Consider the following 50,094-nt stretch of genomic DNA (forward strand, 5'->3'; position numbering starts at 1 on the left):
GGATTGTGATCCGAGGCATCGGTGGCGGGTGAGTTCACCTCGACCAGATCCAGATTGCGGTAGTAGAGGTGGTCCAGCGGGCGGCCGAAGGCGGTGCGCCGCAGATCCGGTACCGGGATGGCTTCCTGCAGGCCGAGCTCTCCCACCAGCTTGTTCAGCCAGAACGCACGCTTGTCGCTCCAGGTGTTGAAATCCCCCGCCAGAATGACCGGGCCCTGGTGACGATGGATCAACGCGGTTAGATCGTTGAGCTGCTCGCGGAAGGTGGCCATGCCCAGCTCGAAGTTGACCGCATGCAGGTTGACCACCAGCACACCGTCAGGATCGCCCTGCAAAGGGTACAGGCTCACCAGACCGGACTTGGGAATACGCAGCAGAGGCTCGGGTGAGCGCACGCCGCAGACAAAGGCCTGTGGCGTCTTGGCCACCGTCATGACGCCGAAGGAGACCCCACCCTGGGTGAAGGCTTGCAACTGCTGCCACTGGAAGTCGCCGCTCCTCAGCCAATCCAGCATCTCGGGCCGGGTCGCAGACTCCTGCAGCAACACCAGATCCTGGGACTTGGCATACTCGTCCAGCCCTTCACGCCAGTTCTTGCGCTGACCCTTGTAGAGATTCCAGACGGTGAGGCCAAACTCGCGGGGCAAGGCGGTGGAGGCCAGCGCCACCAGCGGTGGCTGCTGGCAGCTGATGCCGGGTACTATGCCCGCCGCCGTGACCAGATGATCCTGATCCGGTACCTCGAAACAGCCAACCAGCCCCAGCGTCAGCAGGGAAGTACCCAGAATACGATAACTATTTTTCATTGGCTAACAACCACCTGCCTCTGCAATGCGCCATGACCATCACAAATGTCATGGACGCCGACTAGTCTCATTATTCGTGTCCGGCCCGACTCATCCATGAGGGATCCCGCAATGGCGAGACAGCACCAGTACCGCGTGACATTTTATGATCAACAAGGAAATTGTCATCAAGTGGAGCTTTCCACCGTCTATCAGATCAGACGGGATCCCCAGTGCGATCTCTGCCTGTTTGACACCCAGCACTGCGTGGGATCGGAAGAGATGCTGGAACGCATGATACGGCAAAAAACCGGGCTTGAGCAGGAAATATCCATCATCAACGCCCGGCTTATCTGAGCCGGATCAGACAGGAACGGGACGGGATCTGCCCTGATCGTCGATGGCGACGTAGGTAAAGACCCCCTCGGTCACACAGTAGCGCTGGGCTTCATTTTCCCGCAGCACCGGCTTGACCCACACCTCCAGCTTGAGCCGCATGGAGCTGCGACCCACCTTCAGGCAGCGACCGTAGCAACACACCACGTCCCCGACCTTGACCGGGCTGTGGAAAGTCATCCCCTCGACGGAAACGGTACAAATACGTCCTTTTGCCAACTCCTTGGCCATGATGCCCCCACCTATATCCATCTGGGACATGATCCATCCCCCGAAGATGTCGCCATTGGGGTTGGTATCGGCTGGCATCGCCAGAGTTCTCAGCAACAGTTCCCCATCGGGGTGACGCTTTGTATCTACCATCATTACCGCTCTCTCTATCATGGATGCGGCATGATAGGGGGCGATCCCGGCCTTGGCAAACCTCAATTGCCCGCCAGCCCCGGCGAATACAGGGCTGGACGCGGCCCGTCACCGACACAACAGACGACATTGAGCCCTATTCCGGCTCAGCGATCCTGGGCGGCCTGCTCGGCAAACCAGTGCGCCGGATCGGGCCAGCGGTAGACGAAACCGAGCCGCTGGCAGATGCGTTGCCCCTCGATCGGCGCAAAAACGCCGGCGGGCTCGATAAACTGCGGGGGCGCCAGGCCGAGCAGCCGGCTCGCGAAGGGATAGAGCTGCTCCCGGCGCGGGTGCACGGGGGCGCTCAGGTTGTAGGCATCCCCGTCCTGTCCCTGGTCCAGCATCAGCTGGCAGGCCGCCACCACGTCATCCAGGTGCACCAGATTCACCGCCTGGCCGCAGCCAGTCACCGTCTTGCCGGCGAGGAAATGGCCGGGATGACGCTCCGGGCCATAGAGCCCGGCCGGGCGCAGCACCATGGCGCAGGCAAAGCCGGCGCCCAGCACCGCCTGCTCGGCGGCCAGCATCCGCTCCCCCCTGGCATGGGCCGGGCAGGGCTGATCTTCTTCCCCCTGCCCCGGCGCCCACACCGAGGTCGCGCTGATCAGCAGCACCTTCCGTGTGCCCGCCGCCTTGGCCAGCTGACACAACCGTGCCACAGCTGCCGGGTAATCCTCGGTCTTGCTCGGTGGCACGCAGACCACCAGCGCGTCGCAGGCGAACGGCAAGGGCGCCGCCAGCTGGGGGCTGATCAATAGCGGCAACGCCACCCCCCCCTCCGCGCTCAGCCGCTCCGCCTTCTCGGCCGAACTGACGGTCACCAGGACCCGCTTGCCCTCAGCCTGCAACGCCTTCGCCAGCGGCAGTCCCAGCCAGCCAGCCCCCAGGATCCCGATCTGGCTCATGTTCGCGTCTCGCATTGGTTATATCCTGACAAAAAAAAACGGCCATCCAATGATGACCGTCGAAAGTAACGAAGGAAATAGCTGGATCAACCAGTTACCTCCCACAGCGGGAAAATCGGGAGCGCACGCTCCTAATTCGTGGGGCCTATCGTAGTGGCAGCGCAGGCAAAAAGCTTTGAAGCGGATCACAGTTGAAAAGGATTTCTGAAAACGCTTTCAATCCTGACCGCGAGAATTGATCCATTCAGGACCAATTTATTGCTCAGGCCACGGACTCGCGACGCACCAGTTCAGCCTCGAACTTGAGTGCCAGGCCGTCGACCGGCTTGCGATCCAGCAGCCGCAAGGCCAGCTCGGCCGCCCGCTCCCCCATCTCCTCGATGGGATAGCGCACAGTAGTGAGCTTGGGGTAGATGTAACGGGCGTAAGGGATGTCGTCGAAGCCCACCACCGACACCTGTTGCGGTATCTTGTAGCCCCGCTCCAGCAGGCAGGAGATGGCGCCCGCCACCATGGCGTCGTTGAAGCCCAGCACGGCGCTGAACTCGACACCCCGCTCCAGCAGCTCGCCCATGGCCACATAGCCCCCCTTCTCGTCGGCGAAGGCGCGACCGATGAGGGCAGGATCCAGCGCGATGCCGGCCCGTTGCAGGGCGAAGCGATAACCGGCCATCCGTTGCTGACCATCGACGAACTCCTCGTCATCCGAGGTGATGAAGGCGATCTTGCGGTGACCCGCATCCAGCAGATGCTGGCAGGCGGTAGTGATGCCGGCCTGATTGTCCAACCAGACGCAGCGCTCCTCGCTGCCCGGCACCTGGCGGTTGATGAAGACGATGGGGGTGGTGCCGGCCGCCAGCTCGCTCAGCTCCTCGTCGGGCAGCGCCTTGCTGTGCAGGATCAGGGCGTCGCACTGACGCTGCAACAACGCCTGGATGGCGTGGCGCTCGCGGGCCGCGTCGTGGTTGCCGGAGACCACGATGGTGAACTTGTTCGCCTTGTCGACCATGCTCTCGATGCCGCGCATCATCTGGGCGAAGAAAGGACCCCCACAGAGGTCACCCACCAGCACGCCGATGCAGTTGGAACGTTTGCTGACCAGCGCCTGGGCAAAGCTGTTGGGACGAAAACTCAGCTCCTTCATGGCCGCCAGCACGGCTTCACGCTTCTCCGGGGCCACCTGCGCCGTGTTGTTGATGACTCTCGACACCGTCGAGATGGACACATTGGCCAGCTGAGATACGTCTTTGATCGTTGCCACTCTCAATTCCTTTGTTGGGGAAGCCTGTCTGTGTTGATCGGGGTATTATATAGAACCAGCCAGACCAATACGCGGCGCCCGATCACCTGGCAGGTTTCCTTTTGTAACAAAATCTTAAGGGATGATAACCATTTTGAGGCAAGAAAGGGAGACAGCCGCCGCGGCGGCTGTCTCCCGTCTCAATAGGCGTGGTTCAGCTCACGTTCCGACATGAAACGCAGCGGCTGCTGCAGCTTTTGCTGGTAGATGAGATCGAAGGAGAGCACGTTCTGGACATAGTTGCGCGTCTCCCGGTAAGGGATGCTCTCCACCCAGACATCCATCGGCTTGTTGGTACTCTGATCGCGCCAGCGCTTGACCCGGCCGGGGCCCGCGTTATAGGCCGCCGCGGCCAGGATCCGGTTGCCGTCATAGACATCCAGCAGGCGCTTGAGGTAGGCGCTGCCGAGCCGGATGTTCATGGCCGGATCGAACAGCTGCTGCTCGTTGCGATAGGGTACCCCCAGCTTGGCGGCGGTCTCCTTGGCGGTGGCCGGCATCAGCTGCATCAGGCCCCGTGCCCCAACCGGCGACTGCGCCAGCGGATAGAGGGCGCTCTCCTGGCGGGAGATGGCGTAGAGCAGGCTGGTGTTCATGCTCCGCTCCTGCGCCATCTGGGAGAAGGTGCGCTTGAGCGGCAGGGGGAAGCGCAGGTCGAGCGCGTCCCAGGCCTCGGCCCGGATGCTGGACAGGATCGCCAGTTCATGCCAGCCCTGATTGAGGGCGATGTGACCAAACTCGATGCGCTGGGCGACCGGGTTGCGATCCATGTTGTGGATCCACTCCGAGCGCGCCGCCGTGACCTCGTTCATGGCCAGCAACTCTCGCACCCGCAGCAGGAAGGGCCAGCGGCTGCTCGCCGTGCGCCAGTCCGGCACCTTCTGGGCCGAGCTCTGGTTCTTCATGCGATAGGGCACGCCGGTGCGCTGCGCCGCCATGAAGCCGTAGAAGCCGCGCAGATTGGCGGTTTCCAGATAGAGATCCCGCGCCGGTTTCTGCTGACCCTGCACCTCCAGGGCGCGGGCCAGCCAGTAGCGCCAGCGATCCTCTTTCTGCAGGGCGATGGGCATCCGCTTGACCCAACCGGATAGCCCACGCCAGTCCTGCTCCCAGACGGCGAGTCGCGACCTCAGCTCCAGCAGCTCCGCATCCTTCATCCGCACCAGGGTCGCATCCAGCCAGTTGCGCTGGACCAGGGAGCGGTCCAGCAGCAGGCGGCGCACGGCGGCGCGTTCGATGGGCAAGACCTCGGCCTGGCTCAGGCCAAAGCGGCGCTTCATCTCCCCCAGCTGGCGCAAGACCGCCTCGGGATCCTGATTGGCGTAGCGGGCCAGCCCCAGCGACAGCAGGTGCCTGGACGACGGCGCCGTCGTGAAATAGGCCGGGTTCATCGCCTTGGCGGGCTGCTCATACAGGGCGATCATCTGATCCCCATAGGGTTTCAGGTTACCGCTCAGCTGGGCACCGAGGTGGCGGATGAGATCCGGATTCTGTGCCTCGAACGCCAGCTTCATGCGCTGCCAGATCTTATCCTGGGTGCGCAGGCCCGCCTGTTGCCAGAGCTGGAACAGGGGATCGCAGGCATCGGGCCTGGACTGGCCGCTCAGCCAGAGTTTGCCGGCCTCATTCAGCGCCTGTGTCTTCTGCCCGGTGTAGTAGCGCGCCTGATAGTGCTGGCAGAGCAGATCGGTGGAGCTCGGCTTGGCCGGGTAGAAACGCAGGAACTGGGACCACTGCTGGCTCTGGGCCAGATAGGTGAGGTAGCCGCGCTCCAGCCGGTTGGACTGCGGGGTATCCCCGTGCTGGCGGATGAAGCGGGTCACGTCACCATAGTTGGCCGCCCCGGGCCGGAAGGCCAGCTGGTAGTAATCCAGATAGGGCAGCAGCGGGTAGTGGGCCAGCCGCGCGCGAATTTGCTGGAAGCGGACCTGATCATCGGCCCGCACCGCATCATAGCCCTCACGATAGAGGGATTGCTCCATGGTTTGCGCCCAGACGGGTGCCACAAGTCCTGGCACCCACAGCGCCGATAAGACGATTCCCCAGACGGCTTTCACGAATAGCGTTCTCCCTTGAGAGGCACAACCACCGCCCGTTGGCGGTGGTGACATGACACTCATTCTACCCGTTAAATATGGGGGCTACGCCACACTATTTTTATCGGCAGGGACGACGCGTTCGGGGCGGGTCAGCCGACGGACGTAGCGCTCAAGATAGGGCACAGGCAACGGCTTGGAGGCGAGATAGCCCTGGTAGAAATGGCAGCCCTGCGCTTGCAGGAACTCCAGCTGCTGGCGGGACTCGACCCCTTCCGCCGTCACATTGAAGCCCATGTGGCGGGCCATGGCGATCACCGCCTCGACGATGGCCATGTTGTCGCCATCCTTGGGGATGTCCTGAATGAAGGAGCGATCGATCTTCAGCTCATCGGCCGGCAACCGCTTGAGGTAGCTCAGGGAGGAGTAGCCGGCGCCGAAGTCATCGATGGCAAAGCTGATGCCAAGAGCCTTGAGCTCGGTCATCTTGCTGATGGTGTCTTCCGCGTGGCCGAGCACCACGGACTCGGTGATCTCCAGGTTCAGGCAGGCGGGATCCATGCCGGTGGCGGCCAGCACATCGTGGACGCAGTCGACGAAATCCGTGGCGTGGAACTGCTTGGCGCTGACGTTGACCGACAGCTGGGGCACGTGGATCCCGTTCTCCTCCCAGGAGACATACTGGCTGCAGGCTTCATGCAGCACCCAGTTGCCGATGTCGACGATGAGATCCGTCTCCTCGGCGATGGGGATGAACTCGGCGGGTGAGACCAGGGCCCGGCCCGGCGGCTGCCAGCGGATCAGCGCCTCCACCCCTATGATGTCGCCCCCCTCCACCATGTGCTGGGGCTGATAGTGCAGCGTCAGCTCCTGGTTGTTGAGGGCGCTGCGCAGCTCGTTGTGGATGTGCAGGCGGCGATCCGCCTGCAACTGCATGGAGGCATCGAAGAAGCGCCGGGTCTTGCGGCCCGCCGACTTGGCCTGGTACATGGCGGTGTCCGCCTGCTTGAGCAGATCCCCCGCCTCCTGCTCCCGGCCGGGGAACAGGGTGATGCCGACGCTGGCCCCGATGTGCAGCACCTGACCACCGTGGGTATAGGGGGCGGCGATCTCGCCGATGAGTCGCTCGGCGATGAGATCGGCCTGCATCTCCGCCTGGGGCGGGCTGGTCGACAGCGACGGCAGCAGCAGCACGAACTCGTCACCGCCGAGCCGGGCCAGGCAATCCCCCTGCCGCACCAGCCGCTTGAGCCGGCTGGCCACCTCCTTGAGCAGCCAGTCGCCGGTGGCGTGGCCGAGGGAGTCGTTGATGGTCTTGAAGTGATCGAGATCGATAAACAGCAGGGCACCGACCAGGTGCTCGCGGCTCGCCTCGAGGAAGGCCTGGGCCAGAGTCTCGTGCAGCTGACGGCGATTGGGCAGGCCGGTCAGCTCATCGTAATAGGCGAGATCCTGGATGCGTCGCTCCGCCGCCTTACGCTCCGAGATATCTTCGAAGAAGATGACGTAATGGCTGATCCCCCCCTTGTCATCCTGCACCGGGGTGACTATCTCCCACTGGGGATAGGAGTCACCGCCGACGTTCAGCCGCAGGGTCTCCCCCTGCCAGCGATCGAGGGCGTTGAGCTCGTAGCCAAGCCCCCCCAGTCCGGACCAGAGGTCATTGCCAAGGTGCAGGCCTATCACCGCCTGGCTGTCGAAGCCGGTGATCTGGCTGAACGCATGGTTGACCCGCAGGATCTTGAAGTCGGGATCCGTGATGATGATCCCTTCGTGAGTCTCGAATGCCACCGCAGATAGCCGCAGCTGGGCGTCGCTCTGCAACCGCTCCAGCTCGGCCACCATGCGTACCGAGAAGATGGTCAGAACGGAATCCAGGTTGGCGGTCTGGGTCTGGCTCGGGAAGAGCAAGGCCAGATGGCCCAGGATCTGGCCAGCGCGATCACTGAGCGGCTGGGCGTAGTAGTGCTGGCCCGGTGGCAGGCCGGCGCAGTCGGTCAGGGGTTCGCTGATGGGGGCCGCACCGGCGGCCCCCTGCCGATAGAGCTGCCGGCAGGGCAGGTCGGCGATCCCGTACTCCTTGAGATCGATACCGTGGCTCGCCAGTACCCTGAGCCGATCGCGACCGACCCGCTCCGTCAGCCATACCGCATTGGCCCCCAGGATGTGGGCGAGCTCGTTGACCAGGGTATTGCAGAAGTCGAGCCCCGTCCTGGCGGAGAGGGCCTGCGCCAGCTGGGCCAGCAAGGGGTCTTGCAACAGCGGAGGATGCTGGGCGAGCCCGGCAGCTTGCCCGCTGCCGTTCGCCTCTCGATCCGTCACCTCGAGGGGCGCCAGCCAGCCGCAGCACAGCTGCTGCGCGGGCACGTACTGGCCGCACCAGAGCACATGGTGCAGGGCGCCGGCGTCATCGCTGAGGTGGCCGATGAACTGGCCTGGCTGACGAGAATGGTGGAGTCTGGAGAGAAAGTCGGCGAAGCCGGGTTCATCTTCTGGCGCCAGCCGCGTGGCCCAGGGATGTGCCCCCTCCCCCTGCCAGGGTTGGCAAGAGACATGATCGGACAGACTCCATTGCTTATGCTGCCGATCATAAAACCACATCATCTGAGTGGCTTGTTGTTTCATTTACGACTCCAACACTACAACTACGCAATCCATCCCGGACACGGCCTGGAGGGAATATCCACTCGCGCCCATATACCCGCTTGCGCATGGCGGTTGCGATGCGAGGAGAGAAGTGTGGGTAAAGAGGCGAGACTAAGCGGCGAAAACCAGACATCGGGTCGACACAAGGCGCTGCCAAGAGGGGACAGAGACGATCCTAGTTGCTTCATACTGCCTGCCCGTTTCGCCGAGCTCAAGCGGTTTTTGGCATGAAACGGGAAAAGCTCACAATTTATAAATCGCTAAATAACCAAGGGAAAATTTCGTGACACAGATCACGTTTTCATTCGCTGGCATGGGTAATCTGAGGGTGAAGACACAAGCAAGACGACCCGAAGGGGGCCAATATGAAAATCGAAATGACCAGTAAAATCATCGACATCACCCCAGCCATCCGCGAGCGCATTGAATCCCGTTTTGAAAAGCTCGAGCGTCTTCAGGTGCCTCTTATCACACCTCATGTGATCATCTCCAAAGAGCGTTTGATGTATATCGTCGAGGCCACGGCCGGTATCCCCAACGGCAAGCTGTTTGCACAGGCAGAGCACGAGGATCTGTACGCCGCCATCACCGATCTGGGCCAGAAGCTGGAGCGCCAGCTCACTCGTCACATCGAGAAACCCATAGCACGCCGTGGGGCGGCCGTGGTCAAGGAAGTGCCCCAGCCGGATGAAGCCGACGCATAATCCGGACTGTCATCACCCTCATTGAGCAAAAAGGCGGGCCATCCCGCCTTTTTGTATTTGCAGCGCCTGACGTCACCCCAGCCAGCGCAAGCGGGCATCGACCCCTAGTTTCAACTCCTCCAGCAGCGGCAGCATCAGCAAGGGATCCTCCCCCCTCGGCTGGGAGGCCAGCCTGCCCTGCCAGCGTTCACGCCCCAGCGCCGAGAGGTTGTCGTAGATGGCCGGATCCAGCGCCGCGGCCTTGCTCACCAGCGGGGGCGAGCGCAGCGCCAGCCAGAGCCGCACATCCACCATGCTCCCCCCCTGTTGCAGACGCTCGTTGAGCTCGCTGGCATCGGGCTCCGCCACTGTCCCCTGCAAGGCCGCCTCGGGTGGCAGACCGAAATGGCTGCGCCAGGCCTGCTCTTGCGGCGCCGCCGCCGGCGTGGCCCCAAACCAGGGTTGCTCCTCGACGGCATCGGTCAGCAGGGCCAGGTGCAGCCGGAAGTCGGCCCTGTCCCCCTGGCGGAGATCCTGGTTGAGGCGCTGGCCCAGCTGGGCTTCATCGACGAGCAGTCGGTCACGTATCGCGCTGGGCAGCATGAGATAAATCTCAGAAATGGGGGTTTCATTGTTTATCGGCCATCAACCCGATCCTTTGAGCATTAAAAATAAAGCCAAGGGGTTCACAAGCGCGACAGATCTGTTAGTATACGCCTCGCACTCGAGGAGGGGTTCCCGAGCGGCCAAAGGGATCAGACTGTAAATCTGACGGCTCTGCCTTCGAAGGTTCGAATCCTTCTCCCTCCACCATTCAAGTGCAACAATCAGGTACTGCCCCGTGGAGGGGTTCCCGAGCGGCCAAAGGGATCAGACTGTAAATCTGACGGCTCTGCCTTCGAAGGTTCGAATCCTTCTCCCTCCACCACTCTTCTGAAGACCCGGCCAAGCGCCGGGTTTTTGCATTTCCGGGCCCTCTCAATCTCACCCCGTCGGATAGCACCATGAAAAACGGGAGGCCAAGGCCTCCCGTTGTTGCGACATCCGCCTCACAGGGTGAAGCGATAGAAGATGTCCACCGCCTGGGCCACCCCGCTCACCGCCTGCAGATAGAGTCTCGGCAGCACCTCGTAGCGCAGCTTGAACTCGGCGATGGGGCTGAACACCCCGACCCCGTACTGGAACTGCAGGCCCGGCAGCAGATAGGCAGACAGGGTCACCTGGGTATCGTCCCCACTGCCGGCGGTGTCGAGTGCCACGTCGCTCATGCCGAGGGACTCCCCTATGCTGGAGACCACCCCGTTGGCCTGGCTGACCGCACCGGCCACCAGCAGGCCGTTGAAGCCGCCATCCTCGCCACTGGTCTGCAACCCCTTGCCGCGCAGCAGATAGGAGAGCTGCTCGGACTGCGTCATCATGGGTTCGGAATAGACGGTGATCTTCGGCTTGGCCGCCGGCCCCGTGACCCGCACCCCGACGGTGACGTTGTCCTCTATGGTATCGGGATCCCGATACGCCTCTATGTTGAGATAGGGCTGATCGATGGGGCCGGAGAACAGGATCCGGCCATCCTTGATGATCAGGTTCTGGCCGTAGGCCTTGAAGCGCCCCTCGTTCAGGACCAGCTGACCGTTGCCCGACAGCGGCTTGGACGGATCCTGGCGGATGTTGAGCGCCCCGGCCACCTTGGTCTTGAGCCCCATGGCCTCCAGCCGCACGTCATCCCCCAGCCGGATGGCCAGCTTGATCTCCATCGGCAGTGGCGCCGTCTTCGGCAGCGGCGGCACATCGTCATAGATCACCGTCACGTCATCGGAGAGGGCCACCGCGCTCTCGGGCAGGCTCTTGACCAGGATCCGCGACCAGGGGATGTCCACCTGACCGCTGATCCTGGTCTCCTCGCCCAGCGAGATGGCGATGTCCGGCGTCACCCTGACCCGGCCCATGCCCGGGTACTGGGCCTCCAGATCCTTGCCCTGGATGGTGAGGCTGCCGGTGACCGGCAGCCGGGCCCAGCTCAGCCAGCCCCCCAGCGCGAGCGGCCCCTTGCCCACCAGCATGGAGCCATCGAGCTCGGCCCTGTTGCCTTCAATCTTGAGACGGGTCACCAGCTTGCTCAGGGTGACCATGTCGGAGTGGGTCTGCACCTCGCCATCGCGCAGGTTGAGCTCGCCGTACAGCAGGGGGGACGCCAGAGTGCCATCGAAGCGCGCATCCGCCGAGATGATCCCCTGCAGGGTACGCACCTCGGGGATCAGCGGGGCGAAGGTGGTCAGCTTGAGGCTGTCGAACTTGAGCTGGCCGGACAGGTTGCCACGCCCGGCGGGCTCCCTGATCAGCATCTCGGTGTCGATGTTGCCGATCTGGCGGGAGGCGAAGTCGATCCGGACCGCGGCCTGCTGGCGCTCGAAATCGACCCCCAGCTCGAGTTGCTGGTAGTCGGTCTTGAGCTCATCGGCCACGAAGGTCCCGGCCGTGGTGCGGACCCTGGCGTGCAGGGTCGGCTGGGAGCCGCGCCAGCTGGCGCGACCGTCTGCCGACAGGACCGCCTGCCAGCGGAAGTTATCCGGTAACCAGGGGCGCAGTCGCTTGAGATCGAACGCGCTCAGGGCGAAGTCCAGGCTGCCCTGCTCGGCGGAGAGCCGGCTGCCCTTGACGCAGAGGCTGGCCCCCTGCGATCCCAGGCAGAGATCCCCCATGGTCAGCTGCTGCTTGGGCAGATCCAGGTCCAGCGCCCAGGGTGCCGTCAGCTCCCAGCGCTTGAGCGGCGTCTTCAACTTGAGGCTCGAGAGCGCGCCGCGCCAGTGATCCTCGCGCAGGCCGCCATTCAGGCTCAGATTGGCGGCCACCGGCTCCCCCTTCATGGTCAAGGTGAGATCGTGGCGGTTGAGATCGCCGCTGAGGTTCAGGGCCAGCTGAGAGAGCGAGTTCGCCCCCTGCACCAGGCTCGCCACCGTCAGCGCCAGCTCACCGGCGGGCTTGTCTCCCACCAGGGCATTGCCCTTGATGGCGCTCCCCTTGAGCACTGTGCCGGCATAGGAGAGACGACCCGAGGCCAGATCGACGTTCACCCTCGGCGCCTGTTGGCTGCCGGTGAGGCGGACCTGGCCCTTGATGTCGCCCTTGAGACCGGGATAGAGGCCACCCAGGGCGGGCGCATCCAGATCCGCATCCAGCCTCCAGGCTTGCGCGGTGAGCGATCCCCTAGCCCGCAGATGGTTGGGGCCGCTTTGCAGCGCCAGCGCCGGGATCTGCCACTCCATCTTGTCGTTGCCGCTGAGCTCCCCCTTGAGGGCCAGCGGATACTGGTTCAGTTTGCCGTCTACCCTGAGCTCGGGGAGCGCCAGCTGCCAGTGGCCCGCCTCGGTCAGCTCGAAACGGCTGACTATCTTGCCCGCCAGCTTGCCCTTGATCTCGGGCAGCAGCTCGGCCGGGTTGATCTCCTTGAATTCGGTGGTGCCCTGCCACTGGACCCCCTTGCTCCAGGCCAGCTTGCCATCGAGCTTGAGCTCGCCGGTCAGGGCATTGAGCAGCAACTCGATGCGACTCAGCTTCGCCAGATCGCCCTTACCCGACAAGGCCAGCTTGAAGGGCGGCACATCCGTGCCCTTGCCGCTGGTCTTGAGCGCAAACTGATAGCCGGAGAGCTGCCCCTTGGCGGTCAGGTTGCCCTTGCCCAGCTGGTAGCTGGGCTCCTCCTTGGCGGGCTTGTGCAGCGGCCAGCCGAGGCTCTTCCAGTCCAGCGCCAGATCAAACGGCAAGTCAGGATCCAGCGCCGCCAGGGTTCCCTTGAGAGTGGCAGCCACCGGCCCCTTGGCTTGCAGCGCCAGCGCCAGCTTGCCGACCGAGCCGTCCAGGGTCAGTTTCGCCTGCTCGTTGTCGAGCTCCCACTGCTTCAGCCCTTTGCGGGCCTTGGCATCCAGGGTCAGGGCGAGCGGATAGTCATCGACCAGGCGCACATGGCCGCTGAGCGCCAGATCGGCCATGTCGTGGCGCAGGGAGAGCTCGCGGATGTCGATGCGCTCCTCTTTTGCCGTGGCGGATAGCACCAGCTTGTCGATGCCCTCGATCAACTCACCCTGCTGATAACGCAGCCTGGTCAGGGACAGTCCTTCGAGCTGGACGGGGAATGGCAGGCTAAAGGCGGGTAGCGCGATGGACGCCGCTTTCTTGGCCTTAGTGGCCTTGCTGTCATTTCCCTGTTTTGCCTTGGCGATGACCGGCTCCTTGGTGCCGACAGGGGATGGGGCCGCCTTGGTCGCCGACTGGGCGGCCTTGGCCGTCTTGCCTGCCTTGTCGGTTGGGGTCTTGGCCGGTGGCGTCTCGACCAGGGTCACATTCAGGCCATCGAGCATGGGCCCGCGCACGATCAGCCCCTTGCGATCCAGGCTCGCCCCTATATCGAGAGACTTGAGGGTCAGCCCCAGCCCGGGCACGGCGAAATCCAGATCCGTCACCTTGAGGCTGTCGATCTGGATGCGCAGCGGCAGCGGCTGCCAGACGAAGGGCGCCGTCGGTTCTTCGGCGGCAGGCTCGGCTTGCGCCGCCCGGACCACGGGATGGCTCACCTCCAGCGACTTGATCCAGAGCTTGCCCTGCAGCAACTTGCCGAGATCCCAATCCAGCACGGCGTGATCGATCGTGACATCGACCAGCGCATCCTGCCAGCCGAGCCCTTTCAGGGTCCAGCCGTAGCCGAGTTGCCCTGCCACCAGTTCCCCCTTGAGGGAGGGCAGCGCGGCCCTGGCCTGTTGCCACAACCACTGGTTGCCCGGGTGGCTGAAGCCCAGCAGGCTGACGCCGATGAGCAGCAGAAAGACGATGCCCATCAGCCACAAGAAAATACGTTTTACCCAGATCACGATGCAGACCCCAGCGAAAGAGACAGCCGCAGCGGCCAGAGAAGAAGGCGGTTAAAGCAGATCATAATTCAGGCCCCAGCGCGAAGTGCAGCCGCAGCGGCTTGTCTTCCTCGGAGATGCCCACCGCCAGATCCAGCCGGACCTGACCGATGGGCGTGACCCAGCGCACCCCGACCCCGGTGCCTATCTTCCAGGCCTCGCTGTAATCGATGGTGGCGGTACCGCCATCCACGAACAGGGCGCCGAGCCACTTCTCGCTGAAGCGATAGTTGTACTCCAGGCTGCCCACGCTGGTATAGCGCCCGCCGGTGAGCTTGCCATCCTCATCCTTGGGGGAGATGGTCTCATAGCCGTAGCCACGCACGGTCTGATCGCCACCGGTGAAGAAACGCAGGGAGGGGGGCACCAGGGCGAAGTCGTCCCCTATGATGGCCCCCTGCTCGACCCGCATCAGGAAACGGTGATCATCCCCCAGGGTCCGCAGCCACTTGCTGCGTCCCCACACCCGCATGAAGCTGATGTCGGAGCCCCAGTAAGGGCTGGAGAACTCAGTGGTCAGCTGCTGGCGATCGCCCCACTCCGGCACCAGGCCGCCGCGCACCCGCAGCCGCGACCAGGAGACACCCGGGATCAGCAGCAGGCTGTTCCCTTCGTCGTTACCCTGCACATAGCGTTCGTTCTCCAGCCGGATGAAGACGTCCCTGTCCCAGCTATCCGGCCGCCGCTTCCAGCGGTGCACGCCGAAGGTGGCCAGATCGGAGCGGGTGTCGTTGTTGTCCGTGTATTGGTAACCCGCTTGCAGCGAGTAGTAGTCCCGCAGCGGGTTGCCGACCGGGATCTGGTAATCGAAGCTGAGTTCGGCCTCAGGGGCCGAGATCTTGGCGGTGCTGGACAGGCTGTGGCCGTAGCGGTTGACCCAGGGCTTCTCCCAGGTGGCGCTCATCCTCGGCCCCACGTCGGTGGCATAGCCGACACCGGCCTCGATCTCGTGATCGACCCTGTTGGTGAGCGTCACCTGCAGCGGCACCATGTTGCCCTCGGCCTGACCGATCAGCGGCTTGATATCCACCTGTTTGAACAGCTTGGTGGAGGAGACATCCTGCGACATCTCGGCCAGGCGGATCGCCAGATAGGGATCGCCGCTCTTGACGTTGATCAGCGGCCGGATGAGGCGCAGCGCCTCCGGGGTGGCATCGTAGCGGATCTCGCCGAAGTGATAGCGGGGGCCGGAGCGGAACAGGATGAAGATCTCGGCCGTGCCCTGATCCGGGAACACCTTGACCTGGCTCTGGCTGATCTTGGCGTCGAAGTAGCCGCGCGCCAGCCCCAGACTGCCGAGATCCGCCTTGATGGACTCGTACTTGCCGTGGTTGAGGGGCTCGCCCTCCTTGAGGGGCAGCTTGTCCAGCAGCTCGCTGTAGATCTCGTCGCTGCCCGCATCCCCTTCCAGCAGTATGTCGAGGCGCGAGATGAGCACCGGCTTGCCCCTGTCGATCTCGACCAGCACCTTGGCGGGGGCCTTCTTCTCGCGCTTGAGGGTGATCTTCGGTTGGTAGTAGCCATACACCTGCAGCGCTTGCTGCACGCTCTCGGTGATCTTGGCGCGGGCGGGGCGATACTGGCGCTCCTGGTAGACGGGCAGGGCATTGAGATAGGCCTCGACGTTATCCTTCTGTTCGCCCTTGACCCCCTTGATCTGATAGGTCAGCTTGGCCGCCATGGCCGGCGTCACCAGCAGCAACAGGCAGAGGGCTAGCCCCAGTGCGCCAAGCCCGCGACGAATGCTTCGTCCAGGCGATGTGATCCCTGCAGGCAGGAGAGGATAGCATCCTGTCAAACGTCAATTTCCCCGCATAACATTATTAAAAGACTGAATTATTTAGAATGATAATGAGGCTCACTCCCGAGCAAGCGCAGTTCATCCTAGCATAAACAGGGACTCGACAGCAGGGAGTACCCCCACGCGCGCCTCCCCCATGTTGGCATGGGTCATCCCGCAAAACAGCCCTCGGCAGGTGCCCCCAGGGGGAAAACCCCGCCTCCCTGAGCGAAAAACGCACACTTCCCCGGCCAGTGGGTACAAAAAACCGCCACCCTGGCCCGCGGTCACTCTCCCATAGTCTGCCGCTAGTCTGCCGCACCCCATGGCCGGCCGCGGGCGCCACGCGACAACCTCTGTCGGCTCACAACCGGAATGACCGCCCAGAGCATCAAGGGCGGCTTGACAGCCTCGTTCATCAAGGCCCGGTTCGCTCCCTGCTATTCAACAGGAAAATAAATTTAAATCAATCACTTGAACAGGTGGAATGAAAGCTTCGCTCAATCCAATCGATTTATCCCGCTGCCACTGCCCGCCCGCCTGCCCCACACTGGCGACATCAATAGAAGGAGAGATCCCATGCCCTCACGTAGCGAACAGATGGCTGACTACATCGCCGATCGGCTCGAGTTCATCACCTTTCTGGCCTGCTGCAGCGCCTTGCTGGCCCTGCTGACCGGCATGAGTGGCCAGCAGGCGCTGGCCTTCACCGCCCTCAACCTGCCCTTTGGGCTCGTCCTGTTGCTGGGGCTGGCCATGCTGGCCCCGCTGCCGGCGCACTGGCGCCTGCCCGGGATCACCCTGCTGCTGCTGGGGGGCGCACTGTCCACCCTGCAGCTGAGCGGCCAGTGGCTCAATCCGCTGGCGATCTGGAGCCTGTACGCCCTGCTGGGGCTGGAGATCCTGTGGCAGGCTCGTCCCAGAACGCGGCTGACGGCGAACGCGCGCGGCTGATCCCGCCCATCTTCCCGCCCCGGCGCGCCGACGGCTGACGTGGGCGGCGAATTCGGGTAATCTTGCGCCCCATTTGTTGTCAACTGCCGCGGAGCGCCCCATGAAGAAAGCCTGTGCCCAGCACATCCTGGTCAAAACCGAGAAGCAATGTCTTGAGATCAAGGAAAAGCTCGCCAAGGGCGCCGATTTTGGCCAGATGGCGAAGCGTTTCTCCACCTGCGCCTCCGCCAAGCGCAGCGGCGATCTGGGGGAGTTCTCGAAGGGGGACATGGTCAAGGCGTTCGACGATGCCGTGTTCAAGGGGGAGCTGCTGACCGTGCTGGGCCCGGTGCGCACCAAGTTCGGCTTCCACCTCATCAAGGTGCTGTACCGCAACTGAGCCCCGGGGCGTCGCGAGGGCGCCCAGCCCGCTCACACCTCACAGGGCTAGGACGCCGGCACCAACCCGGCAGCGAACGCCAAGGCTGCTGAAAATGGCCGGATTAGCATAAATTTACTAACGTTATCAGTTAATTAAGTTTATCCTTCTGGGCATTGCTCCATCATAACCAGTGGATCCCTCATATGCCCAGTTATTTGTGGTGGCCCCTGCTGGCCTGGTTGCTGCCCCTCGGCGGCGCCATCGGCAGCCGCGTTCACCTCTGGCCCTGGTGGGTCGGCTTCAGCCTCTGCCTCGCCAGCGCCCTGATAAGCCTCGGACTCTTGCTGCACCTGCTCTGGCGCCGATACGGGGTACCACGCCGGGCGGACAACCAGTGGAGCCAGCTGGGGGGCCATCTGTGGGGTGTAGTCCCGCTGCTGCTGCCCCTGCTGTTTGTGGTGCAGGCGCTACGCGCCCCGCTCACCAACGACGTCAGCACGGATCCCTACCACCCGCCCCGCCTCCAGTGGGCCGAGCGGCTGAGAACGGCGCAGGATCTCCCCATCAATGCCGCCCCCCTGCAAGCATTTGCCGGCAACCCCGGTCCTCTCTATACCAGAGCCACCCCCATCGAGGTTGTCACCGAGGCGAGCGAGCTGATGAGCGAGCTGGGCTGGCAGGTAGAGCCCAGCCCGGACGGCCTCGATGCCGTGGTGACCTCGGGCTGGTTCGGCTTCCAGGATGATGTGGCGCTACGGGTCTTCCAGGGTCCGAAAGAAACCCGGGTCGACATGCGCTCCGCCTCCCGCCAGGGGCGCAGCGATCTGGGCGCCAACCGGGCGCGGATCCAGGACTTTTTGACCCGCCTCAACGAGCGGCTCGGTCAGGCCTACAAACCCAATTTGAAGCAATAAGAAGGTAATCAATGCGTGTCGAGGTCAAGCCCGATCGGGAATATGCCTGGTTTATCCGCCCCTTCTTCTGGCTGCAGCAACGCAACTACGGCCAGGTGCTGATCCCCGGCAAGTGCTGGGGCCGCTCGCCACGCCTGTTTGCCGCCGTGGCCACCCTGTACGGGGTGATCAACCGCAAGCGATCCCCCATAGATCCCGTGCTGCGATCCCTGGTGACGGTGCGAGTCTCCCAGCTCAACTGGTGCCGGTTCTGCGTCGACATCAACGCCATGACGCTGATCAAGCGGGCGGGATCCAGCGCCAAGGTGGAGGCCCTGGCCCAGTGGCGGGACAGCCCCCTGTTCGATGAGCGGGAACGCGCAGTGCTCGACTACACAGAGGCGATGACCGGGCTGGAGGGGGTGAGCGACGAGCAGGCGGCTCGGCTCAAACCCTGGTTCGACGACGATGCCCTGGTGGAGTTGACCGGCCTCATCGCCTTCCAGAACATGTCCGCCAAGTTCAACGCCGCCCTCGACATCGCCCCCCAGGGCTTCTGCCAGCTGCCGGTGCAACCCGAGCGGCCCCCTCTGCCCGGCAATAAAAAGCCGGACCAGACACCCCGATGACCAGATCCCGCCTGCTGCTACTGCTGAGCATGGGGTGCCTCATCGGCGCCTTCTTCGCCCTCGATCTCGGCCGCTACCTGAGCCTCGCCGAGCTGCAGGCACGTCAGGCGCAGCTCTCCGGTTGGGTACAGGCGCACTTCGGCCAGGCCAGCCTGCTGTTCATGCTCATCTACGTGCTCACCACCGCGCTCTCCCTGCCCGGCGCCAGCCTGCTGACCCTGGTAGGCAGCGCCCTGTTCGGCGTCGCATGGGGGCTGCTGCTGGTGTCGTTTGCCAGCACCCTGGGCGCCACCCTGGCCTTTCTCAGCGCCCGCTTCCTGCTGCGCGACTGGGTCAGGGCGCGCTTCGGCGACAAGCTGGCCCAGCTCGAGCAGGGAATGGCGAAGGATGGCGCCTTCTACCTGCTGAGCCTGCGCCTCATCCCCCTCTTCCCCTTCTTTCTGATCAACCTGCTGATGGGGCTCACCCCCATCAGAGTCAGTACCTACTACTGGGTGAGCCAGCTCGGCATGCTGCCCGGCACCTTCGTCTATGTGCTGGCGGGCAGCGAGCTGGCCACCCTCACCAGCACGGGCAACATCCTCTCCCCCGGCCTGATGGCGGCGCTGACCCTGCTCGGGTTGATGCCTTTATTGATGAAGAGCCTGGTGAGCCTGCTGCAACGCAGGCTAGCCCTGCGCCGGCTGCACGCCCCCTATCAGAAACCCGGGCGCTTCGACTACAACCTGCTGGTGATAGGGGCCGGCGCCGGTGGCCTGGTCAGCAGCTACATCGCCGCCGCGGTCAAGGCCAGGGTGGCCCTCATCGAGCAGCACAAGATGGGGGGGGATTGCCTCAACACCGGCTGCGTCCCCTCCAAGGCGCTGATCAGAAGCGCTCGCTTCGCCTTTGATCAGCGCAAGGCCGGCGCCCTGGGTTTCAGCCCCAGCCAATCCCGGGCCGACTTTGCCGCCGTGATGGCGCGCATTGCCGAGGTGATCGAGCAGGTCGAGCCCCACGACTCCGTCGAGCGCTACCAGCGGCTCGGGGTGGAGTGCATCCAGGGGCAAGCCCGCCTCGTCTCCCCCTGGGAGCTGGAGGTGAACGGCCGGCGCCTCAGCAGCCGTCACATCGTCCTCGCCACCGGCGCCAGGCCGCGGGTGCCGGACCTGCCGGGGCTCGGCGAGGTGCCCTACCTCACCTCGGACAACCTCTGGCAGTTGCGCGAGCCACCGCGCCACCTGCTGGTGCTCGGCGGCGGCCCCATCGGCTGCGAGCTGGCCCAGAGCCTGGCCCTGCTCGGCATCTCCGTGACCCTGGTGGAGCTGGCCGACCAGCTGCTGCCGAGGGAAGAGCCCGAGGTCGCCGCGCTGCTGCAGGCGCAGATGGAGGCGGACGGCGTCAGGGTGCTGACCGGCTGGCAGGCCGAGCGAGTCGAGCTCGACAAAAACGGCGAGATCGCCCTGCAGCTGCGCCAAAGCACCCCGCAGGGCGACGAGCTCATGCTCATCGAGGGAGACAGGCTGCTGCTGGCGCTGGGCCGGGTCGCCAACGTGACCGGCTTCGGGCTGGAGGAGCTGGGGGTCACCCTCAATCCGGGGGGCACGGTGCGGGTGGATGCTTTCCTCGCCACCAACTACCCCAGCATACTGGCGGTGGGAGACCTGGCCGGTCCCTACCAATTCACCCACTTCGCCGCCCATCAGGCCTGGTATGCGGCGGTCAATGCCCTGTTTAGCCCCTTCAAGCGCTTTCGGGCCGACTACCGGGTGATCCCGGCCGCCACCTTCACCAGCCCGGAAATCGCCAGGGTGGGGCTCAACCGCAGGGAGGCGCAGACGCAGGGCATCCCCTTCGAGACGACCCGCTTCGCGCTGGCCGAGCTGGATCGGGCCATCGCCGACGGCGAGCGGGAGGGGTTTGTCGAGGTGCTGACGGTGCCGGGCAAGGACAAGATCCTGGGGGCCACCATAGTGGGCGCCCAGGCCGGCGAGCGGCTCGCCGAATTCGCGCTCGCCATGCGCCACGGGCTGGGGCTTCGCAAGATCCTCGCCACGGTGCACGCCTATCCCACTCTGATGGAGGGCAACAAGCAGGTGGCGGGGCTCTGGTTGCAGGCCTGGCAGCAGGCCCACCAGCCAGCCTGGCTGCCCACCCTGCTGGCCCGTTATCACGGTTGGCGCCGCGGCGCCTGATCCCCTTTGCATAAGGCAATCATCATGTTCAAGACCCGGCTTCGCTCCTTGTTCCACGCCATGTGCCTCGCGGCACTGCCCCTGCTGATGGCAACCCCGTTGCAGGCCGGCGAGGAGGAGTGGCAGCAGACCCTGCAGCAGGCCGAGGGCCAGACCGTCTATTTCAACGCCTGGGGCGGCAGCCCGGAGATCAACGCCTACCTGCTGTGGGCCGGGCAGGAGCTCAAGCGCCAGTACAAGGTCACATTGGTGCAGGTGAAGGTGGATGACATAGCCCAGAGCGTCAGCCAGTTGCTGGCCAACAAGCAGGCGGGCAAGACCGACAAAGGCCCCATCGACCTGCTCTGGGTCAATGGCGAGAACTTCAAGGCGCTCAAGGAACAGGGGCTGCTGGGCGCCCCCTTCAGCCCAGATCTGCCCAACATGGCCCTGGTGGATCAACGCCTGCCGGTGACGGAGGACTTCACGGTGCCGGTGGACGGGCTGGAGGCCCCCTGGGGCATAGGCCAGCTCAACCTGATGGTCAACGGCGATGAGGTGAGCACTCCGCCCCGTTCGGCGGCCGCCCTGCTCGACTGGGCCAGGGCTCACCCCGGCCGTTTTACTTACCCCAAGCCGCCGCAATTTCATGGCTCCAGTTTTCTCAAGCAGATCCTGCTGGAGTTGATCGCCGATCCCGCCCCCCTCTATCGGGAGGCGACCGACGCCGAGTTCGCTCGTCTGAGCGCCCCGCTCTGGACCTGGCTCGATGCGCTTCACCCCGCGCTCTGGCGCAAGGGCAGGCTGTTCCCCACCAGCGCCGCCGAGACCAAGCAGCTGCTCGATGACAATGAGCTGGCCATGGCCATCAGCTTCAACCCGGGGGAGGCCCAGAGCTCGGTGCAAAACGGCACCCTGCCGCCGACTGTCAGGGCGGTCGCCATGAGCAAGGGGGCGCTGACCAACAGCCACTTCCTCGCCATCCCCTTCAACGCCAGCGCCCGGGCCGGTGCCATGGTGGCGGCCAACTTCCTGCTGAGCCCCGCCGCCCAGACCCGCAAGGCGGATCCCGCCTTCTGGGGTGATCCCAGCGTGCTGGATCCCGCCAGACTCGGTGCCGCCCCGTCCGCGAACGTCGGCCCCCAACTGCGTTTCAAGGCGGTGGCCGAGCCCCATCCCAGCTGGCAGCTGCGGCTGGAAGCGGCCTGGGCCGAGCGCTACGGCCGCTGATCGATGAGTTCCCGGGCCTGGCGCCTGCCCTTCATCCTGCTGTGCGGCCTGCTGCTGGCCGCGCCGCTTTGTGGCGGCCTGTTGCTGCTGCTGGCCGAGGGCATCGCCATGGGCAATCTCAGGCTGCTGCTGGCCCAGCCCGGGCTCTGGCACTCGGTGGGCCTGAGCCTCTGGGTGGCGACCGCCTCCACCCTGGGCGCCCTGCTCTGCACCGCCCTGCTGCTCGCCCAGGGTGACGGAAGCCGCTGGATGGGCTGGCTGCGCCGCCTGCTCTCCCCTCTGCTGGCTCTGCCCCACGTGGCCTTCGCCATCGGTTTCGCCTTCCTGCTCGCCCCCTCCGGCTGGCTGCTGCGGCTGTTCTCCCCCGCCCTCACCGGCTTTGCGCTGCCACCGGACTGGCAGAGCCTGAGAGATCCCTGGGGGCTAGGGCTGATACTGGCGCTGATCCTGAAAGAGACCCCCTTCCTGCTGCTGATGGCGCTGGCCGCCCTGGAGCCCGCCAAGCTGGCGCGTCAACAGTGGCTGGGGGCCAGCATGGGCTTCAGCGCGCCGCAGATCTGGTGGCGCCTGCTGCTGCCCGCCCTCTGGCCCGCCCTGCGCCTGCCACTCTACGCGGTGGCGGCCTATGGCCTGGCGGTGGTGGATCTCGCCCTGCTGCTGGGGCCGGATGCCCCGGCCCCGCTGGCGGTGCGGATCTGGCTCTGGTATCAGGATCCCGATCTGCTCTGGCGCGGCGCCAGCGCCAGCGGCGCCCTGCTGCTGCTGGCGGGCAACCTGCTGCTGATCGCCGGCTTGCGGCTGCTGGAGTGGGGCCATGGGAGGCTGGGCAAGGCGCGCTGGCTGGACGGGCGGCGCACCCGCCCCTCCCCCCTGCTGGCAGGGCTGACCCGGGCGGGCGTCTGGACCCTGCTCGCCATCAACCTGCTGGTGCTGGCCTCGCTGCTGCTCTGGTCGCTGACCCGGCGCTGGCCCTTCCCCGCCCTGCTGCCGAGCGAGTGGAGCGGCCGCCACTGGCTGGAGCTGCTGCCCAGCCTGGGCCCCTTGCTGTGGCAGAGTCTGCTGCTGGCGCTGCTCTGCGCCGGCATCGCGCTGCTGCTGGTGGTGCTCAGCCTGGAGGCGCAGCAGGATCGCCGACCCTGGCCGCTCTGGCTCATCTGCCTGCCGTTGCTGTTGCCCCAGGCCAGCCTGCTGTTCGGGTTGCGGCTCCAGATCGACTGGCTGGGCGGCGCCGGAGTCGATGGCATCGGCTGGGGCTGGGTGCTCTGGAGCCAGCTGCTGTTCGTCGCCCCCTATGTCTACCTCTGCCTGCACGGCGCCTATCGCCAGTTCGACCCTCGCCTCACCCGGGCGGCAATGAGCCTGGGAGCCAGCCCCTGGCGGGCCTGGTGGCGGGTGAAGGCGCCGCTGCTGGCACGCCCGCTGCTGTTCGCCTTCGGGGTCGGGGCGGCGGTGAGCCTGGCCCAATACCTGCCCACCCTGTTGTTTGGCGCGGGCCGCGTGGTCACCATCACCACAGAGGCGGTCGCCATCAGCAGCGGCCTCAACCGGCGGCTGGCGGGCCTCTACGGCCTGCTGCAACTGTTGCTGCCGCTGTTCATCTACGGCCTGGCGCTCTGGCTGCCCCGCCGCATCAATCCCGCACTGAGGCATTGAGCATGCTGCATACCACCCCACTCACCCTGTTTCTGGATGGCCGCCCCCTGCTGGTGCTGCCCCCCCTCGAGGTGGCCCCCGGCGAGGTGCTGACCCTGATGGGGCCGAGCGGCTGCGGCAAGAGCTCGCTGCTGGCAGCGCTGGCGGGCGTGCTGCCCGCCGGGGGCCCCCTCCGGCTGAGCGGCGACATCTATCTGGGTGAGCGGTTGCTCACCCCCTTGCCCCCTCAGGCCAGGCGCGTCGGCATGCTGTTTCAGGACGATCTGCTGTTTGCCCACCTGACGGTGGCGGAGAACCTGATGTTCGGCATGCCCGCCCAGCTCCAGGGGCTGGCGGCCAGGCGAGCGCGCGCCCTCGAGGCACTGGCGCAGGTGGCGCTCGGCGATCAGGCCGACAAGCTGCCGGGCCGGCTCTCCGGCGGCCAGAAGGCGCGGGTCAGCCTGCTGCGGGCGCTGCTGGCCGAGCCGCAAGCCCTGCTGCTGGACGAGCCCTTCTCCCGGCTGGACAAGCCGCTGCGCAGCGCCTTTCGCACCCTGGTGTTCGAGCAGATCAAGTGCCTGAACATACCGGCCATCCTGGTTACCCACGACGAGGAGGATGCGCCGGGCGCCATCCTGACCCTGACCACCCCCTGTTCCGACAAAGAGGAAGCCGACCTTGTTTGACCGCCACCTGATCCCCCTCATTCGCCGTCCCCTCCAGCTGCTGGCCGCCCCCCTGTGCAGGGCCGGGATCAGCGCCAACCAGGTCAGTCTCACCGGCTTTGCCATCGGCATGCTGGCCTTGCCGCTGCTGGCGCTGGGATGGCACGGCTGGGCGCTGCTCGCCATCCTGTTCAACCGGCTGCTGGACGGACTGGACGGGGCCGTGGCGCGGCAGACGGGGATCACCGACTGTGGCGGCTTCCTCGACATCAGCCTCGACTTCATCTTCTATGCCGCCGTGGTGCTGGGCTTTGCCCTCGGCGCCCCCGCCAACGCCCTGCCCGCCGCCACCCTGCTGTTCGCCTTCATGGGGACGGGCTCGAGCTTCCTGGCCTTCGCCATCATGGCGGGCAAGCGCGGCATCGAGAACCCCGTCTACCACCACAAGTCGCTCTACTATATCGGCGGTCTGACCGAGGGCAGCGAGACCATCAGCCTGTTCGTGCTGATGTGCCTGTGGCCCGGCGCCTTCGGGCCGCTGGCCTACGGCTTCGCCCTGCTCTGCGTCATCACCACCCTGACCCGGCTCTGGAGCGGCTATCACACCCTTCGTTGAGGAAGGGCACCAAGCGCTGGCGGCGAATCAATCAGAGGATGAATAGCGGCCCCCCGCCATGCACTGAGCACTTGCGCACCGGCGCCAATGTCTTACCATGACGACACTCCTTATTCAGGCCTTCGAGAACCCTATGCGTCGCCTTGTCTGTGTCCTCACCCTATCCGCCTTCCCCCTGCTTTATGGCTGCAGCAGCACACCGGCTCCAACGCCCGTGGTCAAGCCACAGCCAAAGAGCGCCTTCATCAACCAGACACCACCGAGCAAACCCCTTTATAGCCAAGGGGTTAGCAAGGGCGACTTCGCCAATCGTCCCAATGTGGACAGATTCGTGCAGCGCATGGTGCAGAAGCACGGTTTCGACAGTGCGCAACTGCATCAGGTGCTGGCCCAGGCCCAGCGCTACGACTGGATCATCAAGCTGATGGACGCCCAGGCCCCCACCACCACGCCGCCGACCGGCCCGACCGGTGCCTGGAACCGCTATCGCGCCAAGTTCATCACCCCGGACAACGTGCAAAACGGCGTCAGCTTCTGGCGTGAATACGAGAGCGAGCTCAACCGGGCGCAGCAGATCTACGGGGTGCCACCCGAGATAATCGTCGGCATCATAGGGGTGGAGACCCGCTGGGGTCGGGTGATGGGCAAGACCCGCATCCTGGATGCGCTTGCGACCCTGGCCTTCGACTATCCGCGCCGGGCCGAATTCTTCACCAGCGAGCTGGAAGCCTTCCTGGTGATGACCCGGGATGAGGGCATGGATCCCGCAGAGCCCCAGGGCTCCTATGCCGGCGCCATGGGCTATGGCCAGTTCATGCCGTCCAGCTTCCGCAGCTATGCGGTGGACTTCGACGGCAATGGCCATACCAACCTGTGGGATCCGGTGGATGCCATCGGCAGCGTGGCCAACTACTTCAAGGCCCATGGCTGGGAGAAGGGACAACCGGTGGCGGTGCGCGGCCAGGGCCAGCTGCCCGGCTATGAGCACGGCTTCCAGACCCGCTACCCCGTCGCCACTCTGCGCGGGGCCGGACTGGTCCCCACCGGCTCCCTCGGCAATCACAACGAGGCGAGCCTGCTGCGCCTGGATGTGGGCACCGGTTATCAGTACTGGTACGGTCTGCCGAACTTCTACGCCATCACCCGCTACAACCACAGCACCCACTACGCCATGGCGGTGTGGCAGCTGGGTCTGGCGGTCAGGGATGCCAGGGGCTTCTGAGAGCCGTCACCTACCAACCAAAACGGGCCCGCTGGGCCCGTTTTGTCATTCGTTTTCCAGCAACCAGCGCTTGAGCAGCCCGGCCAGCTGCGCCTGCTGCTGGTCCGTCAGCGGGGCCAGCAGGCGGCGCTCGTTCGCCACGTGCCGCTCCACCGCCCTGTCGATCAGCTCATGCCCGTCCGCCGTCAGGCAGACCAGCAGGCTGCGCCTGTCGCTCGGGGCCGCCTGTCGCTCGATCAGGCCCCGCTCGGCCAGCTTGTCGAGCCGGGCCGTCATGGCCCCCGAGGTCAGCATGGCGGACTGGTAGAGCTGGGTCGGCGTGAGCGGCTCGCCGGCACGGCGCAGGGTCGCCAGGATGTCGAAGTCGGAGCCCAGCAGGCCGCACTCCTTGAGCTCTTCATTCACCTCGCGCCCGGCGATCGCCGCCATGCGCGCCACCCGCCCCAGCACGCCCATGGGCGAGCAGTCGAGATCCGGTCTCTGCCGGGCCCACTGCGCCAGCAGCAGGTCTACATGATCACTGTCCATCCAGACTCCATTATCTTTTCGTAAAGATACTTGATAATAAACCAACTCGCGGCTAATTTATCTTTACTTGAAGATACTTGTCCATGAGATAGCCATGCCACTGCTGATTGCCCTGCTCGCCCCCCTGCTCTGGGGCAGCACCTATGCCCTGGTCAGCCTCTACCTGACCGACTACTCCCCCTACTGGGTGGCGGTGTGGCGCGCCTTGCCCGCCGGCCTGCTGCTGCTGGTGCTGCATCCCCGCCGACCGCCGCTGATCTGGAGCAGGCAGTTCCTGCTGGCGTTTTGCAACATCACCGCCTTCTTCGCCCTGCTGTTCGTGGCGGCCTTCCGCCTGCCGGGCGCCGTGGCGGGCACCCTGGGCGCGACCCTGCCGCTGATCCTGATGGGGCTGGCCTGGTTGCAGGATGGCAAACGGCCGAGCCTGAAATGGCTGCTGCTGGGGCTGATGGGGCTGGCGGGAGTGCTCCTGCTGCTCAACCCCTCCGCCAACCTGGATCCCATCGGCGTGGGCTGCGCCCTGCTCGCCACCCTGCTCATCGGCCAGTCCAGCCGCTGGATGCAGCGCTGGCCGGTGAGTGATCTGCTGGCCCTCACCGCCTGGCAGCTGCTGCTGGGGGGGCTGATGCTGATCCCGCTGGCCTGGTGGCTGGCGGGCCCCATGCCGATACCCCAGCTGGCGAGTGCCCCCGCCTTTGCCTGGCTGATCCTGCTCAACACGGCGCTGGCCTACTGGGCCTGGCTGTGGGGCCTCAAGCGCCATGGCCCCGAGGTGATGGGCATGCTGGCCCTCACCAATCCCATGGTGGCGGTGTCGCTGGGGGTGCTGATGGTGGGTGAGACCCTGGACGGGCGTCAGTGGCTCGGCATCGGGGTGATCCTGCTCTCCCTGTTCCTGATGAAGCTGCCGACGCGCTCCTTCTTCAAACGCTGGCAAGTCCGCAAGGCGAGCACCGGCAAGGCCGGCAATGACTGACCCGCGAGACGAATGGCTTGAATAGCCAACAGGATGCATAAAAAAAGAGGAGCCACCAGGGCTCCTCTTTTTATTCAGGATCTGGCGATCCGCTAGGTCAGACGCCGGCCTTGGCCAGGGCGGCGGAGACGATCAGCTGGGCCTCCTGCTGGATCAGATCCAGGTGTGCCTCGCCCTTGAAGCTCTCCATGTAGATCTTGTAGATGGACTCGGTGCCGGAGGGGCGCGCCGCGAACCAGCCGTGCTCGGTCACCACCTTGAGGCCACCGATGGCGGCGTCGTTGCCGGGCGCGCGGGTCAGCTTGGCGAGGATGGGATCCCCTGCCAGGGTGGAGGCTTCAACCAATGCCGGATCCAGCTTGGAGAGCACCGCTTTTTGCGCGCTGTTGGCCGGGGCATCGATGCGACGGTAGCTGGAGCGGCCGAACTTGGCCTCCAGGGCGTCGTAGTGGGCCTGGGGATCCTTGCCGGTCACGGCCAGGATCTCGGCGGCCAGCAGGGCCAGGATGAAACCGTCCTTGTCGGTGGTCCAGACGCTGCCGTCCTTGCGCAGGAAGGAGGCACCCGCGCTCTCCTCGCCGCCAAAGCCGAACTCGCCGCTGTAGAGGCCATCGACGAACCACTTGAAGCCGACCGGCACCTCTTTCAGGGTGCGGCCAATCTCGCCCGCCACCCGATCGATCATCGAGGAGGAGACCAGCGTCTTGCCGACCGCGGCCGTCTTGGGCCAGCCGGTTCTGTGGGTGAACAGGTACTGGATGGCCACCGCCAGGTAGTGGTTCGGGTTCATCAGACCGGACTTGGTGACGATGCCGTGGCGATCGTAGTCAGGGTCGTTGCCCAGCGCGATGTCGAACTTGTCTTTCAGGGCGATGAGGCCGGCCATGGCGAAGGGGCTGGAGCAATCCATCCGGATCTTGCCGTCCTTGTCCAGGGTCATGAAGGAGAAGGTGGGATCGACGCGATAGTTGACTACCTCGATGTCGAGCTCATAGCGCTTGGCGATCACGTCCCAATAGGCCACGCCGGAGCCACCCAGGGGATCGACCCCGATCTTGATGCCGGCCCGCTTGATGGCCGCCAGATCCAGCACATTTTCCAGATCGTCCACATAGGGGGTGACGTAGTCGTGCTCGACCACCAGGGCGCTCTTGAGGGCCTCGGCGAACGGCATCCGTTTCACCCCGGCGAGGTTCGCCTCCAGGATGGCGTTGGCCCTGTCCTCCACCCACTTGGTGATCTCCCCTTCGGCGGGGCCGCCGTGGGGCGGGTTGTACTTGAAACCACCGTCTTCCGGCGGATTGTGGGACGGGGTGATCACCACCCCATCGGCCAGGGCCGCCGGCTTGCTGGCGTTGTGGCGCAAAATGGCGTGGGAGATGACCGGGGTCGGTGTGAAACCGAGGCCGGCCTGGATGCGGGTCTCGACGCCGTTGGCCGCCAGCACTTCCACCGCGCTGGCGAAGGCGGATTCAGAGAGGGCGTGGGTATCCATGCCGACAAACAGCGGGCCAGTGATGCCGGCCTGCTGGCGATACTCCACCAGCGCCTGGGTCACCGCCAGGATGTGGGATTCGGTGAAGGCGTTGTGCAGGGCGCTGCCGCGGTGGCCGGAGGTGCCGAAGGCCACCCGCTGCTCGGGGCGGCTCATGTCCGGCTTGTTGAGGTAGTAAGCGCTGACCAGACGGGGAATGTTGGTCAAGTCGCTGAGACGGGCCGGCTGACCGGCGTGGGGATGCTGTGCCATGGCGTTTTCCTTGCATGAGGCCTTGCCCGGCAAGGCCTGAGTCTTTGATGCGTTAAACGGTGCCGCACACCTGAGCGGTCAAGACTTCATCGTAACCCATGCTGGTCATCAGCTGGGCCACCATGTTCTGCTTGCGGCTGGTGTTGGTATTGGTGATCACCCAGAACGGGGTATCCGGCACCTGCTTGGGCTTGGTGGTGCTGCCACTGGCACGCAGCGCCTCGGGGTCCCGCGAGAAATAGACGCGCTTGCGCCCCTTGATCTCGGTCGCCTGAGTGAAACTCTCCGGGTTGTCCCGGTAGAGGCTACTCAGCACCAACATGAAGCGGTTGATGGACTTCTCTTCTCTTTGCAGCTCACCCGAGTCGAGCAGGGCCTGCAACCCCACGGCATCGGCGACCACACGCGGCTGGGAGGCCGCCACGGGCTCGACCACAGGCACGGCAATGTGGGAGGGCTGTTCCAGCAGACGGCGCAGGATATCGGAGGCACTCTCGCCGATGTGCCGGGTCTGGCTGGCGATATAGAAGTAGAGATCGTCATCAAGCTCGATGGTTTTCATAGGGATGCGCTGGACTCGTCGAAATTCGGATGCGGCGATTATACATAGGCAAACCCGGCAGCCCAAGGGAGTGGCTGGCAGATGTGCATGAATCTCATCGAGAATACGGCATAATGCGGGTCCAAGTGTGTGATCCCCCGCACTGATAAGGGATCCCGGGGTCGTCTTTTTGGAAAAAAACCACAAGAGAGACCAGCCCAAGAGAATGAAATCCTTTTCTTTCAGTGCGTTAAGAATCTGGCGAAACAGCCCACGACCGATAAGGTGTTATTTTGCAACACAATCAGCTTTTGCATTTCAAGGAACAGGGCCAGGGCCCTGCCGTCGTCCTGATCCACGGCCTGTTCGGCAGCCTGGACAACCTCGGCCTGCTGGCTCGCCCGCTCAGTGAACACTTCAGGGTCATCAGCGTCGATTTGCGCAACCATGGTGCCTCCTTTCACTCGGACGAGATGAGCTACCTGCAGCAGGCGGCGGATGTGATCGCCCTGCTGGATCATCTGGCGCTGGATCAGGTGGCGATAGTCGGTCACTCCATGGGCGGCAAGGTCGCCATGCAGGTCGCCAAGCAGGCCCCCGCGCGAGTCGGCCGGCTGGTGGTGGCCGACATAGCCCCGGTGGCCTACCCCCATGCCCGTCACCAGAATGTGTTCGCCGGGCTCAATGCCACCCTGGCCAATCCGCCTCAGAGCCGTGCCGAGGCCGAGGCCCTGCTGGCCCGGTATGTCGAGATCCCCGGCGTGCGCCAGTTCCTGCTCAAGTCCTTCGCCAAGGGGGAGTCCGGTTGGGGCTGGCGCTTCAATGTGCCGGCGCTTGAGCGCAACTACGCCAACATCATGGGCTGGCCCGACGACCAGACCCGCTTCGAGGGGCCGACCCTGTTCATCAAGGGGGGCGATTCCGACTATGTGCAGCCCCAATATACCGAGACTGTGATGGCACAATTCCCGGCCGCCAAGACCCGCGTCATCGCCGGAACCGGTCACTGGCTGCACGCCGAAAAGCCGGTGTTGTTCAACAAATTGGTTGTGGATTTCCTGTCGACAGGCGGTTAACAGTTTCAAATCCTTTGTGATATAGTGCGCCCGTCATAAGGAGTGCGCGCAATCCATGCTGAGTGAACATATCGATCTGATCGAGAGTCTGGGCCTGAAGCTGTTCTTCGTGGCCATCTTCCTGCTGATTGGTCTGGCCATTCACGACGTGCTCAAACGCGGCAACGTGCCCCGCTTCGGTCGTCTCATCGTCTGGCTGGTTCTGTTTCTGGGTTGCGCGGGTTTTGTCGCCAAGGGGCTGATCGAAATGGGCTGGGAAGGCTCAGGGATCGGCTAACTACTTTTCATCTGTGATGTATGGCCAAACAGCAAACTGATCGAACAACACTGGATCTGTTCGCAACTGAGAAGCGCCCCGGCAGGCCAAAGACCAATCCACTCCCCCGTGAGACCCAACTCAAGATCAACAAGCGCAATCAGCTCAAGCGCGATCGGGAGAACGGCCTGAAACGGGTAGAGTTAAAGGTGGAGGCCGAGTTGCTGGAGCGCCTGAACCAACTTGCGTTACAACAGAACGTCAGCCGAGCCGAGCTGATCCAATCTATCCTGAAGCAACAGATTGAGTCTGCTTTTGCAGCAGGCATCGCAATCTGACCGTTAAGCATTAACACCAAATACGGGTAACTAAACACTATGGCTAGTGTAGGTCTGTTTTTCGGCAGCGATACCGGTAATACCGAAGCTGTCGCCAAGATGATCCAGAAAGAACTGGGCAAACAACTGATTGAAGTCCGTGACATTGCCAAGAGCAGCAAGGCCGACATCGACAGCTTCGATCTGCTGATGTTCGGTATCCCGACTTGGTACTACGGCGAAGCCCAAGCTGATTGGGATGACTTCTTCCCCGAGCTGGAAGAGATCGACTTCACCAACAAGCTGGTCGCCATCTTCGGATGCGGCGATCAGGAAGATTATGCCGAGTACTTCCTCGATGCCATGGGCACCCTGCGCGACATCGTCGAGGCCAAGGGCGCCATCATCATCGGCAACTGGCCGACCGCGAGCTACGAGTTCGAAGCCTCCAAGGCCCTGGTCGATGACAAGCACTTCGTCGGTCTGGGTATCGACGAGGATCGCCAGCCGGAGCTGACCGCCGAGCGCGTCAAGGGCTGGTGCAAGCAGTTGCACGAAGAGATGTGCCTGAGCGAGCTGGAGTGATCTCCCTCCTCTGACAACAAGGGCCCCGCTGGGGCCCTTGTTGTTTCTGACTCTCGCCTCAGCAGGTGGCCTACTCGGTCGCTCTGTGTTCCGGTCTGGCGCGCACGTAGAGGGTGCGCTTGACCTGGGCCACCAGCTCACCCCCCTTGTCCTGCACCTGCACCTCGAACTCGGGGAAGTGCTTGTCTCCGCGCTCGGTGGCCGCCACGATCGATGCCAGCTTGGCGTCGGTCAGGGTGAACTCCGCCACCAGCATCCCCTTGCCCGGCTTGATGTAGTTGATGCTGCCCGCCTTGTCCCAGACGTAATAGCGATTCTTGAAATGACCCATCAGCATCAGCGGATAGATGGGGTCCGTCATGGCGAACATGCTGCCGCCGAACTGGGTCCGGTTGGCATTCTTGTTCCACCAGCGGGATTTCAGGGTGACCCGACAGAAGCGAAAATCGGGGCTCAGGGTTTCGATGTTGATGCCGGCTCCCCAGAAGGGAGGCCAGGCGTTGAGGGCGTGGCGCACCCAGGCCGCGTTGCCAAAAAGCCAATCCATGGATCTCATCCGACCAGACAATAGAGAAATTACATAGTATCAACATTTCCGGGCGGAGCAAGCCTAGCCACTGCGGGGTATATTTATACTCCAAGGGGGCTGAACATGCTAAAGCCCTTGAATTGCTGGGTTTATTTTTAACTTGGCTACGACCTATAATGACAGGCCATACGAGTTCGTGGTTGCCATTCCTTCGGCAGTCAATCAGAATAACCACACCTTCGAGAATGCGAATTAATAGAATATGGCAGACAACAACCAAGCGTTAAAAAAGGCCGGGCTCAAGATCACCTTGCCCCGCGTCAAAATCCTGGAAATCCTGCAACAGCCGGACTGCCAGCACACCAGTGCGGAAGATCTGTATAAACGGCTGATCGATCAGGGTGAGGAGATTGGTCTCGCTACCGTCTATCGCGTTCTCAACCAGTTTGATGATGCAGGTATCGTCACCCGTCACCACTTCGAAGGCGGCAAGTCGGTGTTCGAGCTGGCCACCCAGGAGCATCACGACCACCTGGTCTGCCTCGATTGTGGCAAGGTGATCGAGTTCTCCGACGAGGTGATCGAGCAGCGTCAGCGCGACATCGCCAAGGTGCACAACATCCGCCTGACCAACCATAGTCTCTATCTCTATGGTCACTGCGCGAACGGCGACTGCAAGCACGACGAATAACGCCGTCGGCCCGCGAGCAGCAATGAAAAAGCCAGCATGATGCTGGCTTTTTTGTGTCCGCAAGGGGGCGGGTGATGGACAGGGTCTCCCCTGCCCTTCTCGCATCAGCCTTCGGCCTTGCCCCAGACGTCGCGCAGGGCCACGGTGCGGTTGAACACCAGGTGCTCCGGGCTGGAGAGCTTGTTGTCGGCACAGAAGTAGCCTTCGCGCTCGAACTGGTAGGCAAACTCCGGCTTGGCATCCTTGAGGGAGGCCTCGACCCGGGCACCGGCGATGATCACCAGCGAATCCGGGTTGAGCGCCGCCTCGAAGTCATCCTCGGCAGCGGGATTCGGCATCTTGAACAGACGATCGTAGAGACGGATCTCGGCCGGCAGGGAGTGAGTGGCGCTGACCCAGTGGATCACCCCCTTCACCTTGCGGCCATCGGCCGGATCCTTGCCCAGGGTCTCGGGATCGTAGGAACAGTAGACGCAAGTCACCTTGCCTTCCGCATCCTTCTCGACCCGCTCGGCCTTGATGACATAGGAGTTGCGCAGGCGCACTTCCTTGCCCAGCACCAGGCGCTTGAACTGCTTGTTCGCCTCTTCCTTGAAGTCTGCCTCGTCGATGAAGATCTCGCGGCTAAAAGTCAGCTCGCGGCTGCCCATCTCGGCGTTGTTCGGGTGCGCCGGTGCGGTCAGCACCTCGTCGCCCGCCAGGTTCTCGATGACTACCTTGAGCGGGTGCAGCACGGCCATGGCACGCGGGGCGTTCTCGTTGAGATCGTCGCGGATACAGGCTTCCAGCATGCTCATCTCGACGATGTTGTCCTGCTTGGTCACGCCGATGCGCTTGCAGAACTCGCGGATGGAGGCCGGGGTGTAGCCACGGCGGCGCAGACCGGAGACGGTCAGCATGCGCGGATCGTCCCAACCGCTGACGTGCCCCTCGGTCACCAGCAGGTTCAGCTTGCGCTTGGACATGACGGTGTATTCGAGGTTCAGGCGGGAGAACTCGTACTGACGGGGGTGGCAGTCGATGCTGATGTTGTCCAGCACCCAGTCGTACAGCCGGCGGTTATCCTGGAACTCCAGGGTGCACAGGGAGTGGGTGATCCCCTCCAGGGCGTCCGAGATGCAGTGGGTGAAGTCGTACATCGGATAGATGCACCACTGGTCACCGGTCTGGTGGTGGTGGGCAAACTTGATGCGATAGATGACGGGATCGCGCATCACCATGAAAGGTGAAGCCATGTCGATCTTGGCGCGCAGGCAGGCGCTGCCCTCGGCCATCTCACCGTTCTTCATCTTGGCAAACAACGCCAGGTTCTCTTCGACGCTGCGATCGCGGAACGGGCTGTTCTTGCCGGCTTCGGTCAGGGTGCCACGGTACTCGCGCATCTGCTCGGGGGAAAGCTCGTCCACATAGGCAAGACCCTTCTCGATGAGCTCGATGGCGTAGCCGTGCAGCTTGTCGAAATAGTCGGAGGAGTAGCAGATCTCACCGCTCCACTGGAAGCCGAGCCACTGCACGTCCTGCTTGATGGACTCCACGAACTCGATGTCTTCCTTCGCCGGGTTGGTGTCATCGAAGCGCAGGTTGCACTGGCCCTGGTAGTCGCGGGCTATGCCGAAGTTCAGGCAGATGGACTTGGCGTGGCCGATATGCAGATAACCGTTCGGCTCGGGTGGGAAACGGGTATGCACGCTCTTGTGCTTACCGCTGGCCAGATCTTCATCGATGATCTGACGGATAAAGTTGGTTGGGCTGCTCGCCTCGGTCATGAATTCACCTCGAATGTCTCAGCTCGTGGGGCAACCGCGCGCCCCCGCTTAGAAACCGTCAATGATCCACTATTCATCCATGAGGCTCAACAGGAATTTGCCGCCACGGCAAGTGGGCCGCGCCACCAGGCCCCATTTGTGCTGGGGCCGACAAGCTTCCCACCTAGTGGACCCGCTAAACCTCACGCGGCTTAGTCTCATCCGGGTAAATCCTAAAATAGATCAATTCATATGGGTCTAGAATTAAATGGTCTCTTGTGAGTACACACAAAATACTTTTATCACGACAGTTCCAATACAAAAGCTCAAAAATACAAATCAAACACCACATAAGTCAGCTTATTATTCTGACAAATCGCATCAACTCAACATAAGATGCAACAATCCATTTTCCAAACCACTCAATCCTTAGTATTCTATTTATCATTTTCTGCAGCGACATCAAGGAAGATGACCGACAGCACCTGTCCCTCCTCGCTTCCCCGATCCGCTCGCCTCATCCTCACACAGGTAGCTGAACCATGTCCTATCCCTTATCAAGACGTGAATTCATCAAGCAGTGCGTCATCGCCGGCATCGCCGTCTACAGCGCCCCCCTCCTCGCCAACCTCTCGCTGTCCGGTATGGAAGACGAGATCTTCGATCCCGAGTTGCTCGGCCAATGGAAGCAGGGCGGCAAGGTCAAGTTCCGCAGCGACGGCCTGGCCAAGGTGACCGGTCAGAAGATCTACAGCCGGGACTATCGCGCCCAGGATCTGGCCGGCTGGCCGTCCCAGCAACAACATGCGCTGCTGATCCGGGTCGACAAGGCGGATCGCGTCTATCTGGGGCTGGATCTTTCCATGCTGCCTGCCAATGCCCAACCGGTTCGGGTCGTCACCGCCGCCGATCTGGTGCGCGACGGCGTCGAGCTGCCCTCCTTCTACGGCATCAACATGATGGTGAGCGAAGGGGCCACCCCGGATTATCTGGGTCATGCGGCCGCCATGCTGATCTTCCAGGACTTCGCCAGCTTCAACCGGGCCAAGCAGATCCTGCAATTCAACGACAAGGTGATCCGTTACGGTGAGGTTGTGCCGCTGGTCGCCACGACCCGCGATCCCTGGGCCTGCTGGCGCATCATCCGGATCGAGGGCAAGCTCGGCATGAGCGACCAGTACAGCACCTTGAAGAACGGGCTCTTCTTCCCGGCCATCGTCAGCCACCAGCCGGTGTGGCCGACGGCCAAGGCCGATGGCAACGCGGGCGAACAGGGGATGTATCAGGCCGAGCTGGTGCACAAGGAGCTGGAGGCCGAGGACGCCCTGGTGCTGGATCGCAGCTATCAGACCCAGTTCATCGAACCCATGATGATGGAGCCGGAAAACTTCAACGGCTGGTTCGACGCCAAGGCGCGCACCATGCACCTGGTGATAAGCACCCAGTCCCCTCACGACTTCTACTACCAGGCCGCCGAGATGCTGGCCAAAGGCCCGCTGGCTGGCAAGGTCGACAAGCTGGTGGTGCACTCCCCCTTCATCGGCGGTGGCTTCGGCGCCAAGGATCACACCATATTCCCCTTCTATGGCCTGCTCGCGACCATTTATGGTGACGGCCCGGTGCGCCTGGCCAACGATCGTTTCGAACAGTTCCAGGGTGGCCTCAAGCGTCATCCGTTCAACATGCACAACAAGCTGGTACTCGACAAACAGAGCGGCCAGTTCCGCGCCCTGATCTCCTCCATGACGGTTGACGGTGGCGGTCGCCTGAACTTCACCGGCTCGGTGGCCAGCGTCGGCGCCAGCGCCATTCAGGGCGTCTACTACCTGCCCAAGAACGACATCACGGCGGTCGCCCTGCCGTCCGAAAATCCAGATTGCGGCTCCATGCGCGGCTACGGCTCCCTGCAAACCATGGCGGCCATGGAGATGATGATCAACGAGGCCGCCGCGCTGCTGAAGATGGACCCGCTGGCGCTGCGGCGCCGCAACCTGATCAAGCCCGGCCAGCCCAATACCCAGGGCGCCATTCCCCAGGGCAACAACCGTTACCCCGAGATCCTGGCGATGGCCGAGCGGCACGAGATCTGGGCCCAGCGCCAGGCCAGGAAGCAGGCTTACGAGACCCAGCACCCGGACCGCCTGCACGGCACGGGTTTCAGCATCACCACCAAGGACTATGGCACCGGCGCCGTGGCCCCCTCCGCCTGCGTCGAGTTGACAAGCAAGGGGGAGATCCTCCTCAAGATCAGTGGCATGGAGATGGGCACCGGGATCCAGACCTCCCAGGCCGAGATCGTCAGTCGCTACTTCGGCCAACCGGCCGACACCATAGATCTCGCCGAAATCGCGCTCTGGGAGAGCTTCAAGCTGGTCGAGACCGATAACCCCTACACCATCTCCCAGGAACGCCAGGACGAGATGCAGAAGAACCCGCGCTGGACGCTGGCCATTCCGCAGGCCTCCTCGGCCTCCATCTCCTCCTACTTCCAGAGTCACGCCACTGTGGCGGCGGCCCGCATCCTGTTCGAGCAGACGCTCTGGCCGGCGGCGACCGCCATCTGGCGCAAGCAGTTCTTCGTCGGCCAGGCCGGCCTGGATCTGGGCCCCGCCAGCGAGGCGAGCTGGACCCCCGCCGGGTTGACGACCCGTGGCATGCCACCGTTGCCGCTCTCCCTGCTGGCGGCCCATGCCCACACCAACGGCCTCATCACCGGTGCCATGGTGCACAGCTTCAACCGCTGGGCCTGGGCCGAGTGCGACTTCACCATCGAGGGTCAGAGCCAGCGCCTGCCCATAGATGCGCTGGCGTTGCGCTACGGTGACGGCGCCAGCAGCGCGCAGCGGGCACAGGCCGATGCCAACGGCTACCAGCTGCTCGATCGCACCCAGGCCCACTATCCCAGTACCAACCTGAACAACGCCATGGTGACCTACTACGCCCCCTGCGCCACCCTGGTCGAGATCGCGCTGGAGAAGGGCTCGGGCAAGGTGCACATACTGTCCGCCCACAGCTGGCTGGACGCCGGTCGGGTCATAGTCCCCGAACTGGTGGAAGGGCAGATCCAGGGCGGCCTGGCCATGGGGGTCGGTCATGCCCTCTATGAATATCTGCCGTCAGGCCAGGAAGGGCCGGGCAACGGCACCTGGAACCTGAACCGCTATCAGGTCCCCCTGGCGCACCAGCTGCCGGTCTGGAACCTGACCCACACCCTGCTGGAACCCCTCTCGCCGACCGATGCCACCAAGGGCATTGGCGAAGTGGTGATGATCCCCGTGGTCGCCGCCCTGGTCGAAGCCATCTATCAGGCGACCGGCACCCGCTTCTATCATCTTCCCGTGACTGCAACCGACATTCAGAAGGCCATCCAATGATCACCGTAAACATGACCATCAACGACCGTCTCATTGGCCCGATCGAAGTGGATGACAACACCATGATGATCGACTTCCTGCACGAGTATGTGAACCTGACCGGTACCAAGTTCGGCTGTGGCGTCGGCGTCTGTCATGCCTGCACCATAGTCGTCGACGGGGCGGATGGCAGCAGCGAGAGCGTGCGCACCTGCGTCAACGGGGTTGGCCGCTTCAATGGCCAGCGCATACGCACGGTGGAAGGCCACGCCAAGCGTAACAACTTGGGCAAGATCATCGCCCTGAGTCCGGTGCAGAAGACCTTCCTGGATCACTTCTCCTTCCAGTGCGGCTGGTGTACCTCTGGCTTCGTCAACGAGACCACAGTGCTGCTGGAGCGTCTGCGCAAGCAGCCGGTGGCCATGGCCGATCTCGAATCCACCATAGAGGGTGCGCTTAAAGATCACGTCTGCCGCTGCACCGGTTACAAGAAGTATTACGAGGGGGTCAAGGCCATGTTGATCTCGGAGGGGGTAGTACGCACATGATGCTCTCCAAACTCGCATTCGCACTCTTGCTCGGCGCAGGCACGGTGTCTGCGGCCGACGCCCAGGATCCGCAGGTGGCACAGGGAGAATACCTGTCCAAGGTCGGCGACTGCGCCGCCTGCCACACCGCCGAGGGTGGCCAGAAGTATGCCGGTGGACTGGCGTTCAAGACGCCTTTCGGCGTCATCTACTCCACCAACATCAGCTCCGACAAGGCCCAGGGAATCGGTAGCTACAGCTATCAGGATTTTTATGAGGTGATGCACAACGGCAGCGCCCCCAATGGCCGCCTCTATCCCGCCATGCCCTACACCTCCTATCACCTGGTCACGGATGAGGACATGAAGGCGCTCTACGCCTACTTCATGCAGACCAAACCGGCCGCCACCCCGAACCGTGACAACGAGGTCGGCTTCCCCTTCAACGTGCGCACCGGCCTGCTGTTCTGGAACCTGGTGGCCCATGAGGACAGCGCCTTCGAAACCGATCCGGCCAAGAGCAGCAACTGGAATCGTGGCCGCTACCTGGTGGATGGGCTGGGGCACTGTGGCGAATGCCACACGCCGCGGGATACCTTCATGGCGATGGACGACTCCGGCTACCTGAAAGGGGCCATGATCGAGGGGGTGATGGCCCCGGAGATCACCGCCACCGAGCTCAGGCGCCAGGGCTGGACCCATGACTCCCTGACCCGGCTGCTGCGCAAGGGCTACTCGGTCAAGGGCGGCGTCTTCGCCGGCATGTATCCCGTGGTCGAGAAGAGCTTCGCCTACCTGACCGACGAAGACATGCACGCCGTCACCAGCTACCTGCTGGACAGCGACACCCCGCTGCCGGAGCCAGAGCCCAAGCAAGTCACCCTGGATAGGGCTCACCCCGGCTATGGGCTCTACCGGGACTACTGCGCCGGTTGTCATGGCCAGGAGGGCCAGGGCAAGCCGAACGTGACACCATCCATGTACACCAATGCCACCCTGGATCAGGCGACTCCGACCAACACCCTGGCGGTGCTGCTGCGCGGGATCCCGGCCCAGAGCTACAGCCAGACCGAGCGCTTCGCCCCCATGCCAAGCTATGCCAAGGAGCTCAACGAACAGCAACTGGCGGATCTGGTCAACTTCCTGCGCCAGACCTGGGCCCATCAGCCCTCCACCCTGAGTGCAAGCGACATCGAGGCGCTCAAGAAGGAGATCGTCGAGGCGCACGATGAGTAGCGGTCAGCTGGAGGTGCTGCGTCAGAGCCTCGCCTGGCTCGCCCAAGGAAAATCTATCTGGCTGTGCAGCATAGTGGCGACCTACGGCTCGGCTCCCCGCCCGCAAGGGGCCCTGTTCGCCACCGACGGCAGTCGCCGCAGCGGCTCCATCTCCGGCGGCTGCATCGAGGATGCCTTCGTCGCCATGTTGGCCAGGGGGGAGCATGACTCGCCCCTGAGCCTGCTGGACTATGGATCCCATCTGGCCCCCGATGGCAGCGAGTTCGAGCTGCCGTGCGGCGGCCGCATCCGGCTGTTGGTCGAACGCCTCTCAGGGGACGAGGCCGTCGCGGATCTGAACGAGTGGCTGAGCAGGCTGCAAGGTGCCCTCCCCTTCGTGCGGGAGGTGCAACTAGGCCTGGGGGTGCGCTCCTATCTGGCCGACGAGATGCAGGGCGAGCAAGAGGAGCCAGGCAGGGTGCGGCTGAGCTATGCCCAGCGCTGGCGCCTGCTGCTGCTGGGGATCAGTCAGGTGAGCGAACAGGTGGCCAGACTGGGACAGGCCGCTGGCTTCGAGGTGTTGCTGTGCGACACCCGCGAGGCATATAGCCCCGACTGGCACTGGGGGCCGGAGCAGGGCGGCATAGCGGTGGAGTGGTGTGACCCCGAGCGTTTCGTCGAGCGTCATGTCACGGCCCGGAGCGCCGTGCTCGCCCTGGCCCACGATCCCAGGATCGACGATGCCGGCTTGATGGCAGCACTGGAATCAGAGGCCTTCTATCTGGGCGCCATGGGCTCGGTGCGTACCAGCGAGCGCCGCCTGGAGCGATTGCAGCGCATCGGTGAGATCAGCCGGGAGCGGCTCGACAGGATCCATGCACCGATCGGGCTGCCTATCGGTAGCAAGGCCCCGATCGAGATCGCCATCGCCACCCTGGCCGAGGTGATCGCCGCCCGTCATGGCATTCGCCTGAGGCTTCGCCAAGATGCGGCCTGAGCGGATAGCCCTGCTGCTGGCCGCCGGCTTCTCCCGCCGCTACGGCAGCGACAAGCGACTGGCGGGCTCCCCGCCCCTGATCCTGCGCACCCTCGCCACCCTGCTCCCCTGCCATGACCGCGTGCTGGTGGTGCTCAGGCAGCGAGACGAGGCGTTACGCCAGCTGCTGGCGCCGACGGGCGCCCTGATCACCCAGGTGCCGGCAGATGGCGGCATGGGTGACAGCCTGGCCCACGGCGTCCGCACCCTGCTCGCCCAGGATTGGCCTATCCAGAGTCTGCTGGTGGCGCTGGCCGATATGCCCCATCTCTCCCACACCAGCCTGCTGGCCTTGCAGGCTGCCCAGCAGGGTCACTCGCTGGTGCGGCCCCTCTACCAGGGTCAGCAGGGGCATCCCGTTAGCTTTCCCGCCGATCTGCTGCCCGAGCTGGCCCGCCTCTCTGGTGAGCAAGGCGCCAAGCCGGTGCTCGATCGCCACGCCGACCGCCTGATCTGCCTGACGCTGGATGATCCCGGCTGCGTGTGGGATATCGACCGACCCGAAGACCCTCTCTGATCCACCCCGACGACGACGCCGGCAAAACGCGGGCAAAAAAAGCCCCGCACCAGGCGGGGTCACAAGTGATGAAAAACAGACAATACACACACACAACAAAGGCTCACACGCACAGTCAACCTTTCCCAAAACCGATGACATATCGGCCTTGGGAAAGGCGGGTCTTGCGACCCGCCTGGTGTTAGCGGTTGACAGCTATCAGTTCAGTTCGGTGACGCGGCTGGTGCGCTTGCCATCGAAGCTGGTGGTACGCAGGTAGACCTTGCCGTTCACGCTCGGCTTGGCCGCGGCGTCATAGGCGCTCCAGCTCTTGCCATCCAGGCTGTACTGGATGGGCAGGCCCGGCAGATCCACGTTCGCTTCCAGCTTGCCGTTGACGACCTTGGCACCCGGTACCGAGAGACGGTACTCGACGCCGTAGGCTTCCAGCTTCGCCAACTCGCGCTGACCCAGCAGGTTGGCGAACTGGTTCCACTCCTTGTCCAGGGTGGCCTTGTTGACATGCTTGGTCTCGCCGGAGAACTCGCGACCCTTCACATAATCCAGCTCGAAGCCACCCTTGTGCCAGGCACGCTCGGCCACGGAGAAGATCCGTGGGTAGACCATGTACTCGTACTGGGCGTCGGTACGCACGGTTTCGCCCCACTGCTGACCGGACATGCCCTTGAACTTGACGGGATCCTGGTCACCCTTGGCCACGAAGGCGTTGCCGTCGCGATCGGTCGAGGTCTCGGCGTTCTGCGGCAGGTTTTCCGGGGCGAAGTTGAACAACTTGCGGGTGTCGGTGAAGCGAGTCGCCCAGTAGTAGCCACGCTCGGCCGGATGCACCTCGTTCGGGAAGTCCAGGTAGAGGTAATCCGGGTTGGACAGCACCACGTCATAACCCTTGTGTGCCCACGCCATCGCATTGTTGAAGCCGCCCCAGTAGAGGGTTTCCCAGAAGTTGACCTGGGTCTTGTCGGTGGCGAAATCCTTGGCGCCGTCGGCGTACTTCAGGCCATCTTCCCACGCCATCAGGGTGGAGTAGCCATCCGCCTTGACCATCTTGGCAACTTCCTTCGCGTAGTAGACCATCAGCTCATCTACGCTCTTGATCTTGCCCTCGTCGATCATCTTCTGGCACAGCGGGGACTTGCCGAACGGCTTGTCCTGCTTGCTCCAGTCGGCGTTGCCCTTCCAGGCCACCAGATCTTCTTTCTTGGTGACGGCCGGATCCTGGTAACCATCGCGGATCATGATGTTCTTCGCCTCGTCACCACCGTAGTGCCAGACGGTCAGCGGCTGGCCGGCGGCCTTGTGCATGGCGCCGACTTCATCCATGACCTTGGCCACGAAGGCGGAAGAGCCCGGCTGGCAAGGGTTGATGAAGGACATCTTGTCGTAGAACTGGACCGAGGTGATGTTGGAGGTATCGGCCGGATCGAGCAGACGGTACTGGTTCGCCTCCTGCTCTTTACCCTCGGCCATCAGCCGCTTGTAACGCGCCTCCATGGAGACCACGGCGGCACGGGCATGCGCTGGCATGTTGACCTCGGGGATCACGGTCACACCGCGCGCCTTGGCGTAACGAACCAGGTCGATATAGTCGGACTTGGTGTAGAAACCGCTGCCCATGTTGTCGCTGGTCGGGCCTGAACCCAGCTGCGGCAGGATGCACTTGGTTTCGGACAGATCGTGGCAACGTTCGCCACCGACGTCGGTCAGCTCCGGCAGGCCCGGGATCTCGATACGCCAGCCTTCATCGTTGGTCAGGCCCAGGTGCAGGGTGTTGAGCTTCTTGGACGACATCTGGTCGATCAGCTTGCGCAGGGTTTCCGGGCCACGGAAGTGGCGGGCCACGTCGGTCTGCATGCCGCGGTATTCGAAGCGCGGGGCATCCTCGACCGCCATCTGGCTGACCAGCTTGTCGTTGACCCCCAGCAGGGAGATCAGGGATTGCGCGCCCCAGAAGGCGCCGTCGATGTCGTGGCCCTGGATCAGCGCGCCCTGCGAGCCGATGTTCATGTCATAGCCTTCGGCCTGCTTGACCTTGCTGCCGAGCTTGATGGTCACTGGGTAGCCGGTGTCGGAGAGGGTAACACCCAGCTTGGTCAGTGACGCCTTGATGGCTTCGGCACGGTCGGTCGGCAGATCCAGCGCGTTGAGTTTGATGCTGGAGAGATCGACCTGCGGACCCGCCTTCACCACCTGCTTGAGCGGGGTTGGCATGATCTGGTCGTCGATCTTGCTGGCCGGCAGCAGCGTGCTGGCCTGATTGGCAGCGAAACGGGTCTCGCTGTTCATCAGGATGTTCTTGTCATCCTTGGTGCGCTTCCAGCCGTCGGCCGGCATCGGCTTCTCGTAACTGGTGGCATCTTCGATGTTGGTCATGCTGGCGATCACCTTGGGCTCGGCGCCCTCGGTGGCGACGTACCAGTTCGGCATGATGTCGCTTTCAAACAGCACCCAGTACTCCACCACCAGCGGCACTTCGACCGCAGCATCCTTGGCAAAGCCCTGGAACTTGTCGGTCGGCGTCATGCGATAGAGGTCGCCGGTCAGGTGGGTGATGGTGAACTGGTCGTTGTCCACCCGCTGGATGCGGCGGATGGAGTGGATGTAGATGTTCCAATCCTTGGAAGTCACGTCCGCACCGGTGTTGGTCAGGTGCAGCTTGGCAACGCCACAGCTCGCCCACTCGGAACCCAGCGCCTGACAATCCAGACCGGCACTGGCACCGTCGTTGGTGACCACTTCATACTTGACGACCAGGTTGCTGGCGAGGGAATCGACCACGGCTTGCTTGGCGGCATCGGCTGCCTGTACCTGAGCGGCACAAACGGTAGACATGGCAATGGCTAACAGAGAATGTTTCAAGTTCATAACTGCTGCTCTCATTTGAAGTAAAGGTTGGATTTTCTTGGCTTTTTTTATATGGGGCCCCTAAGCGGGGCCCTTAGTTATGTCAACAATGGACTTAGACTTGAGGTGAGCTTGCGCTCGATTAACGCAGGGATTTCATCTCACCGGCGATGATTTCGGCCAAGGGGCCCAGAATCACCTGCAGGTTCTGCTCACCGAGCTTGACCACACCGGCCGCGCCCAGGGCTTTCAGCTTGCGCTCATCCACGATGCTGCGGTCTTTCAGGGTCAGACGCAGACGGGTGATGCAGGCATCGATGGTTACCAGGTTATCTTGACCACCCAGCACTTCCAGATACTGGCGAGCCAGCTCGGTGCGGTCGGTAATCTGAGCCTGTACCGGCACGGCTTCGTCATCTTCACGACCCGGAGTCTTCAGGTTGAACTTGACGATGACGGCACGGAAGATGGCGTAGTAGAGGCCGAAGAACACCAGGCCCTGCACCAGCAGCATGTACCACTGGGTAGCCAGCGGGTTACGGCTGGAGAGCACCATATCCACCAGACCGGCACTGAAGCCGAAACCGGCGATCCAATGCATGCTGGAGGCGATGAACACGGACAGACCGGTCAGCAGGGCGTGGATGACATAGAGCACCGGCGCCACGAACATGAAGGAGAACTCGAGCGGCTCGGTCACACCGGTGAAGAAGGCGGCAAAGGCGGCTGCGATCATGATGGATGCAACTTTCTCTTTGTGCTCTTTCTTGGCGGAGTGGTAGATGGCCAGCGCAGCGCCCGGCAGACCGAACATCATGATCGGGAAGAAGCCAGCCTGGTACATACCAGTGGTACCGACCACGGCCTTGCCGGCGTCGATGGAGCTCTGACCGCCCAGGAAGTTCGGGATGTCGTTGATGCCCGCCACGTCAAACCAGAACACGGAGTTCAGGGCGTGGTGCAGACCGACCGGGATCAACAGACGGTTGAAGAAGGCGTAGATACCGGCACCGGTGGAGCCCATGCTGACGATGGATTCACCGAAGTGCACCAGGCCACCATAGATAACCGGCCAGACGGCCATCAGGATGAAGGAGACCACGATCATGACAACGGAGGTCACAATCGGCACCAGACGACGGCCGGAGAAGAAGGCCAGCGCCTTGTGCAGCTCGACGCTGCTGAAGCGGTTATACAGCTCGGCGGCGATGACACCACAGAGGATACCGACGAACTGGTTGCTGATCTTGGCAAAGGCAGCCGGGACCTGATCGGCCGGGATACCCTTGATCTGGGCAACGGCGCCCGGGCTCAGCAAGGTGGTGACCACCAGGAAACCGACCAGACCGGCCAGCGCGGCAGAGCCGTCTTTATCCTTGGACATGCCATAGGCAACACCCACGGCGAACAGCACAGGCATGCTGTCGATGATGGCGGCACCCGCCTTGATCAGGAATGCAGCCACCGGGCTGCCACCGCCCCAACCGTTCGGGTCAATCCAATAACCAATCCCCATAAGGATCGCTGCGGCAGGCAATACCGCTACCGGCACCATCAGGGCACGGCCGATCTTTTGTAAATAACCGAGAATGTTCACGGTTCCTCTCCTTAGTTGATGTTTTTCTAGAATTAAGTGCTTATCACGTTCGACGCATAAGCCATCAAGGCTTGATTGGCAGTCTATGGGTTTTATTTCGCTGCGCAAATTAATAAACCAACATTCGTGATCATTATCACTCAACAGAGATAAAGGTAACGGATAGATGTGGCTTAGTTCGCAATCTTTATTTACGCTATAAAACAACTTGAATCCATCTAAAATCCCTTGCCGTCGATAGACCGGCCGCAACCCGTACAGAGGTATCTAAAATGCGCCTGATCCCGTTGAAGTCCGCCAGCCAAGTGGGTCTCTGGTCTGCCCGTTACATCGTTGACCGCATCAATGCGTTCAAGCCGACCAGCGATCGCCCCTTCGTGCTGGGCCTGCCGACCGGCGGCACCCCGCTGACGACCTACAAGCGCCTGATCGAGCTGCACCAAGCCGGCGAAGTGAGCTTCGAGCACGTGGTCAGCTTCAACATGGACGAGTACGTGGGTCTGCCGGCCGAGCACCCGGAGAGCTACCACAGCTTCATGTACAACAACTTCTTCAACCACGTGAATATCCGCCCGGAAAACATCAACATCCTCAACGGCAATGCCGAGGATCTGGTGGCCGAGTGCAAGCGTTATGAAGACAAGATCAAGTCCTACGGCAAGATCAACCTGTTCATGGGCGGCGTCGGCAATGACGGCCACATCGCGTTCAACGAACCGGCCTCTTCCCTCTCCTCCCGCACCCGGGTCAAGACCCTGACCGAGGACACCCGCATCGCCAACTCCCGCTTCTTCGGTGGCGACATGGAGCAGGTGCCCAAGCTGGCGCTGACCGTGGGCGTCGGCACCCTGATGGATGCCGAAGAGATCATGATCCTGGTAACCGGTCACGGCAAGGCCCTGGCCCTGCAGGCCGCGGTGGAAGGTTGCGTCAACCACATGTGGACCATCTCCACCCTGCAACTGCACCCCAAGGGCATGATGGTGTGCGACGAGCCCTCCACCATGGAGCTGAAAGTCAAGACGGTCCGTTACTTCCAACAACTGGAAGCCGCCAACATCAACCGTCTGTAAGGAGCCGTCATGTACGCACTGACTAATTGCACCCTCTATACCGGCAGCTGCGTGCTGACCGGCCACGGCGTACTGATCGAGGGCGACAAGATTGTCGCCATTGTGCCCCGGGCAGAGCTGCCCGCTGAGGCAGTTCAGCATGATCTGCACGGCGCCAACCTGAGCGCCGGCTTCATCGACGTCCAGCTCAACGGCTGCGGTGGCGTCATGTTCAACGGCCACATCACCACCGAGACCCTGGCCATCATGCAGGCGGCCAACCTGAAGTCCGGTACCACCAGCTTCCTGCCGACCCTGATCACCAGTCCGGATGCGGACATGAAGCAGGCGGTGGCGGTCACCCGCGACTACATGGCCGCCCACCCCAACGAGGTGCTCGGCGTCCATCTGGAAGGGCCTTACACCAACCTCAAGCGCAAGGGCATCCACCCGGCCGATCAGATCCGCCAGCCGGCCGACGAGATGATCGACTTCTTCTGTGACAACAGCGATGCCATCGCCAAGATCACCCTGGCACCGGAACGTAACAAGCCGGAGCACATCCGTCGCCTGGTCGAGGCGGGCATCCTGGTCTCCGCCGGCCACACCGCCGCCAGTTATGAGCAGGCCATGGCCGGGTTCGACAATGGCATCCGCTTCGCCACCCACCTCTACAACGCCATGACCCCCACCCTGAACGGGCGCGAACCCGGGGTGGTCGGTGCCATCTATGATCGCAAGGATGTCCATGCCGGCATCATCGTCGATGGCCATCACGTGCACTGGGCCACAGTGCGCCTAGCCCACAAGATCCTCGGCGAGCGGCTGGTGCTGGTAACCGATGCCACCGCGGCGGCGGGCGCGCCGGAAGGCTTTGAGAAGTTTGATTTTTGTGGCGCAACCGTCTATTTCCGCGATGGTCAGTGCGTCGATGAGAATGGTACACTCGGCGGTTCTGCCCTCACCATGATCGAAGGGGTGGAAAATCTGGTCAAACAGGTCGGATTACCGCTCGATGAAGCACTGAGAATGGCCACCCTTTACCCCGCACGCGCCATTGGATGGGACTCACGTCTCGGTAGTATCCAGGTCGGAAAAATTGCCAACCTCACCGTCTTTGATCAGGCCTTCACGGTCTGCGGGACCGTGGTTAACGGACACTACACACAACAGTGACACTATGACTGGCGGACAAATAGCAAACGTAGATCTCATCAAGCAGGTTAACAGTGCGGTCGTGTATCGGCTCATTGACCTGCAGGGGCCCATCTCGCGGGTCAAAATTGCCGAGTTGAGTCAGCTGGCCCCGGCCAGCGTGACCAAGATAACCCGGCAACTGATCGAGCATGGGCTGATCAGGGAGACCTCGCCGCAGGCATCGACCGGCGGACGACGGGCCATCTCCCTGACCACCATCAAGCATCGCTTTCAGTTTGTCTCTGCCAAGCTCGGCCGCGGCTACCTGCAGCTGAGTCTCTATGATCTCGACGGCAAGGAGCTCGATCAGCACATCACCCAGGTGACCGAGATCGAGCAGCAACCCGTGGTCGACATGCTGCTGCGGGAGATTGGCGCCTTCATCGACGCCAACGCCGAGCGCAGTCGCAACCTCATCAGTGTCGCACTCACCATGCCGGGCCTGGTCAATCCGGAATCCGGCATGGTCATCTACACCCCGACCTACCAGATCCGCAACCTGGCGCTGGCCAAGCTGCTCGAGCACCATTTCAACCTGCCCTGCTACGTGGGCAACGATACCCGCTCGCTGGCGCTGGCCGAGCACTTCTTCGGCGAGTCCCGCGACTGCATGGACTCCATCCTGGTGAGCGTGCACCAGGGCACCGGCTCCGGCATCATCACCAAGGGCAAGGTGTTCCTCGGCCAGAATCGCAACGTCGGCGAGATCGGCCACATCCAGGTCGAGCCCCTCGGCAAGCGCTGCCACTGCGGCAACTTCGGTTGCCTGGAGACCATCGCCTCCAACGAAGCCATCGTCGACAAGGTCAAGGAGCTCATCAGCCGTGGCCACCTGAGCGCCCTGCAAGACAAGCACATCACCATCCAGGAGGTGTGCAAGGCCGCCGTGGCGGGGGATGAGCTGGCACGCAGCGTGATCGAGAACGTGGGGGAACATCTGGGCCGGGCCATCGCCATCACGGTCAACCTGTTCAACCCGCAGAAGGTGTTGATCGCCGGCGAAATCACCGCCGCGGAGGAGATCCTGATCCCGGCCATCCGTCGCTGCGTCGAGCACCAGTCCCTGCCCAGCTTCCACCGTGGCCTGCCCATCGTGAAGGCGCGCTTCCAGAACCAGCCCACCATAGGCGGCTTCGCCCTGGTCAAGCGCTCCCTGCTGGAAGGGGATCTGCTGCAGATCATCATGGAGCAGAAGTAGTCCTGCTCCCTCCAATAAAAAACGGCAGCCATCGGCTGCCGTTTTTGTTTTATGAAGCGTGACACCCGAATTCGCCCCCGGGGTTTGAACAGGCTCGGCTCCGGCCGAGAAAACCGGGTCCGCACAGCTAGGTTCCCCAACATATGACTGGGGGCGGCAGATAGTGCTGGAATGAGCCTGATGTGACCGGCCTGCCCGGATCACCCGCAGCTTATCGCGGTGCCGCCATGCCCTCCCCCTTCCCCAATAAAAAAGGCTATGTCCCAATTACGTGTTGCATGGGGCGCCCAAGCGCCTCATGCAAGCAACGTGGAACATCCACTTCCCGCCCATAACGCTCCAGCATCCGTCGCCAGCCCAGATAATTCCTCAGATAGTG

At 63.2% G+C, this 50,094-nt stretch carries 42 protein-coding genes, 2 tRNA genes and 1 pseudogene (1 of these 45 only partly in view); 28 read left to right on the forward strand and 17 right to left on the reverse strand.

The genetic code is table 11. The features are described from left to right. Nucleotides 1-806, reverse strand: the 5' portion of a protein-coding gene (locus tag KW825_RS02740) for an endonuclease/exonuclease/phosphatase family protein (protein ID WP_042651388.1). Its footprint begins 40 nt before the window's first position; the window shows 806 of its 846 coding nt (coding positions 1-806); the start codon lies at nucleotides 804-806; its stop codon lies off the left edge, out of view. Between the two features lie 111 nt (nucleotides 807-917). On the opposite strand from KW825_RS02740, the gene KW825_RS02745 reads away from it, so the two are divergent. After that, complete coding sequence (locus KW825_RS02745; protein WP_042651387.1) at nucleotides 918-1,142, forward strand: hypothetical protein; 225 nt, start codon at nucleotides 918-920, stop codon at nucleotides 1,140-1,142. Nucleotides 1,143-1,148: 6 nt separating this feature from the next. On the opposite strand, the gene yciA is transcribed toward KW825_RS02745, so the two are convergent. The 5 genes from yciA to KW825_RS02770 all read right to left on the reverse strand — a co-directional run bounded on the left by yciA (nucleotide 1,149) and on the right by KW825_RS02770 (nucleotide 8,452). Continuing rightward, a complete protein-coding gene (gene yciA / locus KW825_RS02750) occupies nucleotides 1,149-1,547 on the reverse strand; it encodes an acyl-CoA thioester hydrolase YciA (RefSeq protein WP_197720916.1) in 399 nt (132 codons plus the stop codon). A 143-nt stretch (nucleotides 1,548-1,690) separates the two neighbouring features. Further along, entirely contained in the window at nucleotides 1,691-2,506 is an 816-nt protein-coding gene (locus KW825_RS02755; protein ID WP_218328124.1) for an NAD-dependent epimerase/dehydratase family protein, read from the reverse strand. A 247-nt stretch (nucleotides 2,507-2,753) separates the two neighbouring features. Further along, nucleotides 2,754-3,752, reverse strand: coding sequence for a LacI family DNA-binding transcriptional regulator (locus KW825_RS02760; RefSeq protein WP_218328125.1), 999 nt, complete (start codon nucleotides 3,750-3,752; stop codon nucleotides 2,754-2,756). A 179-nt stretch (nucleotides 3,753-3,931) separates the two neighbouring features. After that, nucleotides 3,932-5,848: a transglycosylase SLT domain-containing protein gene (locus KW825_RS02765; RefSeq protein WP_218328126.1), complete on the reverse strand. Its 1,917-nt coding sequence runs from the start codon at nucleotides 5,846-5,848 to the stop codon at nucleotides 3,932-3,934. Nucleotides 5,849-5,932: 84 nt separating this feature from the next. After that, entirely contained in the window at nucleotides 5,933-8,452 is a 2,520-nt protein-coding gene (locus tag KW825_RS02770) for a bifunctional diguanylate cyclase/phosphodiesterase (protein ID WP_218328127.1), read from the reverse strand. A 386-nt stretch (nucleotides 8,453-8,838) separates the two neighbouring features. On the opposite strand from KW825_RS02770, the gene hpf reads away from it, so the two are divergent. Beyond that, a complete protein-coding gene (hpf, locus tag KW825_RS02775; RefSeq protein ID WP_042651382.1) occupies nucleotides 8,839-9,177 on the forward strand; it encodes a ribosome hibernation-promoting factor, HPF/YfiA family in 339 nt (112 codons plus the stop codon). Between the two features lie 72 nt (nucleotides 9,178-9,249). Here hpf and KW825_RS02780 read toward each other — a convergent pair whose 3' ends face one another. Next, nucleotides 9,250-9,759, reverse strand: a complete 510-nt coding sequence (locus tag KW825_RS02780) for a VC2046/SO_2500 family protein (protein WP_218290151.1) — start codon at nucleotides 9,757-9,759, stop codon at nucleotides 9,250-9,252. Between the two features lie 125 nt (nucleotides 9,760-9,884). On the opposite strand from KW825_RS02780, the gene KW825_RS02785 reads away from it, so the two are divergent. Both KW825_RS02785 and KW825_RS02790 read left to right on the forward strand, forming a co-directional pair. Further along, nucleotides 9,885-9,969, forward strand: a tRNA-Tyr gene (locus KW825_RS02785). 30 nt (nucleotides 9,970-9,999) lie between these two features. Continuing rightward, nucleotides 10,000-10,084: transfer RNA gene (locus KW825_RS02790), tRNA-Tyr, on the forward strand. A gap of 121 nt (nucleotides 10,085-10,205) precedes the next feature. On the opposite strand, the gene KW825_RS02795 is transcribed toward KW825_RS02790, so the two are convergent. Both KW825_RS02795 and KW825_RS02800 read right to left on the reverse strand, forming a co-directional pair. Continuing rightward, nucleotides 10,206-14,018, reverse strand: a complete 3,813-nt coding sequence (locus KW825_RS02795) for a translocation/assembly module TamB domain-containing protein (RefSeq protein ID WP_218328128.1) — start codon at nucleotides 14,016-14,018, stop codon at nucleotides 10,206-10,208. Between the two features lie 61 nt (nucleotides 14,019-14,079). Next, nucleotides 14,080-15,855, reverse strand: coding sequence for an autotransporter assembly complex family protein (locus KW825_RS02800; RefSeq protein WP_218328129.1), 1,776 nt, complete (start codon nucleotides 15,853-15,855; stop codon nucleotides 14,080-14,082). 561 nt (nucleotides 15,856-16,416) lie between these two features. On the opposite strand from KW825_RS02800, the gene KW825_RS02805 reads away from it, so the two are divergent. From KW825_RS02805 to mltB, 10 genes are all read left to right on the forward strand, one after another. Beyond that, a complete protein-coding gene (locus KW825_RS02805; RefSeq protein ID WP_218328130.1) occupies nucleotides 16,417-16,791 on the forward strand; it encodes a hypothetical protein in 375 nt (124 codons plus the stop codon). Nucleotides 16,792-16,891: 100 nt separating this feature from the next. Continuing rightward, nucleotides 16,892-17,170 (forward strand): peptidylprolyl isomerase, encoded by a 279-nt coding sequence (locus KW825_RS02810; protein ID WP_042651377.1) that lies wholly within the window; start codon nucleotides 16,892-16,894, stop codon nucleotides 17,168-17,170. A 185-nt stretch (nucleotides 17,171-17,355) separates the two neighbouring features. Then, a complete protein-coding gene (locus KW825_RS02815) occupies nucleotides 17,356-18,066 on the forward strand; it encodes a DUF1499 domain-containing protein (protein WP_218328131.1) in 711 nt (236 codons plus the stop codon). An 11-nt stretch (nucleotides 18,067-18,077) separates the two neighbouring features. Continuing rightward, on the forward strand, nucleotides 18,078-18,674 hold the full coding sequence (locus KW825_RS02820) for a carboxymuconolactone decarboxylase family protein (protein WP_218328132.1): 597 nt from the start codon (nucleotides 18,078-18,080) through the stop codon (nucleotides 18,672-18,674). Continuing rightward, nucleotides 18,671-20,848 carry an FAD-dependent oxidoreductase gene (locus KW825_RS02825; RefSeq protein ID WP_218328133.1) on the forward strand — a complete coding sequence of 726 codons (2,178 nt, stop codon included), beginning with the start codon at nucleotides 18,671-18,673 and terminating at the stop codon, nucleotides 20,846-20,848. The genes KW825_RS02820 and KW825_RS02825 overlap by 4 nt, the downstream gene beginning before the upstream one ends. A gap of 24 nt (nucleotides 20,849-20,872) precedes the next feature. Then, nucleotides 20,873-22,057 (forward strand): ABC transporter substrate-binding protein, encoded by a 1,185-nt coding sequence (locus KW825_RS02830; protein WP_218328134.1) that lies wholly within the window; start codon nucleotides 20,873-20,875, stop codon nucleotides 22,055-22,057. Nucleotides 22,058-22,060: 3 nt separating this feature from the next. Continuing rightward, nucleotides 22,061-23,710: an ABC transporter permease gene (locus KW825_RS02835; protein ID WP_218328135.1), complete on the forward strand. Its 1,650-nt coding sequence runs from the start codon at nucleotides 22,061-22,063 to the stop codon at nucleotides 23,708-23,710. 2 nt (nucleotides 23,711-23,712) lie between these two features. Beyond that, on the forward strand, nucleotides 23,713-24,375 hold the full coding sequence (locus tag KW825_RS02840) for an ATP-binding cassette domain-containing protein (protein WP_218328136.1): 663 nt from the start codon (nucleotides 23,713-23,715) through the stop codon (nucleotides 24,373-24,375). Next, nucleotides 24,368-24,970, forward strand: coding sequence for a CDP-alcohol phosphatidyltransferase family protein (locus KW825_RS02845; protein ID WP_218328137.1), 603 nt, complete (start codon nucleotides 24,368-24,370; stop codon nucleotides 24,968-24,970). Before KW825_RS02840 ends, KW825_RS02845 begins: the two co-directional genes overlap by 8 nt. A 133-nt stretch (nucleotides 24,971-25,103) precedes the next feature. Next, entirely contained in the window at nucleotides 25,104-26,192 is a 1,089-nt protein-coding gene (gene mltB, locus KW825_RS02850) for a lytic murein transglycosylase B (protein WP_218328168.1), read from the forward strand. Nucleotides 26,193-26,237: 45 nt separating this feature from the next. Here the strand turns inward: mltB and KW825_RS02855 are convergent, their stop codons facing one another. Then, on the reverse strand, nucleotides 26,238-26,720 hold the full coding sequence (locus KW825_RS02855) for a MarR family winged helix-turn-helix transcriptional regulator (RefSeq protein ID WP_042651368.1): 483 nt from the start codon (nucleotides 26,718-26,720) through the stop codon (nucleotides 26,238-26,240). 94 nt (nucleotides 26,721-26,814) lie between these two features. Between KW825_RS02855 and KW825_RS02860 the strand changes: the two genes are divergently transcribed. Then, nucleotides 26,815-27,696, forward strand: coding sequence for a DMT family transporter (locus KW825_RS02860; protein ID WP_218328138.1), 882 nt, complete (start codon nucleotides 26,815-26,817; stop codon nucleotides 27,694-27,696). 97 nt (nucleotides 27,697-27,793) lie between these two features. On the opposite strand, the gene pgm is transcribed toward KW825_RS02860, so the two are convergent. Together pgm and seqA are read right to left on the reverse strand one after the other, a co-directional pair. Beyond that, entirely contained in the window at nucleotides 27,794-29,443 is a 1,650-nt protein-coding gene (gene pgm, locus KW825_RS02865) for a phosphoglucomutase (alpha-D-glucose-1,6-bisphosphate-dependent) (RefSeq protein WP_218290128.1), read from the reverse strand. 52 nt (nucleotides 29,444-29,495) lie between these two features. Further along, nucleotides 29,496-30,005 (reverse strand): replication initiation negative regulator SeqA, encoded by a 510-nt coding sequence (gene seqA, locus KW825_RS02870; protein WP_218328139.1) that lies wholly within the window; start codon nucleotides 30,003-30,005, stop codon nucleotides 29,496-29,498. Between the two features lie 290 nt (nucleotides 30,006-30,295). Here seqA and KW825_RS02875 point away from each other — a divergent pair, with 290 nt between their 5' ends. The 4 genes from KW825_RS02875 to fldA are packed head-to-tail and all read left to right on the forward strand — an operon-like array spanning nucleotide 30,296 to nucleotide 32,218. Then, a complete protein-coding gene (locus KW825_RS02875; RefSeq protein WP_218328169.1) occupies nucleotides 30,296-31,060 on the forward strand; it encodes an alpha/beta fold hydrolase in 765 nt (254 codons plus the stop codon). Nucleotides 31,061-31,115: 55 nt separating this feature from the next. Continuing rightward, the gene (locus KW825_RS02880; RefSeq protein ID WP_005325663.1) at nucleotides 31,116-31,337 is read left to right on the forward strand and encodes a DUF2788 domain-containing protein; all 222 of its coding nucleotides are present in this window, start codon (nucleotides 31,116-31,118) and stop codon (nucleotides 31,335-31,337) included. A 20-nt stretch (nucleotides 31,338-31,357) separates the two neighbouring features. Continuing rightward, nucleotides 31,358-31,654 carry a LexA regulated protein gene (gene ybfE, locus KW825_RS02885; RefSeq protein WP_042651364.1) on the forward strand — a complete coding sequence of 99 codons (297 nt, stop codon included), beginning with the start codon at nucleotides 31,358-31,360 and terminating at the stop codon, nucleotides 31,652-31,654. A gap of 39 nt (nucleotides 31,655-31,693) precedes the next feature. Next, on the forward strand, nucleotides 31,694-32,218 hold the full coding sequence (gene fldA, locus KW825_RS02890) for a flavodoxin FldA (protein WP_042651363.1): 525 nt from the start codon (nucleotides 31,694-31,696) through the stop codon (nucleotides 32,216-32,218). Between the two features lie 70 nt (nucleotides 32,219-32,288). On the opposite strand, the gene KW825_RS02895 is transcribed toward fldA, so the two are convergent. Further along, nucleotides 32,289-32,765, reverse strand: a complete 477-nt coding sequence (locus KW825_RS02895; RefSeq protein ID WP_218290124.1) for a DUF4442 domain-containing protein — start codon at nucleotides 32,763-32,765, stop codon at nucleotides 32,289-32,291. A gap of 244 nt (nucleotides 32,766-33,009) precedes the next feature. Between KW825_RS02895 and fur the strand changes: the two genes are divergently transcribed. After that, a complete protein-coding gene (gene fur, locus KW825_RS02900) occupies nucleotides 33,010-33,438 on the forward strand; it encodes a ferric iron uptake transcriptional regulator (RefSeq protein ID WP_042651361.1) in 429 nt (142 codons plus the stop codon). 104 nt (nucleotides 33,439-33,542) lie between these two features. Here the strand turns inward: fur and glnS are convergent, their stop codons facing one another. After that, entirely contained in the window at nucleotides 33,543-35,204 is a 1,662-nt protein-coding gene (gene glnS, locus KW825_RS02905) for a glutamine--tRNA ligase (RefSeq protein WP_218290119.1), read from the reverse strand. A gap of 521 nt (nucleotides 35,205-35,725) precedes the next feature. Between glnS and KW825_RS02910 the strand changes: the two genes are divergently transcribed. From KW825_RS02910 to KW825_RS02930, 5 genes are read left to right on the forward strand one after another with little or no spacing between them, the layout of a single operon-like run. After that, on the forward strand, nucleotides 35,726-38,557 hold the full coding sequence (locus KW825_RS02910) for a xanthine dehydrogenase family protein molybdopterin-binding subunit (protein WP_218328140.1): 2,832 nt from the start codon (nucleotides 35,726-35,728) through the stop codon (nucleotides 38,555-38,557). After that, nucleotides 38,554-39,084: a (2Fe-2S)-binding protein gene (locus KW825_RS02915; RefSeq protein WP_218328141.1), complete on the forward strand. Its 531-nt coding sequence runs from the start codon at nucleotides 38,554-38,556 to the stop codon at nucleotides 39,082-39,084. The genes KW825_RS02910 and KW825_RS02915 overlap by 4 nt, the downstream gene beginning before the upstream one ends. Beyond that, nucleotides 39,081-40,298, forward strand: coding sequence for a cytochrome c (locus KW825_RS02920; protein WP_218328142.1), 1,218 nt, complete (start codon nucleotides 39,081-39,083; stop codon nucleotides 40,296-40,298). Before KW825_RS02915 ends, KW825_RS02920 begins: the two co-directional genes overlap by 4 nt. Next, on the forward strand, nucleotides 40,291-41,274 hold the full coding sequence (locus KW825_RS02925; RefSeq protein WP_218328143.1) for an XdhC family protein: 984 nt from the start codon (nucleotides 40,291-40,293) through the stop codon (nucleotides 41,272-41,274). Before KW825_RS02920 ends, KW825_RS02925 begins: the two co-directional genes overlap by 8 nt. Next, complete coding sequence (locus tag KW825_RS02930) at nucleotides 41,264-41,830, forward strand: NTP transferase domain-containing protein (RefSeq protein ID WP_218328144.1); 567 nt, start codon at nucleotides 41,264-41,266, stop codon at nucleotides 41,828-41,830. Before KW825_RS02925 ends, KW825_RS02930 begins: the two co-directional genes overlap by 11 nt. Before the next feature lie 198 nt (nucleotides 41,831-42,028). On the opposite strand, the gene KW825_RS02935 is transcribed toward KW825_RS02930, so the two are convergent. Further along, entirely contained in the window at nucleotides 42,029-44,692 is a 2,664-nt protein-coding gene (locus KW825_RS02935; protein ID WP_218328145.1) for a beta-N-acetylhexosaminidase, read from the reverse strand. A gap of 121 nt (nucleotides 44,693-44,813) precedes the next feature. Further along, nucleotides 44,814-46,268, reverse strand: a complete 1,455-nt coding sequence (gene nagE, locus KW825_RS02940) for an N-acetylglucosamine-specific PTS transporter subunit IIBC (protein ID WP_042651353.1) — start codon at nucleotides 46,266-46,268, stop codon at nucleotides 44,814-44,816. Between the two features lie 272 nt (nucleotides 46,269-46,540). On the opposite strand from nagE, the gene nagB reads away from it, so the two are divergent. Genes nagB through KW825_RS02955 form a run of 3 tightly spaced genes read left to right on the forward strand, consistent with a single transcriptional unit; the run spans nucleotide 46,541 to nucleotide 49,715 of the window. Then, nucleotides 46,541-47,341, forward strand: a complete 801-nt coding sequence (nagB, locus tag KW825_RS02945) for a glucosamine-6-phosphate deaminase (RefSeq protein WP_042651352.1) — start codon at nucleotides 46,541-46,543, stop codon at nucleotides 47,339-47,341. A 9-nt stretch (nucleotides 47,342-47,350) separates the two neighbouring features. Continuing rightward, on the forward strand, nucleotides 47,351-48,496 hold the full coding sequence (gene nagA / locus KW825_RS02950; protein ID WP_218290104.1) for an N-acetylglucosamine-6-phosphate deacetylase: 1,146 nt from the start codon (nucleotides 47,351-47,353) through the stop codon (nucleotides 48,494-48,496). 4 nt (nucleotides 48,497-48,500) lie between these two features. Continuing rightward, nucleotides 48,501-49,715, forward strand: a complete 1,215-nt coding sequence (locus KW825_RS02955) for an ROK family protein (protein WP_042651350.1) — start codon at nucleotides 48,501-48,503, stop codon at nucleotides 49,713-49,715. 256 nt (nucleotides 49,716-49,971) lie between these two features. Here the strand turns inward: KW825_RS02955 and KW825_RS02960 are convergent. Next, nucleotides 49,972-50,094 (reverse strand): annotated as a pseudogene (locus tag KW825_RS02960) (IS1595 family transposase); the annotation flags it as partial.

This window comes from Aeromonas sp. sif2433, from assembly GCF_019218705.1.
GTDB lineage: Bacteria > Pseudomonadota > Gammaproteobacteria > Enterobacterales > Aeromonadaceae > Aeromonas > Aeromonas encheleia.

What these genes read in the sequence shown, in the direction of transcription:
- KW825_RS02930 (WP_218328144.1), top strand. Translation starts at nt 41,264, where the DNA reads ATGCGGCCTGAGCGGATAGCCCTGCTGCTGGCCGCCGGCTTCTCCCGC.
- KW825_RS02895 (WP_218290124.1), bottom strand. Translation starts at nt 32,765, where the DNA reads ATGGATTGGCTTTTTGGCAACGCGGCCTGGGTGCGCCACGCCCTCAAC.
- KW825_RS02920 (WP_218328142.1), top strand. Translation starts at nt 39,081, where the DNA reads ATGATGCTCTCCAAACTCGCATTCGCACTCTTGCTCGGCGCAGGCACG.
- KW825_RS02840 (WP_218328136.1), top strand. Translation starts at nt 23,713, where the DNA reads ATGCTGCATACCACCCCACTCACCCTGTTTCTGGATGGCCGCCCCCTG.
- KW825_RS02825 (WP_218328133.1), top strand. Translation starts at nt 18,671, where the DNA reads ATGACCAGATCCCGCCTGCTGCTACTGCTGAGCATGGGGTGCCTCATC.
- fur (WP_042651361.1), top strand. Translation starts at nt 33,010, where the DNA reads ATGGCAGACAACAACCAAGCGTTAAAAAAGGCCGGGCTCAAGATCACC.
- KW825_RS02805 (WP_218328130.1), top strand. Translation starts at nt 16,417, where the DNA reads ATGCCCTCACGTAGCGAACAGATGGCTGACTACATCGCCGATCGGCTC.
- KW825_RS02815 (WP_218328131.1), top strand. Translation starts at nt 17,356, where the DNA reads ATGCCCAGTTATTTGTGGTGGCCCCTGCTGGCCTGGTTGCTGCCCCTC.
- nagB (WP_042651352.1), top strand. Translation starts at nt 46,541, where the DNA reads ATGCGCCTGATCCCGTTGAAGTCCGCCAGCCAAGTGGGTCTCTGGTCT.
- KW825_RS02770 (WP_218328127.1), bottom strand. Translation starts at nt 8,452, where the DNA reads ATGAAACAACAAGCCACTCAGATGATGTGGTTTTATGATCGGCAGCAT.
- KW825_RS02755 (WP_218328124.1), bottom strand. Translation starts at nt 2,506, where the DNA reads ATGCGAGACGCGAACATGAGCCAGATCGGGATCCTGGGGGCTGGCTGG.
- KW825_RS02860 (WP_218328138.1), top strand. Translation starts at nt 26,815, where the DNA reads ATGCCACTGCTGATTGCCCTGCTCGCCCCCCTGCTCTGGGGCAGCACC.
- nagA (WP_218290104.1), top strand. Translation starts at nt 47,351, where the DNA reads ATGTACGCACTGACTAATTGCACCCTCTATACCGGCAGCTGCGTGCTG.
- fldA (WP_042651363.1), top strand. Translation starts at nt 31,694, where the DNA reads ATGGCTAGTGTAGGTCTGTTTTTCGGCAGCGATACCGGTAATACCGAA.
- KW825_RS02855 (WP_042651368.1), bottom strand. Translation starts at nt 26,720, where the DNA reads ATGGACAGTGATCATGTAGACCTGCTGCTGGCGCAGTGGGCCCGGCAG.
- KW825_RS02915 (WP_218328141.1), top strand. Translation starts at nt 38,554, where the DNA reads ATGATCACCGTAAACATGACCATCAACGACCGTCTCATTGGCCCGATC.
- KW825_RS02955 (WP_042651350.1), top strand. Translation starts at nt 48,501, where the DNA reads ATGACTGGCGGACAAATAGCAAACGTAGATCTCATCAAGCAGGTTAAC.
- KW825_RS02935 (WP_218328145.1), bottom strand. Translation starts at nt 44,692, where the DNA reads ATGAACTTGAAACATTCTCTGTTAGCCATTGCCATGTCTACCGTTTGT.
- KW825_RS02780 (WP_218290151.1), bottom strand. Translation starts at nt 9,759, where the DNA reads ATGCTGCCCAGCGCGATACGTGACCGACTGCTCGTCGATGAAGCCCAG.
- mltB (WP_218328168.1), top strand. Translation starts at nt 25,104, where the DNA reads ATGCGTCGCCTTGTCTGTGTCCTCACCCTATCCGCCTTCCCCCTGCTT.
- hpf (WP_042651382.1), top strand. Translation starts at nt 8,839, where the DNA reads ATGAAAATCGAAATGACCAGTAAAATCATCGACATCACCCCAGCCATC.
- pgm (WP_218290128.1), bottom strand. Translation starts at nt 29,443, where the DNA reads ATGGCACAGCATCCCCACGCCGGTCAGCCGGCCCGTCTCAGCGACTTG.
- KW825_RS02820 (WP_218328132.1), top strand. Translation starts at nt 18,078, where the DNA reads ATGCGTGTCGAGGTCAAGCCCGATCGGGAATATGCCTGGTTTATCCGC.
- KW825_RS02810 (WP_042651377.1), top strand. Translation starts at nt 16,892, where the DNA reads ATGAAGAAAGCCTGTGCCCAGCACATCCTGGTCAAAACCGAGAAGCAA.
- KW825_RS02880 (WP_005325663.1), top strand. Translation starts at nt 31,116, where the DNA reads ATGCTGAGTGAACATATCGATCTGATCGAGAGTCTGGGCCTGAAGCTG.
- KW825_RS02910 (WP_218328140.1), top strand. Translation starts at nt 35,726, where the DNA reads ATGTCCTATCCCTTATCAAGACGTGAATTCATCAAGCAGTGCGTCATC.
- seqA (WP_218328139.1), bottom strand. Translation starts at nt 30,005, where the DNA reads ATGAAAACCATCGAGCTTGATGACGATCTCTACTTCTATATCGCCAGC.
- KW825_RS02830 (WP_218328134.1), top strand. Translation starts at nt 20,873, where the DNA reads ATGTTCAAGACCCGGCTTCGCTCCTTGTTCCACGCCATGTGCCTCGCG.
- glnS (WP_218290119.1), bottom strand. Translation starts at nt 35,204, where the DNA reads ATGACCGAGGCGAGCAGCCCAACCAACTTTATCCGTCAGATCATCGAT.
- KW825_RS02835 (WP_218328135.1), top strand. Translation starts at nt 22,061, where the DNA reads ATGAGTTCCCGGGCCTGGCGCCTGCCCTTCATCCTGCTGTGCGGCCTG.
- KW825_RS02745 (WP_042651387.1), top strand. Translation starts at nt 918, where the DNA reads ATGGCGAGACAGCACCAGTACCGCGTGACATTTTATGATCAACAAGGA.
- yciA (WP_197720916.1), bottom strand. Translation starts at nt 1,547, where the DNA reads ATGATGGTAGATACAAAGCGTCACCCCGATGGGGAACTGTTGCTGAGA.
- ybfE (WP_042651364.1), top strand. Translation starts at nt 31,358, where the DNA reads ATGGCCAAACAGCAAACTGATCGAACAACACTGGATCTGTTCGCAACT.
- KW825_RS02925 (WP_218328143.1), top strand. Translation starts at nt 40,291, where the DNA reads ATGAGTAGCGGTCAGCTGGAGGTGCTGCGTCAGAGCCTCGCCTGGCTC.